48 protein-coding genes and 1 pseudogene are annotated in these 54,080 nt (G+C 36.5%); 39 read left to right on the top strand and 10 right to left on the bottom strand.

Annotated features, from left to right (window positions below; genetic code table 11):
* Positions 1-262 precede the first annotated feature (262 nt).
* Entirely contained in the window at positions 263-1,900 is a 1,638-nt protein-coding gene (abc-f, locus tag AC1DIV_RS22480; RefSeq protein WP_340875893.1) for a ribosomal protection-like ABC-F family protein, read from the bottom strand.
* 690 nt (positions 1,901-2,590) lie between these two features.
* Between abc-f and AC1DIV_RS22485 the strand changes: the two genes are divergently transcribed.
* Positions 2,591-3,361, top strand: a complete 771-nt coding sequence (locus tag AC1DIV_RS22485; protein WP_340875894.1) for a GH25 family lysozyme — start codon at positions 2,591-2,593, stop codon at positions 3,359-3,361.
* Positions 3,362-3,623: 262 nt separating this feature from the next.
* Here AC1DIV_RS22485 and AC1DIV_RS22490 read toward each other — a convergent pair whose 3' ends face one another.
* Entirely contained in the window at positions 3,624-3,803 is a 180-nt protein-coding gene (locus AC1DIV_RS22490) for an H-type small acid-soluble spore protein (protein WP_048679567.1), read from the bottom strand.
* A 529-nt stretch (positions 3,804-4,332) separates the two neighbouring features.
* Between AC1DIV_RS22490 and AC1DIV_RS22495 the strand changes: the two genes are divergently transcribed.
* Positions 4,333-5,079, top strand: a complete 747-nt coding sequence (locus tag AC1DIV_RS22495; RefSeq protein WP_323598750.1) for a TerC family protein — start codon at positions 4,333-4,335, stop codon at positions 5,077-5,079.
* Between the two features lie 121 nt (positions 5,080-5,200).
* Here the strand turns inward: AC1DIV_RS22495 and AC1DIV_RS22500 are convergent, their stop codons facing one another.
* The gene (locus tag AC1DIV_RS22500) at positions 5,201-6,340 is read right to left on the bottom strand and encodes a LuxR C-terminal-related transcriptional regulator (RefSeq protein WP_340875897.1); all 1,140 of its coding nucleotides are present in this window, start codon (positions 6,338-6,340) and stop codon (positions 5,201-5,203) included.
* Positions 6,341-6,612: 272 nt separating this feature from the next.
* Here AC1DIV_RS22500 and AC1DIV_RS22505 point away from each other — a divergent pair, with 272 nt between their 5' ends.
* From AC1DIV_RS22505 to AC1DIV_RS22540, 8 genes are all read left to right on the top strand, one after another.
* Positions 6,613-7,356 (top strand): SDR family NAD(P)-dependent oxidoreductase, encoded by a 744-nt coding sequence (locus AC1DIV_RS22505; protein ID WP_076368734.1) that lies wholly within the window; start codon positions 6,613-6,615, stop codon positions 7,354-7,356.
* A gap of 310 nt (positions 7,357-7,666) precedes the next feature.
* On the top strand, positions 7,667-8,092 hold the full coding sequence (locus tag AC1DIV_RS22510) for a DMT family transporter (protein ID WP_323598748.1): 426 nt from the start codon (positions 7,667-7,669) through the stop codon (positions 8,090-8,092).
* 15 nt (positions 8,093-8,107) lie between these two features.
* Positions 8,108-8,806: a Crp/Fnr family transcriptional regulator gene (locus tag AC1DIV_RS22515; RefSeq protein WP_340875898.1), complete on the top strand. Its 699-nt coding sequence runs from the start codon at positions 8,108-8,110 to the stop codon at positions 8,804-8,806.
* An 18-nt stretch (positions 8,807-8,824) separates the two neighbouring features.
* On the top strand, positions 8,825-9,295 hold the full coding sequence (locus AC1DIV_RS22520) for a DMT family transporter (protein WP_340875899.1): 471 nt from the start codon (positions 8,825-8,827) through the stop codon (positions 9,293-9,295).
* Between the two features lie 555 nt (positions 9,296-9,850).
* Complete coding sequence (locus AC1DIV_RS22525; protein WP_340875901.1) at positions 9,851-11,512, top strand: amidohydrolase; 1,662 nt, start codon at positions 9,851-9,853, stop codon at positions 11,510-11,512.
* Positions 11,513-11,684: 172 nt separating this feature from the next.
* Complete coding sequence (locus tag AC1DIV_RS22530; RefSeq protein ID WP_340875902.1) at positions 11,685-12,938, top strand: MFS transporter; 1,254 nt, start codon at positions 11,685-11,687, stop codon at positions 12,936-12,938.
* 337 nt (positions 12,939-13,275) lie between these two features.
* On the top strand, positions 13,276-13,662 hold the full coding sequence (gene gloA2 / locus AC1DIV_RS22535) for an SMU1112c/YaeR family gloxylase I-like metalloprotein (RefSeq protein ID WP_340875903.1): 387 nt from the start codon (positions 13,276-13,278) through the stop codon (positions 13,660-13,662).
* A gap of 192 nt (positions 13,663-13,854) precedes the next feature.
* Positions 13,855-14,739, top strand: a complete 885-nt coding sequence (locus AC1DIV_RS22540; RefSeq protein WP_095679473.1) for a DMT family transporter — start codon at positions 13,855-13,857, stop codon at positions 14,737-14,739.
* 83 nt (positions 14,740-14,822) lie between these two features.
* Here the strand turns inward: AC1DIV_RS22540 and AC1DIV_RS22545 are convergent, their stop codons facing one another.
* Positions 14,823-15,509, bottom strand: coding sequence for an ArsR/SmtB family transcription factor (locus tag AC1DIV_RS22545; protein WP_340875905.1), 687 nt, complete (start codon positions 15,507-15,509; stop codon positions 14,823-14,825).
* 469 nt (positions 15,510-15,978) lie between these two features.
* On the opposite strand from AC1DIV_RS22545, the gene AC1DIV_RS22550 reads away from it, so the two are divergent.
* From AC1DIV_RS22550 to AC1DIV_RS22620, 15 genes are all read left to right on the top strand, one after another.
* Entirely contained in the window at positions 15,979-16,743 is a 765-nt protein-coding gene (locus AC1DIV_RS22550; protein ID WP_072272786.1) for a hypothetical protein, read from the top strand.
* 666 nt (positions 16,744-17,409) lie between these two features.
* Positions 17,410-18,822, top strand: a complete 1,413-nt coding sequence (locus tag AC1DIV_RS22555) for a DHA2 family efflux MFS transporter permease subunit (protein ID WP_340875908.1) — start codon at positions 17,410-17,412, stop codon at positions 18,820-18,822.
* A gap of 370 nt (positions 18,823-19,192) precedes the next feature.
* On the top strand, positions 19,193-19,924 hold the full coding sequence (locus AC1DIV_RS22560; RefSeq protein WP_340878495.1) for a helix-turn-helix domain-containing protein: 732 nt from the start codon (positions 19,193-19,195) through the stop codon (positions 19,922-19,924).
* Between the two features lie 23 nt (positions 19,925-19,947).
* On the top strand, positions 19,948-20,457 hold the full coding sequence (locus tag AC1DIV_RS22565) for a hypothetical protein (protein ID WP_340875909.1): 510 nt from the start codon (positions 19,948-19,950) through the stop codon (positions 20,455-20,457).
* Between the two features lie 313 nt (positions 20,458-20,770).
* Positions 20,771-21,361, top strand: a complete 591-nt coding sequence (locus tag AC1DIV_RS22570; protein ID WP_340875911.1) for a hypothetical protein — start codon at positions 20,771-20,773, stop codon at positions 21,359-21,361.
* A gap of 812 nt (positions 21,362-22,173) precedes the next feature.
* Complete coding sequence (locus AC1DIV_RS22575; RefSeq protein WP_340878496.1) at positions 22,174-22,407, top strand: DUF6884 domain-containing protein; 234 nt, start codon at positions 22,174-22,176, stop codon at positions 22,405-22,407.
* 417 nt (positions 22,408-22,824) lie between these two features.
* Positions 22,825-23,340 carry a GIY-YIG nuclease family protein gene (locus AC1DIV_RS22580; RefSeq protein WP_340875912.1) on the top strand — a complete coding sequence of 172 codons (516 nt, stop codon included), beginning with the start codon at positions 22,825-22,827 and terminating at the stop codon, positions 23,338-23,340.
* Positions 23,341-24,142: 802 nt separating this feature from the next.
* Positions 24,143-27,541, top strand: coding sequence for a hypothetical protein (locus AC1DIV_RS22585; protein WP_340875913.1), 3,399 nt, complete (start codon positions 24,143-24,145; stop codon positions 27,539-27,541).
* A complete protein-coding gene (locus tag AC1DIV_RS22590) occupies positions 27,538-27,984 on the top strand; it encodes a response regulator (RefSeq protein ID WP_340875914.1) in 447 nt (148 codons plus the stop codon). The genes AC1DIV_RS22585 and AC1DIV_RS22590 overlap by 4 nt, the downstream gene beginning before the upstream one ends.
* A 3-nt stretch (positions 27,985-27,987) precedes the next feature.
* A complete protein-coding gene (locus AC1DIV_RS22595) occupies positions 27,988-29,205 on the top strand; it encodes a phosphorylase family protein (protein WP_340875915.1) in 1,218 nt (405 codons plus the stop codon).
* 315 nt (positions 29,206-29,520) lie between these two features.
* Entirely contained in the window at positions 29,521-29,661 is a 141-nt protein-coding gene (locus AC1DIV_RS22600) for a hypothetical protein (RefSeq protein ID WP_340875916.1), read from the top strand.
* A gap of 203 nt (positions 29,662-29,864) precedes the next feature.
* A complete protein-coding gene (locus AC1DIV_RS22605) occupies positions 29,865-30,122 on the top strand; it encodes a hypothetical protein (RefSeq protein WP_340875917.1) in 258 nt (85 codons plus the stop codon).
* A 78-nt stretch (positions 30,123-30,200) separates the two neighbouring features.
* A complete protein-coding gene (locus AC1DIV_RS22610; RefSeq protein ID WP_477577437.1) occupies positions 30,201-30,833 on the top strand; it encodes a hypothetical protein in 633 nt (210 codons plus the stop codon).
* Positions 30,834-30,935: 102 nt separating this feature from the next.
* Positions 30,936-31,187, top strand: coding sequence for a hypothetical protein (locus tag AC1DIV_RS22615; RefSeq protein ID WP_340875919.1), 252 nt, complete (start codon positions 30,936-30,938; stop codon positions 31,185-31,187).
* A 121-nt stretch (positions 31,188-31,308) separates the two neighbouring features.
* A complete protein-coding gene (locus tag AC1DIV_RS22620; RefSeq protein WP_340875920.1) occupies positions 31,309-31,431 on the top strand; it encodes a hypothetical protein in 123 nt (40 codons plus the stop codon).
* Between the two features lie 266 nt (positions 31,432-31,697).
* Here the strand turns inward: AC1DIV_RS22620 and AC1DIV_RS22625 are convergent, their stop codons facing one another.
* Complete coding sequence (locus AC1DIV_RS22625) at positions 31,698-32,099, bottom strand: IS110 family transposase (RefSeq protein WP_477577439.1); 402 nt, start codon at positions 32,097-32,099, stop codon at positions 31,698-31,700.
* Between the two features lie 379 nt (positions 32,100-32,478).
* Here AC1DIV_RS22625 and AC1DIV_RS22630 point away from each other — a divergent pair, with 379 nt between their 5' ends.
* The 8 genes from AC1DIV_RS22630 to AC1DIV_RS22665 all read left to right on the top strand — a co-directional run bounded on the left by AC1DIV_RS22630 (position 32,479) and on the right by AC1DIV_RS22665 (position 40,293).
* Complete coding sequence (locus tag AC1DIV_RS22630) at positions 32,479-33,861, top strand: TcaA NTF2-like domain-containing protein (RefSeq protein WP_340875924.1); 1,383 nt, start codon at positions 32,479-32,481, stop codon at positions 33,859-33,861.
* Between the two features lie 12 nt (positions 33,862-33,873).
* Positions 33,874-34,734: a hypothetical protein gene (locus tag AC1DIV_RS22635; RefSeq protein ID WP_340875925.1), complete on the top strand. Its 861-nt coding sequence runs from the start codon at positions 33,874-33,876 to the stop codon at positions 34,732-34,734.
* Between the two features lie 114 nt (positions 34,735-34,848).
* A complete protein-coding gene (locus tag AC1DIV_RS22640) occupies positions 34,849-36,102 on the top strand; it encodes a type IV secretory system conjugative DNA transfer family protein (protein WP_340875927.1) in 1,254 nt (417 codons plus the stop codon).
* A gap of 68 nt (positions 36,103-36,170) precedes the next feature.
* Positions 36,171-36,701 (top strand): hypothetical protein, encoded by a 531-nt coding sequence (locus AC1DIV_RS22645; RefSeq protein WP_340875929.1) that lies wholly within the window; start codon positions 36,171-36,173, stop codon positions 36,699-36,701.
* A 5-nt stretch (positions 36,702-36,706) separates the two neighbouring features.
* Positions 36,707-37,240 (top strand): hypothetical protein, encoded by a 534-nt coding sequence (locus tag AC1DIV_RS22650; protein WP_340875930.1) that lies wholly within the window; start codon positions 36,707-36,709, stop codon positions 37,238-37,240.
* 6 nt (positions 37,241-37,246) lie between these two features.
* Positions 37,247-38,869, top strand: coding sequence for a hypothetical protein (locus tag AC1DIV_RS22655; protein WP_340875931.1), 1,623 nt, complete (start codon positions 37,247-37,249; stop codon positions 38,867-38,869).
* Positions 38,870-39,374: 505 nt separating this feature from the next.
* On the top strand, positions 39,375-39,728 hold the full coding sequence (locus AC1DIV_RS22660; RefSeq protein ID WP_340875933.1) for a hypothetical protein: 354 nt from the start codon (positions 39,375-39,377) through the stop codon (positions 39,726-39,728).
* A 61-nt stretch (positions 39,729-39,789) separates the two neighbouring features.
* Positions 39,790-40,293 (top strand): hypothetical protein, encoded by a 504-nt coding sequence (locus AC1DIV_RS22665; protein WP_340875934.1) that lies wholly within the window; start codon positions 39,790-39,792, stop codon positions 40,291-40,293.
* Between the two features lie 106 nt (positions 40,294-40,399).
* On the opposite strand, the pseudogene AC1DIV_RS22670 reads toward AC1DIV_RS22665, so the two are convergent.
* From AC1DIV_RS22670 to AC1DIV_RS22680, 3 genes and pseudogenes are all read right to left on the bottom strand, one after another.
* Positions 40,400-40,519 (bottom strand): annotated as a pseudogene (locus AC1DIV_RS22670) (SDR family NAD(P)-dependent oxidoreductase); the annotation flags it as partial.
* Positions 40,520-40,626: 107 nt separating this feature from the next.
* On the bottom strand, positions 40,627-42,081 hold the full coding sequence (locus AC1DIV_RS22675; protein WP_477577441.1) for a M20 family metallopeptidase: 1,455 nt from the start codon (positions 42,079-42,081) through the stop codon (positions 40,627-40,629).
* Positions 42,082-42,093: 12 nt separating this feature from the next.
* Positions 42,094-43,323 carry an MFS transporter gene (locus AC1DIV_RS22680; RefSeq protein WP_328151931.1) on the bottom strand — a complete coding sequence of 410 codons (1,230 nt, stop codon included), beginning with the start codon at positions 43,321-43,323 and terminating at the stop codon, positions 42,094-42,096.
* A gap of 135 nt (positions 43,324-43,458) precedes the next feature.
* Here AC1DIV_RS22680 and AC1DIV_RS22685 point away from each other — a divergent pair, with 135 nt between their 5' ends.
* The 6 genes from AC1DIV_RS22685 (at position 43,459) to AC1DIV_RS22710 (ending at position 51,467) form a co-directional block, all read left to right on the top strand.
* Positions 43,459-45,510, top strand: coding sequence for a helix-turn-helix domain-containing protein (locus AC1DIV_RS22685; RefSeq protein WP_340875938.1), 2,052 nt, complete (start codon positions 43,459-43,461; stop codon positions 45,508-45,510).
* Positions 45,511-45,889: 379 nt separating this feature from the next.
* The gene (locus AC1DIV_RS22690; protein WP_340875939.1) at positions 45,890-46,744 is read left to right on the top strand and encodes an ABC transporter ATP-binding protein; all 855 of its coding nucleotides are present in this window, start codon (positions 45,890-45,892) and stop codon (positions 46,742-46,744) included.
* Between the two features lie 484 nt (positions 46,745-47,228).
* Positions 47,229-48,290, top strand: coding sequence for an ABC transporter substrate-binding protein (locus AC1DIV_RS22695; protein WP_340875940.1), 1,062 nt, complete (start codon positions 47,229-47,231; stop codon positions 48,288-48,290).
* Positions 48,291-48,317: 27 nt separating this feature from the next.
* Entirely contained in the window at positions 48,318-49,133 is an 816-nt protein-coding gene (locus AC1DIV_RS22700) for an ABC transporter ATP-binding protein (RefSeq protein WP_340875942.1), read from the top strand.
* A gap of 81 nt (positions 49,134-49,214) precedes the next feature.
* Positions 49,215-49,979: an ABC transporter permease gene (locus AC1DIV_RS22705; protein ID WP_161798615.1), complete on the top strand. Its 765-nt coding sequence runs from the start codon at positions 49,215-49,217 to the stop codon at positions 49,977-49,979.
* 591 nt (positions 49,980-50,570) lie between these two features.
* Positions 50,571-51,467 carry a DMT family transporter gene (locus AC1DIV_RS22710; RefSeq protein WP_340875944.1) on the top strand — a complete coding sequence of 299 codons (897 nt, stop codon included), beginning with the start codon at positions 50,571-50,573 and terminating at the stop codon, positions 51,465-51,467.
* A 159-nt stretch (positions 51,468-51,626) separates the two neighbouring features.
* Here the strand turns inward: AC1DIV_RS22710 and AC1DIV_RS22715 are convergent, their stop codons facing one another.
* Together AC1DIV_RS22715 and AC1DIV_RS22720 are read right to left on the bottom strand one after the other, a co-directional pair.
* Positions 51,627-53,420 carry a laminin G domain-containing metallophosphoesterase family protein gene (locus AC1DIV_RS22715; protein ID WP_340875946.1) on the bottom strand — a complete coding sequence of 598 codons (1,794 nt, stop codon included), beginning with the start codon at positions 53,418-53,420 and terminating at the stop codon, positions 51,627-51,629.
* 383 nt (positions 53,421-53,803) lie between these two features.
* Positions 53,804-54,080: hypothetical protein (locus tag AC1DIV_RS22720; RefSeq protein ID WP_477577442.1), on the bottom strand; the 277-nt coding region annotated here is incomplete at its 5' end.

The following is a 54,080-nucleotide window of genomic DNA, read 5'->3' on the forward strand; positions in this document are numbered from 1 at the left end:
GTGAGTTGTGGTTGATTTCCCCTCCAGATGCTCGCTTTCCGCGGGGCGGGCGGTGAGCCTCCTCGGCGTAAACGCCTGTGGGGTCTCACCTGTCCCGCTGCTCCCGCAGGAGTCTCGCACTTCCGCTCCAATCAACCTTAAATAGTTTCTTTTAAAAACAACAATCTTTACGAAAAGAGCCTATCTAAAAAACCCTTAGACTTAAATCATTCTAAGGGTTTCTACATTTAATTTATCAGTTTCAATAAGTTACAGTTGATAGTCATTTGTCACCAAGTTCGTTTATTTTTTTCGTAAGCTCATTAAACTTTTGGTCGAGTTCTTTGTACGCTTTATCGTTTGGAGTCATAAAGCTAAGCTTTCCTAAAACTTCTTGTCTTTCTGTTTCAAGCGTTAATCGAAGTTCTTCCAGATCATCTCTTTTTAAAGGTGATTCATACAATTGCTTGTGTATGCGATTATTTGAAATGACGAGTTTGCTGCTTGTCGTTTTTTCGAGAAAATATCGATCATGCGAAACGACGAGTAGCGTGCCGGTGTACTGTGCTAAGGTATCCTCAAGTTGTTCCCGTGAAGCTAAGTCCAGGTGATTTGTCGGTTCATCCAAAATGAGCACATCTTTTTCCTCTAATATATATTCCATTAACTTACATTTTACTCGCTCACCCATACTCATATTCTTAATAGGTTCTGTCCAATGAGATACCGTGAAGCCTAAATGCTTCATTAAAGTTTGAACGTGCCCTCTAGACTCGAAAGTTTCTTTATGAAATAGCTGGGCCGGTGTTAGTTCAAGTGGTAAATCAAACACTTCCTGCGTCAAATAGCCTATTTTCGCAGATGGTGAAATCCATACATCGCCCGCATAAGTTTCATGGCCAAGAATTATTTTTAATAATGTCGTCTTTCCGCTGCCGTTGGAACCTATAATGGAAAACTTCTCACCATGCTGAATCGTGAAATTGACGTTTTTAAATAGTGTGCGACCGTTAAAAGACTTAGTTAAACTCTTAACTTCCAAAAAACGTTTTCCCATCTTGTTTTTTGCATTAATTGAAAAGCGTACAGTGTATTCCGGTTCAACAGGTTCAGTTTTTGCTTTTTCAAGCTCTTTTTCAAGACGCTTTTGTTTAGACTTTACCTGTGCATCCATGCGCTTTGCTTTTACGCGATAATATTCCTTAATCCCTTCCTTTTTGGTCGATTGGGAATGGGCTTTTTTTGACCAAGTAGTGATTTCTTTCATTTGTCCCTCAATCCGTTCAACCATTTTTTGCTGTTTTTCATATTCACGTTGTTGTGTAAGTCTTTTCTGTTTGCGCACCTCCATATAACTAGAATAATTCCCTCTGTGCTCAATTAGCTTTTTATCTTCAATCGACCAAATTTTCGTTGCTACAGCATCCAAAAAATAACGATCGTGCGAAACAAAAATGATGGTACCTCCATAATTTTTAATTTGTCCTTTGAGGAATTCTAAACTATCCTCATCAAGGTGGTTCGTCGGTTCATCTAATAGTAAAAGGTCAGCATCTTTGGAAAGTCCTTTTGCTAACCGGGCTTTCAGTTTTTCTCCCCCGCTTAATAGTGGGAAGTCATGGCTTGGTACATGCATTTTATCAAGTAATTTAACTTCTGAAGGCGTCTTATCTTCTGAAGAATGGGACTCGACTTCTTGTTCAACCATAAATACTTTCACGTCTTGCTGCAGCCATTGGATTAGTCCATGTGCAGGCTCTAAATCATTGTTGATTAATTGTAACAACGTAGATTTTCCGGCACCATTTTTACCAATGATACCGATGATCTCGCCCTGTTGAACTGTAGCATTAACTTTTTCAAAAATGTTCAGGTCCAATACTTCATAACTAATATTGGTTAATTTTAAAAGTTCTTTCATATAATCCATCCCTCTCTTTAAGGGAGAATGAAAAAAATCCTCCCAGTTCATATGGAAGGATTAGTCATACCTGTGCATTATCAAATAAGAGCTATTTTCACGATAGCTCTAAAATTTATAGAAAATGGGCAGACTAATCCTATTTTGTATGATTTGAAATATGCGATTTCAAATTTTAAAAATAAGATTAGTTAATCATCGGCCACCCATCATCCCTTCTGATATTAATAAAATCAGTATAGCATAAAATAATATTTTAAAACAAAAGGAAACAGCATATTACTTTGCTTTCAATCTAAATTTAAGGCTGTTATAACATACTTTGTTGCTATTTACCAAGTAGTGAGGTGTGGTTGATTTCCCTTCCAGATGCTCGCTTTCCGCGGGGCGGGCGGTGAGCCTCCTCGGCGTAAATGCCTGTGGGGTCTCACCTGTCCCGCTGCTCCCGCAGGAGTCTCGCACTTCCGCTCCAATCAACCTTAAATAGTTTCGTTTTAAAAACAACAATCTTTACGAAAAGAGCCAAATTTAAAGATTTATAATTGTATTAACACAATCAAATATCTTATTATAAGGTGGGCAGTAGGCAACAGGACTGCATTTTTCACTTTATGATGTGTTTATAAGGGATATGTTAAAATGATAAAACATTTACCCCCATAGGGTTGTTTCCTTAAGGAGGACTTTAATATGGAATATATCAAGGGAATCGATGTTTCACATTGGCAAGGTGCTATAAATTGGGGGGAAGTTGCAAAGGCAGGCGTGAAGTTCGTTTTCATTAAAGCAACAGAGGGAACGAGTTATTCTAAGCTCTCCTATTTCAAAGAAAATGCACCACTAGCATTGGCAGCGGGATTGAAAGTCGGGGCCTATCATTATGCAAAGTTTGCAACTGTTGCAGAAGCAAAAGCTGAGGCTGCTTATTTTTTAGATTCAATCAGCTCTTTTGCTTTAAATTACCCTGTTGTTCTTGATCTTGAGGAAAATAAAAAAAAGGCAAATAAAAAAACGCTGACCGATGCCGCGATCGCTTTTTTAGAAGCCATTGAAAAAGCTGGATACACGGCTATGCTGTATACTGGTAAATACTTTCTCGAAAATACTTTAGATGAATCAAGGTTGAAGAATTTCGCTTTTTGGATTGCCAGATACAACAGGACGTTGGGACGCAGCACGGACATTTGGCAGCATTCTGATTCAGGTAAGGTAAGTGGGATCAGCACAAAGGTGGATTTGAATATAGCCTATAGGGATTTTACAAATACCATAAATACTTTTAGGACTGACGAACCCCGTGCATTGAAAACTGAAACAACCTCAACTTATACTGTAACAAAAGGCGACACACTTAGCTTCATTGCAAAAAAACATAAAACAACCGTAAACTCGCTTGTCAGTCTGAACGGAATTAAAGACCCAAACAAAATTTATATCGGTCAAAAATTAAGGCTGAAATGAGTAAAGGAATTTTTTAATACGAGGGGTATGGGTTCTTTCAAAAGGTCAAAACAAAGTAGAAGAGAGAGGGTGTGCGAGACTCCTTCGGGAAAAGCAAGTCCAGGCGAGACCCCACAGGCGCAAAGGCGCCGAGGAGGCTTCCCTGAACGCCCGCGGAAAGCGAATGCCTGGAGAGTAGATCAACATTCAAATTGTACAAAACCTTAATTTACTGTAGACAAACTGGCTCTTCTTATTAAAGAGGAGCTTATTTTAATGGATATTATATTTCTTTAAGTTCGTCTATTGCTACGTCTGATCTTTCCTCTAATGGGCCTCTTAGATGTACTGTAGCCGTTCTTCCATCTTCATTTAAATTATCAATCCAAACTGAAGTCCCATTATATCTAACCTCAATGTCAGATGAAGACGAAAGAATCTGCTTTATACGCTTAGCATCCATATAAATCCCTCCCTGTTAATTAGTCTTCCTATTATTTAGGAAAAGCTTTGATTTTATTCATTTGATTAAGGTTGTATATAAGGAACATCCGCCGTAGCTCTTTTTTAATTAAGCTTGTATGAAAAGATGGGAATTCTTAATCTTAAAATATTGAGTCAAAGGAAAGTGAATATGTTTTTGTTACGAATATTTCCCCGGTACAATTGCAGACGCCAGGAACATCACAAAACATTTTACAGAAATATCATTTAATGGCAGAATAGGAATTGAGTTGGAGCTTTTCGGAGTGCGAAGATGTAAATCCTAACTTTTCCTAATTGGAATGAAGTCTAAGCATAAAAGAATATTATAGAGCTGACGGATGCTTTACTTTAAATAGGGAGTGGCTTCGGTACCTTATTTTAATGAAGCTAATTGGACGGAAGGATTGAATAAGGAAGAAGAGAAGATGGGACAATATTGGAGGAGAAAGTGTTGTTGGGTTTGAAGTCATATACGCATTCTTATACATGCTTTTTAGGGGGGTATCATGGAACTATCGTTATTATTGGAATATGGCTGGGTGTTAATTATTCTAATTTTTTTAGAAGGTTTATTATCTGCTGATAATGCATTGGTTTTAGCCATAATGTCAAAGCATTTACCAAAAGAACAGCAAAAAAAAGCGATTAATATTGGGTTGCTTTTGGCTTTTATATTTAGGATTGGTGCAATCTTCATCATTTCGTACCTTTTCCATGTTTGGCAAGTTCAAGCAATTGGGGCTGCATATTTGATTTTCATTTCATTAAAGCATTTACTAAAAAGGGACCACGGTGACAAAGAAAAAAAAGGGAAAAGCTACCGTATGACCGTTGCGCAAATTGCATTAGCTGATATTGCTTTTGCTATTGATTCCATTTTAGCTGCTGTCGCTCTTGTGATTGCCTTGCCAGATACGCCAATGGGTGATATAGGAGGTATGGATGGGGCAAAGTTCATTGTTATTTTATTAGGGGCCATTGCAGGTTTAATCGTCATCCGGTTTGCGGCAGGATACTTCGTTAAGATACTGACGGAACGACCAAGCCTCGAAACGGCAGCCATGTTAATCGTTGGTTGGGTAGGGGTTAAGTTATTAATGCATACCCTTGCGCATCCAGCCGTGCACATTATCTCTCACGATTTTGTTGAAGGACCGATTTGGAATATAATCTTTTGGTCAGTCATGCTTCTTATCGCTATAGGCGGATGGTTTTTATCTGGAAAAACAGTGAAAAAAAGTGAAGGTGAATAAAGTATATTCTTTTGTAATAAATGAAAATTTCAAAAAGACCGAAAAAATTTTTCGGTCTTTTTTTGGTTCTTTATAGATTCTGTAATGTTGACAAATCGTCATAAAAATCAGTAATTCAATTTTACTTCAGTAGGCCTAACCGAAAACCATAAACGACTGCCTGTGTACGGTTCTTAGCTTTAAACTTTGTCATTAAACTGCTTACATAATCTCTAACTGTATGCTCGCTTAATTGCAGCAATTCGGCCATTTTTTTATTGTTATAGCCCTCAGCCAGCAAATATAAAATCATGGATTCACGTTCCGTCAATTGTATGTCGGTACCTATTGATACCTCATCATCCTTTCTTGATAAATATAAACCGAGCCGTTTTCCTACCTGTTCAAGTAAAGTCAGTTCATCCATTGAATAATCGAATTCCTCCCCTAATTGATCAAAGGTCAGCCAGCCGAACACTTGCTGGTCATGAACAATCGGTACAAAGATGACAGATGAAAGATTAAATAGCTGTATATGTTCCTCTTTAATGTAATTATGGGGATTCTTTAAAAATACCGGCTTTTTTGAATTGAACACCATGGATTGCTTGGAGCTGAGTTGCCCCCTCATGCTTTGAACTTTTGGCAGCTCGGATCCAATGGTGCCGTATAATTGATTGGACCAAGGAATATAAGCATAAAATACACATCTTTTATAGTTAAAGAACTCTTCACATTTTTTTAGGATAAAAGCAAAATCCTTAAATCCTGCTGAGATAATTAAAAGTTCATCTAATTGGTCCAGTAGCTGCAGTCCCTTAAGTTCTGCATTCTCTTGTTTGGTTTTGTGGTGTTGCTCCGGTTCGTCGCCTGTCCACTTGTTATAGCTATGGATGAGATGAGAGAAAATGGATAATAAGAACATAAGGATGGAAAGGGTTTGGGCATGTTTCAGGTTTACCAATGAGGTAACGATGGCCTTTTCAAAGATCAATCGGAACATGCTGAAATGATTATCCTTTAAAAGGGGTAAATGTGATTGAAGCCAAGTATCCAAATGCTCTTCGTATGTGTCTTTTATGTCGTCGATATTTGGAGCGGATAAAAATAGTAAAAATGATTCCAGTAATGTTTGTATCATCTTACGTTCAGGTTCTAATATGAAGGGCTCTAGATTCAAATGAATATTAATATTTTCTTCAATCCGTTTGTTATGACTTTTAATGAATAATATGAATTGCTGCCATGTTATTTCTTCATATGCATGAAAGGGATGAGCCATGTGAATTCCTTCTCCTAAAAACAAAATACCCTATAAAAAGGGGAAACTAACCCTATTATTATACAGCACTTTATAGGATAGTAATTCAAATTGTAAGGAGTAAAATAAATGTATGAACACAGAATGAAGCTATTTGATGGCCATTTTATTTCAACATTGTCATCAGCTTTTTGTTTGTATAAGAATGGTCGTCCAGGGAGAACCTCTAGGGATGGAGATTTCTGTTGCTCAAGGAATCCGTAGGAAATAAGAAAAGGAGATCTGGTAATATGATGAGACTTGAAAACAAAGTGGCAATCGTAACAGGGGGAGCAAGCGGGATTGGAGCAAGTACGGCTCAATTATTTGCAGAAGAAGGAGCAAAGGTGGTCATTGCCGATTTTGCTGATCATGGACAAGCGGTGTCAGAAGAGTTAAATGGAAAAGGGTATGATACTCTTTTTGTTAAAACTGACGTGACGAATGAAAATGACGTAAAGAATATGATCGAAGAGACAGTTAACAAATATGGAAAACTGGATATCATGTTCGCAAACGCAGGAATTGCCAGAGACGGAAACATCCATGAGTTAAGTTATGAACAATGGCAAAAAACAATTGATATTAATTTATCCGGTGTCTTCCTATCCGATAAATATGCGATAGAGCAAATGCAAAAACAATCTACTGGCGGCGCCATTGTCAATACAGGCTCCATCCATAGCCATGCAGGGAAACCGGGGGTAACAGCCTATTCTGCTGCGAAAGGCGGGGTCAAACTGTTAACACAAACGTTAGGTTCGACTTATGCGAAAGATGGCATTCGTGTCAATGCAGTTTGCCCTGGATATATAGATACACCACTTATTGCCGAAGCACAAGGTGAAATAAGACAAGGTTTGATCGATTTACATCCAATCGGCCGTTTAGGCAGAGCGGAAGAAGTGGCTAAAGCCGTTCTCTTCCTCGCAAGTGACGATGCATCATTTGTTACTGGCACTAGCCTAATTGTCGACGGCGGTTATACGGCAGTATAAATTTTAAGGATTATTCGCTCGGTCTCTCAATCAGTCAAATTAGGTTTGAGGTGCCAATTAATAGAGCTTCTTCTGTAAGATGAGTGGTGTTCGTACACCCAAATCATACTGAAGGGCTCTTTTTTACATATAACGAAAAATTCCCGTAAATACTAATAAAATTTCAAACGATATCAGCGGTTTTTTTCGTGAATTTTAAGTTGAAATCAATTTTTCGTAAAATTAAAAATGAAAATGGGACATATGTCCTTTCTCTATACTCCTTTTCCGTATTTTAATAATAGAAGAAATCCATAGAGGAGGAGTCAGAGTGAAAGGGATCATATTTTCCATTATTGCAGGCGTGTTCATATCGTTGCAAGGTGTGTTCAATTCAAGAATGAGTGAGGAGCTAAGTGCGTGGCATACTACCGCGATTGTCCATCTAGTCGGATTTATTTTTTCCATCATCATTTATTTATGTGTCCGTGATGGAAGAGCGGAGGGGTTTCGTGAGGTTCCCATTTTATATCTGCTTGGAGGAGTGCTAGGCATCGTGATTGTGTTTGGGGAAATGACGGCGATCAATCTGCTAGGCATGTCTTTTGCAATAGCAACCATTTTAATTGCACAGCTTATATGTGCCTTCATAATAGATTCAAGGGGACTTTTCGGAATGATTAAGACGAAGGTGTCGTTTCAACAAGTTATCGGAATGGCTATGATGTTAACGGGTGTAGTCATATTTAAATTGTAAAAAGGTGATAGGACATTGAAAAAATTAAAAGATAGATCAGGTCTCGATGAATATCTCGAAAAGTTTGAGCTGAATATGATATTTTCCAAGGAACTGAAGGAGAAAATCTCTCTCTACCAATTCCATAATGGAGACATTTTATGTTCAAAGGGTGAGGGTATTCAATATATGTATTTTCTAGTAAAGGGAAAGTTAAAGATTTTTACAACTTCACCTGAAGGAAAATCGTTAATTGTTCGGTTTAAAACGCCATTGGCCCTTATTGGAGATGTGGAGTATATAAAAGGGATGCAAGCACTCAATACAGTTGAGGCAGTCAGTGAAGGAATTGTTATCGGTATTCATTTCAATGACTTACGAACGATGGAAACGAACCGATTCGAGTTTCTGCATTTTTTATTGGAGATTGTTACACAAAAATTTTTCACAGAATCCCATGCCGCAAGTTTGAACAGGCTCTATCCCGTCGAGGTACGTCTTGCAAGCTACCTGTTGTCTCTTTCATCAGAAGGAAGCAGCTCTATGTTTCACAAAGAAATGGACAAATTGAATCTGACGGAAATAGCTGATCTCATAGGAACAAGTTATCGGCATTTAAATCGAGTCATTCATAAATTCTGTGAAGAAGGTATCATTCAAAGAAAAAAAGGAGTTATTAATATTAAAGATTTAGCTCGGCTTCGGGAAAGGGCAGAGGGAAATATTTATGAATGAGTCAGGAGGCTGTAAATTATGCAAGGAATTCTGTTTGCCGTGGTGGCTGGTGTCTTCATCAGTATGCAAACGGTCCTTAACACAAGAGTTAGTGAGAAAGTGGGAGCTTGGGCGACCACAACAATTGTTCTCGGGCTTGGTTTTATTTCATCACTATCGATCTTCATTATGATGGATGATAAGAACCTGTTAGCGATTGGGCATATAAATAAGCTGTATCTATTAAGTGGTGTCTTGGGAGTCCTGCTCGTCTATTGCATCATGCAGGCTATCCGCCTTCTAGGACCAGCCTATGCCATATCAATCGTCCTTGTCGCACAACTAACCATGGCAGTTCTGATTGACACCTTTGGGTGGTTCGGATTTGAAAAAGCACCATTTACCATAAATAAATTGATCGGGATCATAATCATGATATCTGGAATCATCATGTTTAAGATGAAAAAGAACATTGTCCAACAATTGAAAGAGAGTTCCTTTTTCAAATAATCTCAGAATCAAAGTAATATGGCACATATAGTTATAGTACATTCAAAAATCCTCTCTTTTTAGGGACATATATATCAATGTGAAAAGAGGGGGAATGTCGTATTGGGATAAAGGTGGTAATTGTGCTGCCTATTTTATTTGCTGAATATATGGGACAATACAAATTTACATTATTTCTAATCATAATGAAGTCCTATCAAAATAAGCGAAACATAAACTGCTCGATTCCAGTTTTTTTTAGATTAAATAACATTTATAGCCGAATAAAGCACCCTATATTTATTGTTATTTTTAGAAAATATTGAAAATTATAAATTTAAATGTTTTAATGTAACTATGCCTTTTATACTGGTTCGGACGACGTGATGTTAACACCACTAGTAAAATGGGGTAAATCTATTGTTTCATTAAAGAAAGGATGTGTCATTCTACACCGGATTGATTTGTGAGTATTTGCCCTATCTTTTCAGTATTTCTATCTGTCAGTTTGCCAAGTTAGTACTATGACGAAATGAAGTGGATTTAAAACCCAAAAAAAGGGAGGGACTTTATTTTATGATGAAAATCGATCTTTTATTTAAAAATGCAAATGTGCTGACTCTAGATAACAGGAATCGTCGGGCTAGGTCAATTGCTGTAGCAGATGGAAAAATCGTCGGGATTTGGGATGAGTGTGAGCCGCCTAAAAGTGCAGTGGAGATTACAGCAAGTACTGATGTTGTAGATTTAAAGGGAGCCACCCTAATTCCAGGCTTTATCGATACTCATAACCATATTTTAATGTATGGATTAACGATGGGACAGGTGAACTGCGGTACACCGCCCAATCAATCCATAAAAGATATTTTAGAGTTAATAGGTGCAAAAGCAAAAGAAATTCCCGATGGCGAATGGGTAAGGGGATATGGCTATGATGATACGCTTTTATATGAAAAGCGCCATGTTACACGGAGTGATTTAGATAAGGTTTCGCCAAATAACCCTGTAGTCATCACACACACTTCAGGGCACTTATCCGCAGTAAATTCGCTTGCTTTGCAATTAGCAGGTTTAACTGATGAAGTTTCTGATCCCCAAGGCGGACATTATGGTCGGGATGAGAACGGAAGACTGAATGGAGTAATATATGAACCAGCGGCAATGGCACCAATAAATAATCACATACCACAAATGACAATAGGGCAACAGGTTGACATGTTAGGAAAGGCTTCAAAAGATTATGTAGCTCAAGGAATTACCACGAATACAGATGCTGCAGTTGGATTTAATAATTTGGAAGATTTAGAGGTTCATCTTAAAGCGGCTGAACAAAAAATTAATCCGATGCGAACGAGACTGATGATCATGCATCAGCAGCTTCGTGAAGGACAGCCATTCGGGGGTTATTCTCCAGCTCAACTGGACCTGGAACTCAGGGAAAGGTCTGGGGGACGGGTTAAATTAGATAGCGCAAAAATGTTTCAGGACGGCTCCATACAAGGTTTAACAGGAGCTTTACGTCTTCCATATTATCAAAATAAAGATGTATATGGAGATCTCATTCATCATCAGGAAGCATTTAATGAAGAAGTCTTAGACCTGCACAGACGAGGGTTTAGGATCACAACGCATGGAAACGGGGATCGTGCGATCGGTTCGATATTAGCGGCATATGAATATGCTTTATCCAATAGCCCTCGTACAGGGCATCGTCATAGAATCGAACATGTCCAAACCGCAACCACCGAGGACATCATGAAGATGAGGGAACATGATGTAGCCGGATCCTTCTTCATCAATCATGTATATTATTGGGGGGACAGGCATAAACAAATTTTCCTGGGTCCGGAGCGTGGAAGGCGTATAAGTCCGTTAGCTGAAGCTGTTGCACACAATTTATTGTTCACCCTGCATTCCGATTGTCCAATTACCCCAATCTCACCCCTATTTTCAGTATGGGCTGCAGTTAATAGAATAACGAGAGAAGGTCATGTTTTAGGCCCAGAACAGCGCATTGATGTAGAAACAGCTTTAAAGTCGATGACTATTTTTGGCGCAAAACTAAATTTTGATGAGTCACGATCAGGAAGCATAGAAATTGGAAAACAAGCAGACTTTACCATTCTCGAGACTGACCCTACAGCTGTTCATCCAGAAGAAATTAGGGACATAGCAATTCTGGCCACCTTCATAGATGGAAACCCAGTATATGGACAAGAAAAGGTAAAGACTACTTAATTTCCTACCGGAAATTACTGCGTTTAATTATAAAAGAAAATCCTATATGTTTGACATAAAGCACCGATTATCATTGAACCCGCATCCTCGACATTAGAGACTCCATGATCCTGTTTCCTTAGAGTTTAAAAAATTGTGATGAAAATTAAAGCTAAACTAGGGGGCTATGCTAGTGAACAAATTAGCATTCGGTCAAAATCCAAAAATGATTTTGTTATTACTTTTTGCAGGTAATTTGTTCTCGGCACTGGATCGCTTCGTCATTAATTATGGGATTGTCCATATATCCGATGACCTCCAATTAAGCGCATCCTCCACAGGTCTGATATTAAGCATCTTCTTTTTAGGATATGCAATTATGCAGATTCCCGGCGGTTGGATGGCCGATCGTTTCGGCGCTAGAATCGTGCTTATTGTCTCTGTCTTTAGTTTTACCATTTTTACCAGTCTGACAGGATTGGCATGGTCTTTTGTATCGTTGTTGGTCATTCGTTTTATGTTCGGATTGGGGGAAGGAAGTTTCTTTCCTGCTGGGGCCAAAATGATAGCAGTGTCCATTGCGGAAGAAAAGCGATCCCGGGCAATGTCTTTGTTTCTTTCCGCACTCACTTTTGCAGGTGTCATTTCACCCATTCTCGCAGCCACTCTGCTTGTTAGTATCGGATGGAGGATGATGTTTGGCATTATTGGGATTTTTGGGTTTACGATTGGGTTGCTATATTTGTTCTTATTAAAACCAAGAGTAGGGAGTCAGGGCCCGCGAGAAGTAGATTCCTTAACGGAAGTTCCTGTCAAAGGTTCTTTTATTAAGCTGTTTAAAACCCCCTTGGTCCTTAGTTTGATGGTTGCCTCGTTTGCATATGGTTTCATCAGCTGGGGAGTGATGTCATGGATGCCGACTTACTTGGTGCAGGAACGTGGCCTGAATTTAATTTCCATGGGTCTTTTACAGATGATCCCTGCAATAGCTTCTGTGGCTTTCTATATTATCGCCGGTTATGTACTGGATAAAGTGAAAGTTGGTCGGGAAAAATGGATAGGGGGCTTTAGTGGATTAGGACTAGCGTTATTCGTGTATCTCATGTTTCATGCAGAAACGGTAACGGGAGTTATCATCTATCAATCCATTATACCTATATTTTCCGCAGCCTTATCCACTATCATTTTTAGTCTGCCGCTAAAGTATTTACCGGAAGCAATCGGAGGATCTGCAGTGGGAGTGGTCAATTTAGGGATGCAAGTGGCTGGCTTCATCGCTCCTTTAACGATCGGTTTTGTCATAGACGCTTTCGATGGATCATTTAATGGGGCTGTTTGGTTATTGGTTTCATTCGGGGTCGTTTGTTTTATCGCTTTTATGACCTTGAAATCGGGTAGGGAAAATTTCATATCAGAAAATCCACAAACAATTCCTGCTGTAAAATAGATTGATATAATAAAAGTCTTCAGCTACTATCTTGACAAGCCTGATGTTACTGAATTTCAGTTAACAGGGCTTTTTATTTTTTTATACGATATTATCATAAATATTATTCAAACAGTATGGCCTGGGTATTTTTCATGTTTAAAATACAATTTTTCTAATGTGCTGCAATTAATCTATTTGGAGTAGTGTTTAGACCTATATCCGATGAAAGGAAAATGGATGTACCAGTATCGTGCAGTGGAGTCCGAAGGAAGCACTGAAATCTAAGTGTTTATTAATGTATAACTTTGGTAAAATTAGTTTATAAAAATAATCAATGTTCTTAGGGAGGACACAAATGAAGGTTAAAAAAATACATCATGTAGCAATAATTTGTTCTGATTATGAAAAGTCAAAGAACTTCTATGTAAATATTTTAGGGTGTGATATTGAGAAGGAAACATATCGGTCAGAAAGGAAATCGTATAAATTGGATCTTATCGTCGGAGGGGAATATCAGCTGGAATTATTCTCATTTCCTGATAGTCCCCATCGTCCTAGTTATCCTGAAGCTAGAGGGCTTAGACATCTTGCTTTTGAAGTGGAGGATATTAATCAAGCGATTGAAGATTTAGAAAACGAAAACATTCCAGTTGAACCTATCCGTGTTGATGAGTTAACAGGAAAAAGGTTCACTTTTTTTAGTGATCCGGATGATTTGCCTCTTGAAATATATGAAAAATAGGATGAGGTTACCTCTATTGAATACGATGATTTAAAGAGGTTACTTATATCAATTTAACTATGAAGATTCCCTATAATATGTCGATACCATTAAGTTTGATCCACTTGTATTCCATATTTCGATGAGAGCTGAAATAATCACCGGCTATACTATCTGTAGATTGGTCATTTAAATATGTCAGGAGATAAAAAAATGAATGTTTACAAATTTACAGTGTTGATACTTTTAACGACATTTTTGATGGGTTCTTCTTTTGCAGTAGTTAAAATTGGTCTACCTTATTCATCCCCATTATTATTAGCAGCATTACGCTTCACACTTGCCGGACTCATAATGGCGATAATCGTAATCTTTTTAAAAAGACCGCACCCAAACTCTAAAGGGGATTGGATAAAAATGCTCATTATCGGCACTTTTCAAACAGCCGGAGTAATGGGGTGCATTTTCCTGAGTTTACGCACGATTACAGCAAGTGAATCCTCCATTCTTACATTCACGAACCCGTTGCTTGTTGTTGTTTTCGGTACGATCTTTTCACAAACACGCTATAAACTATATCAATGGATTGGTGTTTTATTAGGATTAGTCGGAGTAATTATAACGATGGGAGCGCAACTTGAATTTAAGGTTGGTATTCTTTTCGGCATTCTTTCTTCTGTTTTCTGGGCGATTTCCACTTTATTGGCGAAAAAATGGGGGGCGATTTCCGATACATGGGTATTATCTGCCTATCAGATGCTTTTTGGCGGTTTACTGCTTTTACTTGGCAGCTTTATTCTTGAAAAACCATTTTTCATACTGAATGGTAATTCGTTGTTCATTTTATTATGGTTAAGTATCATGTCATCGATCGTGCAATTTGCTGTTTGGTATTACCTTTTACAAAAGAGTGATCCCGGAAAAACAAGTGCCTTTTTATTTTTGGCACCTTTCTTCGGTGTATTATCAGGGTGGGCACTATTAGGTGAACAGATATACACTTCACTCTTAATTGGCGGACTGTTTATCATCATTGGCATCTATCTTGTAAATAGCAATTTCCAAAAGGAAAATAAATTAGTTAAAAGAGCTTTATAGTAATCGCATGGATTTAAGCCGCTAAAGCAAAGTCCCTCATGATGAAAAAGAACCTTTCTTTTTCATCATGAGGGATTATTAAATTATACCTCTATACAAAAAACTTCTTTAAATCCTTCTTTCCCTTTAGGTGTGATTTTTACTGCGCGAATAGATGGAACACGGACTATCCAGCCTAAATCAAAAAAATGTGTAAGGATCCCATTCCCTAAAGCTCCGCCAAGATGATGGTGACGTTCACTCCAGTCTAAACATGAGTGGGAAAATGAACGGCGCTTTCTTCTTAAATCAAGCAAATCGATGCCGAATTCTGAAAAAAAATGATCTCCTTTGGGTGTAACTGTAAACTCTCTCTCTTCTTTTTTCAAATATCCGGCTTTCAACATCGATTCAGTTAATTGGACGCCTAGTTTTCCTGCCAAATGATCATAGCAGGTTCTGGCTTCCTGAAGCATTTTGACTTGACTTGATTGTTTTAACGACCGTACTTCAGGAGGTGGGGAAATGGCCAGAAACGATTCCAAAATGTGCGCAATTTCTCCATTTGCTAGCTGATAATAGCGATGTCGTCCGTGTTTTTCAACTATAACAAGGTTACCTTCCACTAATTTAGAAAGGTGAAAGCTGGCGGTTTGAGGTGTTATTGCTGCCATCAATGCTAATTCACCTGCCGTATGAAAACGCCCATCCAGCAGACTTGCAAGTATTGTTGCACGTGACGTTTCCCCAAGGAGGGAGGCTATCTCCACCATATTTGGATTTATACTCAAAATAGTTACCAACCTTTCTGCCGATGGATTAAATAAGTTGAACGCCAATTAATTAGCATTAAAAATAAGTAAACTTATACTTCCATTATACAGTACCGCTGCCCTAGGATATTCGGTATATTCACGATTCCTGCTTTAAAAAAAGAATATTGGACCAACAATAAAATGGAAAGCGTTATTACGTTTATTTCTAAACATTAATTTTGAGTCGTCTCTACAAGGATTTTTTTGATAAAATGCACGTGATAAATTGGTTGCTTTTTTGGGGAGAGATTATGAAATCAGGAGAGGTTAAAAAGAAGACTGTATACCTTTGGATAAGCGTTTTTTACTGAAGTATATTCTTTGTAAACTAGGCATACATTTTTACATGTTCACTAATAGTAAACGTTCATAATAGTCTGGGAATAAATACCGGTGAATAGTCCCTTTTGTGAATTTAGTAGTTAAATAGGAGGGAATGAAGCGTATGAAAATGTCAGACGTTGGATTTAAAGGTCAAGTTTTTGGATTTATAAAGTTCACACCTTTTGTGGAAAGTTTTTTGTCTGGAGATTTATATATGAATAATTTCAAAAAGTATATTGATATAGAAAGTGCTTCAGGAGAAAAAGGTGTAGGAGACAAATTTGAAGCAGCACATGTTTTTACGGAATTAACAATGAATTTCTTTACTCAAGATACCAATGAATTAATAATGTCGGGGCGAACTAAAAAATTGAATTTCAGAAAAAATATAAATGAAAAAAGACCATTATATTGTATGTTTGCAATTATTGGCGATATGTTAAAAGTGGTTAACGAGGATGAAAAGTATTACTATACCAAATTTGATTTACCTAATGAACAAATCGATAAAATGATCAGGGAGTTCGGAGATAGCTTAATTTTTGTTACTCCATCGCAATTTATTGACAGAATTACTAGAACACTCAATGAAAAAGGCTATGCTTACAGAGGGGGCTTGGTAAAATATGATGATTATAACATCAATTCCTCAGCAAGGATGAGCTCTTATAAAAATCAAGGGACTGATATTTATTTTTGGAAAGATAGATACTTTGAAAATCAATATGAATATCGCATAGTTCTCACAGATCAAGAAGTTGATGAAGCCTTAATTGTGAACATAGGTGATATTTCAGACATTAGTACTATTTTTAATGCAAATGAGTTTTTCAGTGATAAATTTGAAATAAGATTACGAAAGAAAGGAAATCTAAGCATCCATTAAATTGGGTGCTTTTAATTTGCAGGATTAGCTGTGGAAATATCTAAAAATTGTACTACTTTTCATATCTTTAATTTTTAAACCATTTATGGGTCTTGGGTTTTAATAGAGCGTCATTCAATAGAATCCAAAATACAGCAAAACTACTCTGAATATGACGACTTTCTTCTATATAACTATAAATATGGCTGAAAAACATACTGTAGATAATGGCCATTTTGATGAACAAAATTAAAAAAGTATCATTCGCTTTTAGAACATATGGACTACGGTATCAAAACGCGGAAATATACTAAGCAAATATCGGCAACGTAATTGCAATGGTGATTATTTGTTATAGCCAGTTAAGAGTGCTTTTTATGCAATAATGGTCGATCACTTGAAGATTGTTTTGATGTCTGCTTCCGCTATTTGATCAACTCTTAAAATGGAGTGACTATTGAAAGTGCTAACGTATCTGGCCCAACAGCAACCCTTTAAAATAGTCCAATACGAACATCGATTGCAGCTTGTTCTTCAAAGGGGATCCCCTATTTTTGGTAGGGAAAGTAATTATTTAATGCCGACTTTATTGCTTTTATTTTTAACAGCAAATTACTGGAAATCTGATGTGAATTCGTGTAATCTACAAAAGTATGTTTTTTTCCAAATCGTAAAGGGGGACCATAATTGAGTTCAACAAATCGTAAACAGACAACAATTGTTGCTCTTTTGCTTGCGGGTACATTTATTGCGATCTTGAATCAAACATTAATGATTACCGCTATTCCTCCTGTGATGGAGGAGATGAATGTTACGGCAAATAGTGCACAGTGGCTAACAACCGTTTTTATGCTGGTTAATGGGATCATGATCCCTGTTAGCGCGTTTTTACTGGAGCGCTTTACCACCAGACAGCTTTTCCTTTCCGCGATGGGGATTTTTGCTATTGGTACATTGGTAGCTGGGCTAGCTCCTAATTTTGGAATGCTGCTGCTAGGAAGGATGATTCAGTCGAGCGGAGCAGGAATCATGCTCCCGTTAATGCAAACAGTCTTCCTAATGATTTTCCCTGTTCATAAACGGGGTGCAGCCATGGGACTGGTCGGTCTGGTCATTTCCTTCGCGCCGGCTATTGGTCCCGCTTTGTCGGGCTGGGTTACGGAGACCTACTCATGGAGGGTGTTATTCTTTATCATTCTTCCAATTGCTATTATTGATATCATTGTTGCGTTCTTCGCTTTAAAAAATGTAACAGAAGTTACACGGCCAAAAGTGGATGTGCTTTCGATTGTTTTATCTTCCGTAGGTTTCGGTGGATTATTGTATGGATTTACAGCTGCTGGTAATTATGGCTGGACAGACGAGAGTACCATCATATCCCTAGGCATTGGGACAATTTCACTTGTTTGGTTCATCAACAGGCAATTGCGATTGAAGCATCCAATGCTGGAGTTCCGTGTGTTCACGTATTCATTATTGCCGATTGCTATCATTATTGGAGCCATTACCTTTATGGGTCTGATAGGTGCCGAAACGCTCATCCCGCTATTTATGCAAAACATGCGAGGATTTACTGCGTTTGAAGCTGGATTAGCCATACTTCCTGGAGCACTTATTACCGGAATAATGTCACCGTTCATTGGACGTATTTTTGACCGGATTGGGGCCAGGTGGCTGGTTATTGGCGGATTACTCCTCATAACCGCTTCCTCCTTTACTTTCATGGATGTTGGTCCTTCGACAAGTTTTACATTTATTATGGTAATGTACAGTATTCGGATGTTCGGATTAGCCATGGTAATGATGCCTGTTTCAACGGCCGCCTTAAACCAGCTGCCTAAACGTTTACTTGCCCATGGTGCAGCAATGGATAATACGATGAAAATGATTGCCGCATCTGTAGGTACAGCAATACTTGTTACTGTGATGACAACAGCTACCGAAAATGCTCAGCAGCGTCCCGAGATAGTCCATCCTGATATGTATGGCGCGCAAATCTCATTTATTGTCATCGCTGCACTTTCGTTAATTAGCTTCCTCATTTCTTTTAAAATAAAGGATCAAAAATCAGCAGGAAAAGAGTTCGGGGAGAAGAATTAAATATTTGAATTTGAGTTTTTCAAACTAAATAATTAGAACTCCATTTTTTAACTTGTTATGAACATTTTCCAACGCCGCCCCTGGTGGCTTTCCCTAACATGTCCTATCATTCCTTTGTCGTGTATACCTAAGGGATTCTAAAAAAGAGGGAGAACAAGTCATCCAGATTATTTGTTCTCCCTCTTTTATCTTTTCCTTTCTTTATAAAAAGAAGTAAACATACATGAATTAGATGTAGGTGTGGAAGTATCTTTTATTAATCTGGACTTTTTTCATATTCTTCAATCTTTAAACCCTTTTCGAAACTGGATCATTTAAGAGCGCGCCATTCTTTAAACAATTTGAAAAAAAAGAAGGCGTGATTTTGGAAGTGATCGAGCACCCACGTCTCCAATATCGTGTGAAATTTGGCCAGGCGGAAGCAGTCTTGTATCATGAGGAATTGACGAATGGGAACCAACGGGATGTTCCAATAACAGGAACGGATAATCAAGAAGGATGGGAGGGGGATAAAGTGGAATGGTATACACAAAAAGAAGTAGCTGATTTATTAGGAGTATCCAAGGCAACGGTCTACCATTATGGAAAGCAGAAGAAAATCATTAAAATTCTGGACCCACATCGATTACATAAAGAGGCCCGTTATGAAAAAGCGGAAGTGGATCGACTAGTATATGAAAAGCAATCTTTCCCTACAGGTATGAGTCCTAATTATGTTGCAAAGAAATTGGGATTATCTGTTCAAAGTGTTTATAAATATATACAAGATGGTTCAATAAAAGCTGAGGCTGTCCCTTATGGTGATGAGAGGACGATTATATCAGAAACAGCATATGAGGAAGCCGCCGGATTACTGAAATCATCTGAATCCCAACGCCCAAAACGATTTGAGTATTATTATCCTAGTCACGATATTGTCTTATTTCAGAAATTTCATTCAGGCAAGGTTCCTGAAGCACGTGTTATAAGGAACAAGGACAATGAATGGGGTTTTTACTTACCCAATATTCAGAAATGGTTGCCATTTGATGAAGGGGTAAGGGAGTATCGGGCAGGGGAAAGACCCCTAACGGCGGAGATATATAATATTCAAAAACTATAGAAAATTTAATATACTATTATATTTTGGATTCAGCGTTAGGAAATTGGAGGAATGCTGGGGATTCAAGGTTAAATAAATATTACTTAGATCAAACTAGAAATTATTTAAATAAACCAACGAAAAAGGATTTAGAAGACGCAATAGCAATCTGGTGGCAAGAAAGAATTACGAATCCAAGTATTCAATTTTATGATAATTCTAAAATGTTAATTACAATCTTTTATAATTTAGATAAAAGTAATAGTGGATTAAAAATAGGTAGAAACTATGATTTTGAACATTTAATTGCTAGAAATAAAATAAAGGATATATATATATATAAATATTTAAATTTACCTATGGGAACTATAGGTAACTTAATGTTTTTAGATAGTAGTCTTAATAGATCTAAAAAAGAATTGAACCTATATAATCAAATTAGTTCGGGAGAGAGTATCAATCCAGATTTTGCTTTCTATCCAGAGGAGAATTTAATAAACGATTCGAAAAATTTAATTCTTACAAAACATGAAAGCGTACAAAACGAAGTGTAAAATTGTATTTCACCTAGGAGAAAATATTATAAATAAATTATTATTGGATCTAAATAAATAACCGTGTTTTTATATTAAAACATTCATAATTCTATTATGTATGATTTAAATCATTTTTGGAGGAAGCATATGGTGTGGAATTTGCAAGCAAAAATAGTATCTTATCATCGCCAAAGTTTTTTGTGTGTAAGTCTATTTCAGACTTTGGTGATATCGATAAAAATGATGACTTACATGAATATGCTTGCTTCACCAATTCATCATTTATAGATCTAATTTTAAGAGATTATCTAGAATAGGAGAAATGAAATTCATGATAGATATTTTTTTATCTTTAGAACCAAAAGATAGATTTACAGCATTAGGAGTCATATCTACAGCAATATTCTCATTTTTAACGTTACTTAATACCTTTAGGATAAGTGAGAAAAATGCATTTTTGATTTCTGTAACTAAAGAAAGAATAGATTCTTTAACAGTTCTAAAAGAGAATACTGCTCAATACTTTTCGGAAATAAAGAAGTTGAAGTTTTTATTAGAAGAAAATATGGCTATAAATGAAAATGTAGAAAAACTTGAATATTTAAAGTGGAGAATACGTTTTCAGTTAAATAAAGAAAATATATATGAGAAAAAATTAATTAAACAGTTAGACGATTTGGAAAAAGTTTTGAATATTTTCATAGATTTCAAAAAAAATAAAGACTTGATTAAATGTACTGAAAAACTTGATAAGATATTCATAATAAATATTAAAAACAATCAGTATAAATCTAAAAATATTGAAAATTTAATTTTTTGGAAAATAAATCTAATTGAAGAACATTTACAAGAAGCATTATCAAATCATATAAAAATTGAATGGAATAAAGTGAAAAAAGAAACAAAAAGATTTAAAATATAAAATCTTTATACTAAATTAAAAAGAAGAAGATTTTCTAGTCTTCTCCTTTTGTATGTGTGTAGAAATAAAAGTATACCATCTAAGTTAGCCTTCTCCTGCTCAGGGTTTGTATACAGGGGAAGATCAATTAGAACTTCCTGTTGATGAAGTCATTGAAAAAGAGCGTAACCCATTACGAACCATCATTGCCTAAACTGAATCAGAGGCCAAAATGAAAATCCGACGCGGCCRGCAAAAATTTAGAAAGAGCTTAATGCTACTCTGGTATAATGAATGCCCGCTATGTGGCATTGGAATGGAAGTCCTTCTAAGAGCTAGTCACGCTAAACTATGGAAGGACAGCTCAGATCAGAAAGCGACTAGATCCATACCACGGAATACTATTATGCTTCAACCATGATGCGCTGTATGACAAAGGCTTGATTTCGTTTGACGGTCAAGGTAGACTGCATATCTCTAAGCAGATTCCTAAAGAAGAGTATGTTCTGTACGGTTTGGCTAAAAACGTAAAAATACCCGTTCATCCTGAAAATAAGCTTTATTTTAAGTGACATAAGAAGAATGTATTTGTGGAGAATAATAGAGTTTAATATCTTATTTTGCCAATACCCATTAAGCAAACACGTTTTATCATGTGGAATGAAAAGCTGTTCTGTTATCTTTATAGAGTAGTTAGGAGATGTCATGAAAAGAATCGCATTGGTAAGTTGTACAAAGAAGAAGCAAAATCATCCATGTAAGGCGGCAGAGCATCAACTTTATTTAAGAAAATAACCACATATATTAAGCACTCTCAATTTGATGACTGGTATATACTATCGGCAAAATATGGTTTGATAAATAAAAGCAAAGTAATTTCCCCTTATGATGTAACGTTACTAAAGATCAGGGCTGTAGAAAGAAGAAAGTGGGCATACAACGTTGCTAAAGAACTATTAAGGGACTTTTCAAGTCAAACAGAAATATACTTCTTTGCGGGTGAAAAATATAGACAATACCTGCTACCCAACTCGAAAAAGCAGGTATCAAATTTCATGTCCCATTAAGTGGGATGGAAATCGGTGATCAACTTCAATAATTAAGCAGTAAGATAAAATGTTAGAAAGGCGCAGCATTACTATGAGGCAGTCTTATTTAAGAGAAACTTGGGGAGGATTGACCTGGACTCCTTGGTATTCTTTTAATCAAGTCATGGAAACAAAACGCTTACTCCCAAATTCCCCCGGTATGTATCGTATTAAGCCAGTGGGGCTAAACCATCTCATGTACATTGGTCAAACGGGCCGGAACTTACATGAGCGAGTTACAGGGCTTATTAGAAATACCCTTAAAGATCAGATGCCTTTTAACGAACCACATACCGCTGCTCCTTCATTGTGGGCTTGGAAGGATGCTGAAGGATGGGAGTTTGAATGCTCAGTTTCTCAAGTGGATTTGACAAAAGAGAACCGTGAAGGGCTAGAATGTTTTCTTTTATGGATATATCGAATAGAAATAGAGGATCGACGTTTTGTAATCATGGTCATTTTCATCAGGACTATGAAAAGTCAAAAAATCGTAAAAGTGATTTTCGTGGAGGTAAATTACAAGTTTTAGATCAACGTAACCATACATGGGGAGAAAGTGGCAATCCATTGCATTTTCAAGGTACGCCGTTATCATCAGACTTTATGGGGCTTCCATGGTCAGATTTTATAGAAATGGAGCAATTTTCTGATGTTCCATATGAAAAAGGTGTGTATCGTATAAAGGGTCTTGAAACTAATACCCTCTTATATATTGGCAAGTCAAAACAATTGAAAAATCGATTAAGGGCGCATATAAGAAAGGATTGGGATCAAGGAGTAAAGTGCTCCTATTGTGTTATTAAAAGTGCAAAAGTCAACCACTTGAAGGAATTTGAAAACGACTTAATCGGAGCATATTTCTCTTTAGATAATAGTGTACCAATGTTCCAATTTAAAAACCTAAAAGAATAAGTCCAAACACAGGGTTTTGATTATGTACCAGAAGATTTAAGATCTCGTTCATTTATAGAGGTAACAAAAAAGTTATCTGATATCCACTATGGTTTTGATAATTTCCATAAGAAACCAGCAGCCGCGAAGCTTCTTTTACAACTTGGTACTACAATTCCTGGGCGGCTTTGGGTACATGTTTGTCTGGATAATAGCTTGTAAATTAGGAAACAGGTATGGAGTTTCCAATGATGCACAACAATATTCAAATAAAATGCTTAATAAATTATCTACTGTAAAATGGGAATGGTATTTCAATACTGTTTTTCAAGGTGATGAAATAGTATTATATATATTAAATGAAAAAAGCTCGTAAATTTTTAGTGAATGGATTGAACTGGTTAACAAATACGACCTACATGATTTAAATTTTAAAAATAACCAAGAAAAAAGACTGGTAGAAGCAACTAAGGCAGGGAATACTACAAAGATTTTTGAGATAGCAAAAAATCTTTATCAGAAATTAAGAGGAAAGCAATTACAACTAAAAACTTTTAAAGAGATAAAAATTCAAGAAGGGGATTTTCTGTTAGTCAAGGGGAATTTAACTGCATTTACAATTCTAAAATTTATTTATAATGATTTATAAATAACAAAAATAATACTATTGATTTAATGAAGGAGAACCGTTAGAAGACTAGTTTTAAGAAGATAGCTTATAAAAGGGCTTGTCAATTAAATATTCTTTTCAGACAAGCCTTTTATAATAATCTTATTTAATAATGGGGATTAAATTACATCATAAATTATTTGGAGGTGTTTTATGAATTATAAATTATATAAAAGGATGTTAGCTAAATATAAAAATCCATATAAATTGATTACAAAATTAAAGCTTGATACATCTAATAATGATCTAACTAATCTTTATTCTTCTTTAAAAAAGATACCTAATATCACAAGCTTTTTGGAAGGGAATACTTTTCCTAAGAGTTATGAATGTTTAGGTGGAAAAAAAACTCAACACTATATTGATGTAGAAAATGAAATTATATGGATATCAGCAATAATCAGCTACCATTCAGATAAAATTAAGCTTTTTGTTGATTTGAGGAATGGTTATAATTTTTTTGTTTTTGAGAATAATTGGGAAGAAGCAAATGAAATACTTGATGAAATTGAAACAGAGTTAGGATTATCCCTTTGGTTAATTGAAAGTAGAATGAAATTATATCAAAGACAATATGGGGTATCTAAGCATAAAGAGTTTTTCCAAGAAATTATTAAAAACGATAATGTTTCAGAGATAATAAAAATAATTTTACACTTTAAAAGTATGAGTATTGAAGAAGTGATTTCAACGGAAAAATACGAATCTGAATTAAAAGGATATATAGACAGTCTTTTTAAAGATTTTCCTGACGCTGTAGGAAGAAGCTATTTTTTAAATAAATTAAGTTTAAAGGATGAAAAATTTGAAAATGAACACTTTAAGTTAGCTTTTGATCATTCCCTTCCATTAATAGATAGATATTTAGAGTTTACAAAGTCTCTGGTTTCTTTAACAGAAAAAGGTTTAATAAATCGTGAAGTACTAGAGATTGTACTCAATAATCTTAAAAATATTCAGGATAAAAGCCTTTTTAATAACTTTAAAATCAGGTCAAATTATACACCTGCAGATGAAGATATACTTGTGCTAAACATTTTAGATTGTTACTCTTCTGGAGACTATAAAACCGTAAAATCTTTGTGTGAAAGTTTCTTAAAAAGCTCTCCAGATTATGTTGAGCTTTATGAGTTATATGTAAAATCATGTATCTATTTAGATGAGAATATTAAGTTTGATGATGAAAAACTTTTAGGAAGGATACTAAATTTCTTACATAAATTTTATTTAGATAGAACGGATACTTTATTAAAAATCCAGCCACTTTTAAAAATTTGTTATGAGTTTTCTTCAGAGGCTTGGGCATGGAAGCTATTCTCTATTACTATGCACTCAATTGAACCTACAAATAATATTTTGAGATATCAATTTTGCAGAATGGGTTTTAAAACTTCTTTATTACCAAAATCAAGCGTATTCACAGAGATTTATGGTAATAAAAACGGTATACAAATACTGAATAAATATAAGGAATATGTTAAGGACTCACCTACTTTAAAATCACACTTTTTATTCTTAAATAATGATTTCAAAGAGTTACCTACATTAAAGCTACCAAAAGATAGGGAACTAAAATTTTTAGGTGCAATTTACTTCAGTAATCAAAATTATATTGAAGCCATTAAAACTTATGAAGATTTACTCAAAATTACAACAGATACAAATAAATTTGAAATTTATTCAATATTAGCTCAATGTTATATTAAGACTTTTGAATTAAATACTACTACAAAAATTGTGGTTGAACATTATTTAAAAAACATTTCTTTACTTTCTAATGAAGACTTCAAGAATCTAATAGAACTATTAGACGCACAAACATATGACAAAACTATAATCGATATTCCTATTTTGTATTATTTTTATTCAAAAAAACTATCTAATGACAGAGACTACTTACTAACAGATATTTACGAAGATTTTTTATATGCTTATGATTTAAATAAACCTTCTGACTTAAATAAGTTAGATGAGGTGTTTGAAAAATCTAAGTTAAAATTCTTTTTAAAAAATATTTGTTCAATTGATATTATGTCTAAATCAATTGAATTTGAAAATCACTCAGAAGTTGAGGGAGAAAGGATAAAAATTTGTAATATACTGAAAGACTTAGATCCTAAGAATGAATCATTATATGATATTGAAATACAAGAAATAACACAGAAAATGACACTTAAAAAGCTAACTAGAGTTATTGAAAGTAATAAAATATACGTAGATGAAAAAGGCATAAAAACTACCTTAATTAAAAGTTTAAAAGAAGACTTCTCAAGATTCCAAACTCTTGATTACTTTAATAATCATGAGGTTACAAACAATTATTTTTCTTTATCTGATTTTCAAAATGCAAAATTTGTTCCATTCTATGTTAATGAAAGATGGGGTTTATTTGTTTCGTTAGTTAAAAGTATAAGAGACGAATTTGTTTATAGTAAGCATTATGGATTAAATGGATACTTAAGTGTTGGAATTAGACATGGCTCATTAATTGGGCAATTGAGAAGAGAATTAGAAAGAGAGAAGATAATTACTCAAATAGATTCTAAAACAGGTTTATATGTTAAAAATGAGTATTGGTTAGAAAAAATTAAATGTGATGAGGCAAATAAACAATTTATCCAAGAAAATTTAAATGTTTTTTCTGAGAGTTATGATAATCAAATTGCTAAATTAAAAGACGTATATATTCAAATCCAAACTGAGAAAAATTTAAATGGTTTATTTGATTACACTTTATACCAAGCTGTTATAAGATCATTGTATTACGAAGTATCATTTCAGAAGAATCTTACTTTAGCAGAATTTATAGAATATATTATAAGTCATCTTTGGGATATAACAGAAAATAATCTAATACAAATTAGATCTTATTTGGATCGTGATTTTAGAGCTAGTATTAATTCATACTACGATGAATTATTTTATAATTTAGATCAAGCACCCGAATATATTAATTTATTGGAATTAACGAATAAAATTAAGCAAGTAAAAACTCGAACTAATCGAGATATTGATAGTGTTATTGCTTGGTTTACTAGGAATAAAGATTTAGAAATTGAAAATTTTAATTTGAGTTTGCCTATCGAAATTGCTTTTAAAGCTGCTAAAAATATGAATATTAATATTATGAGTATAATAAATAGTACAATTAATGAAGAAATAACATTTAAGGGTAATTATTTAAATTCATTTGTTCATTTGTTTACTATTCTATTCGATAATGCTATGAAACGTAGTGGATTTAATAATTTAGAAATTGTAGTAGAAGGAATATTAAATGGACCATTTTTAAATATTAAAGTATTTAATAAAGTTAACTTTGAAGCAGTGCCCTTAGAAATAAGAATTAAAAATATTGAAGCCTCTAAAAGAAAAATTTCTTCCGAAAGTAATACAAAAGATTTTATAAGTACAGAAGGTGGCTCTGGTTTGCCTAAACTATATAAATTAATCCAAATTGATTTAAGAACTAGAGGTAAACTGGAATTTAACATCTATGAGGATTCTTTCCAAGTAGATCTTTGTATCTTATTAGAGGGGTTATTAGTATGAGAATATTAGTAATAGAAGATGACCAACAAAAGTCTGAACAACTTATAGGCTTTTTAGAAGAACATTTAAATAATACTATTATTGAATTAGAGAGCTCGTATACGAATGGTTTAAGAGCATTAGCAATAAAAGACTATAATTTATTACTTTTAGATATGAGTTTGCCCACTTTTAAAATAACTGTTGAACAATCTGGCGGTAAACCAATGTCCTTCGCAGGAGAAGAGATTCTAAGACAGTTATCTCGTAGAAATATAAAGGTTCCAACAATTGTTATTACTCAATATGATCGATTTGAACGTGATCTGTCTTTAAAAGAATTAAGAAAATCGATAGCAGACAAAAGTTACTCTAACTATATAGATACTATTTATTACAACACTACAAATGACTCTTGGAAGATAGAACTTATGAATTTATTAAAAGAACATATAGGAATATAAGTATTGATAAAAATATTAATCATTGATGATAATCCTCGAAAAGTTTCACAAATAAGAGAGTGTTTAGTTCAAGCAAGTGTTGTAATAGAAAATATAGAGACAGTATCAGATATTGTTGAAGGGAAAAAAAAGTTAAGAAATAAATTATATGATATTTTAATTTTAGACGTCCAACTCCCTGAAAGAACCGGAGATAAACCCTTAACTGATGGTGGGTTAGAAATATTAAGACTAATTCATGATACAAATAGATATAAAAGGCCTAATTATATTATTGGTCTTTCTGAATTTGATAATTACAGAAATAACTTTGAAGATAAATTACATTTATTAATTAAGTTTGATGAAAAAACCGATGACTGGCAAATAAGACTTACTAATCAAGTATCCGAAGTAAATTCATCTAAATTTAACATCGCTATCCCAGATTATTATTTTGATGTTGGATTTGTTTGCGCATTAGAAGATATAGAATTAGAAAATATACTGAAATTGGATGCTAATTGGGAAAGGGTAAATATACCATCAGATAATTTAATTTATTACACTGGAAGTCTTTTAAATAATGAAGGTTATTTAGTAAAATTAGTTGCAGTTAGTTGTGAGCAAATGGGAATGAGTGCTGCTGCAGTAGCAACAACTAAATTAATTCATCATTTTAGACCGAAATATATATTTATGACAGGTGTTGCTGGTGCAATCGAAGGGAATTTGAAATTTGGCGATATAATAATAGCAGATCCATGTTGGGATTACGGTGATGGCAAATTTATTGACGAAGATGGAGGTACTAGGTTTGAAGATAGTCCATACCAATTAAGAGCGCCTATAAACCTTTTGAGTTATATAAATAGGCTGAGAACCACGAGTCATGTTCTTGACGAAATACGTTCAAATTATAAATCGAAATTATTCATTCATAGCCTTTCAGTGTACATCGCTCCCTTTGTATCTGGTTCAGCTGTAATCGCAACTAGTGAAAAAAAGAGAGAAATACAATCTCAACATCGTAAGATTACCGCAGTGGATATGGAAGCTTTTGGTTTTATGTTTGCTGCTCTACACGCTTTAGCTCCCCGTCCTTCACCCTTGGTAGTTAAGTCTATCAGTGATATGGCTGATAACACAAAAGACGATTATGCTAAAGACTATGCGGGGTATACTAGTGCGCAATTTGTTAGTAAATTAATCAATGAATTTTTAGAATTCGATGAAGGGTGATAGAATGAAAGACACGGATAATAGCAATTGGAGCACTTTTAGTCTCTGTGATATTTAACTTTTAACTCTAGTAAATGCACAAAAGACTAGTAAATATACGTCATATACTAGTTCAATAACACAGGAAAGAATTAAATCCTTAGAAGAGTTGAAAATTAACTCGGCAAAACTAGTATCTTATTTAAATCAATATCTAATTTTAAATATTAGAGATAAACAAAATATTATAGATATTGAATATTACTTATCAATTGAATCAACAAAAAAGATGAGGAAAATAAAGTTTGTTTAACTTTAAAAAAGTGCCAAATTGACATGAGGAATCGAAAAAATGAATTGTGGGCAGCCATCGAAAAAGAATTAACCTTAAGTTCAGATGGTGCTTATTCAATTGATATGGATACAGGGTCATTACTGTTCAAGAAGAAGCAACAAATGGTATGCCAAAAGAATTAATGGATCTAATACAATCCGTAAAAGAACGAGCGGTAGAGAGATTTGACGATATGCCTCCTGAATTTGCTGAATTACTTAAAAGGAAGCCAAACAGTGGTAGTGGAGTACATTAATAAACCTTAAAGAAAAGGACCTTGATTAAAGTCAGGGTCCTTTGTAGCTTACACTAAAACCGTCCTACTTAAAGGAGTATGTAAATTCCAGTGTCTGAATCTGGCCGTTTAAAAACAGTTAAAGAAAGGCGCAAGCGGGTCCATGCTGGTGTGGAAAGCGATTTTCATGGTGCCAGACTACATATGGATCTTGCGCACTTTTCTAAAGTTTATTATAACCCTTACCTCGTTAAACAATTCACGCTGATTGACCAAAAGACACCCATCTCCGAAGCCGGATTAGTGTATTTGATTAATAAAGTATGCTACGTTGAAGGAAACGGAGATAGGCAGGGGTCTTTATTTTAAATCCTGGGTTAATTTCCGACTAAGATAAAAGGAATTCTATTGTATGAATAGAATCAAAACTAAAAAGGGGGAAATACTGTGACCGTATTGCTTGGTGTAATTGTGAAACCGAATCCTGAAACGGGGATTAATCCCTATCTTCTTATGGGTTCTGATTCCTTAAGAATAAATGTAAATGTAAATGATAATCTTTCCAATCAGATAAGAATCGAAAATGAAAGGAAAGTCTTTAGAATTAACGATAAGCTAGTTAGTATGTCAGGAAGGGTCGATTCAAAATTTCATGATGGTTTCATAGAATTTATTCGTGAAAATGATTGTGAAATAACTCATTTAGCAGAATTAACTTTAAATCATATTAAGCAACACATGTCTGAAAATGAAGTTAATGAAGGTGCAAAGTTTGTAGTACTTATAGGGAGTTGTACAGATGCTAACCCAAGGCTTTTTTCTATATGGGTTGATAAAAACAACCTTGGGCAAGCTGGAGTTATGCCTATGGACGTTAGTGGTTATGGTATTGGTCAATACCCAGCAGGTAGCATTTCATTTCAAGGGGATATCGATTTATTACACACGTTTAAAGAGAGGGTCGGAGATAATTACGACTTAACTAATGTGGAGCAGGCCGCAAGGGAGTATTTATTGAGTGCCGCTTCGAGATACCCAAAGACCTGTAATAAGAACATTAATATTGAAATAGTTAGTTAATACCTTTCAGAACCTTTGACTAACCGTATTTTAGTTCTATATAAAACGAGAGAAGCCCACAATGAGTAGTCTTTTTTAATTTGTTAAAGGAGAGACAAACCCATGCAAAATAAAAAAGCATATCGCGATTCATTAAAAGAGCAGATTCGAAAACTGGATCAACAAAGAAGTGCAGGGGAAGAGATTGACTATAATCACCGAAATTCTATGGTTAGGAAGGTTCGTGCTCTTCAGCCTGATATTCCGTATGATTTTGATATCGGACAAGAAGTTTATGTCAAAGGATTCAAACGCAGATTCAAAGGAATTGTTTCTAAATACGATGAAGATCCCTGTTCGAAACAGGTCTTATAAAACCTATCGATACGGTTTATAAGGAGGTTTTTTGGTACCCTGAAGATCTGTTGGATAGTATTGAAACTGATTTAGAAATCTTAAACTACGATCAATATACTTTTAATTGGGAGGCATTAGGATGTTTGTAAAGACACCAGTAAAGGAAACATGGCATGAGGAAGCAGCAGTGTCATTACGACTAGCGGGTACGTTGACACATCCTTTATATATTATGGGGAGGGATCACAGAAACTCTTTTTGATATTAAGCGGGGCCCCTAAATACTTTGAAGGCTTATATATTGTATGCTATTATGGCTACAGCTGAAAGAGTTGTACATCGTGAAAAAAAACATGGAGTATAGATTATTTAAACGTTGAGCCCTATCGTCAGGAAATTAATATAGAGTACTTACCTCGGTTGAATTGCGACACGGGGGAGGAATTACTGGTGATTATGCAGCGAAAGAAGTTTATCCAGCTTATCCAAACGGATTTACTCGATGAAGCATTGTCTGGAACGTTTACTTTATAAAGTTATTTGGGGGTCCTCTTGTAAGGGCTTTTTTGTTGTGAATAGAAAAAAGACATAAATTCTGCCGTAAGAAAAATGAACGAAGATACCGGCATCTTTTACATTAGTTTTACGCCCTGGGACATTTTTTACATGCMTGGAATTGGTAAGAACAAGGTGAAAAGATCCTTCGAGTATATTCCATATTGGTTTCCAGTAGAATCCGGTGCTTTCCATCACAACATCGGATACCTGAAGGGTAGCCAGCCAATCACTTAATGCCAAGAGTCCCGTTGTTGTTGAAAAAGTTTCAATAGAGGTTTTTGGCTTTTTATCTAATGGACCAAATAATACACAATCTACTACTGTTTCTTGGTGTACATCTATGCCAGCACACTGTTCAATTATTGCTCCCATAAGAGAATCACCTCAAAAAAAGATTAACAATATATATGACAGAGATTTGTTAATTTTTGTATACGTACTAGCAGTACACTAAATGGTTCTTCGATACTGTCACAACCAGTTTCTTATACAGGGTATCTTACAATTAATTATGTTAAGAGCATGTTTTGATCAATATTTCTCAAAATTATGCTCTTTCTATCTGTTCATTAATCAAAGTGCTTAATAATAATTTTCTCAAACTTTATTCAAAAGCAATATTAGATTTTATTCTACATTATAGGGGGAAATGATGTATCAAATTGGGGAAATTTTACGGAGATGAAAAATTTTTCTTTTCAGAGCGTGAATTTATGATACAATACTACTAGTTTTGAAGTTGGAGGGAGACATGGGGAGATTAAAGCGTTGTGAAAATGAGCAGTGCCTTGCGTCAAATGATTTTAATGCGAAGTTTTGTTTGAAATGTGGGCATGCATTTTCCAGTGAAGAACCAGTAATGGCTGCTGGTGAGCATGCATTGAGCCGACCAGTCATTTGGAGAAAGCCTTGGTTTATTAGCGTCATCAGTGTGGTTATTTTAGTCGTGGTGTTGTATGTCACCGGCTTGTTCCTCTATAACAAAAATATGGTGATAACGGCTGCAACAAAAGCCGCGGAAACAGACAATGTTGATTTGTTGTTTGAGCAAATTACAGTACCAGCGAATGTAAAATACTCTGAAGGTTCGTACAAAGATTATTTGAAAGAGAATAATTTACACACTATTGCTGATACGATTGAATCAGTGGTAACGAGGCTTGCAGAAGACAAGGAGAGTGCACCGTATGTACTTGATGCAAACGGCAATCGTTTACTAGAAGTTATAAAACAGAAAAAATTCGGCATTTATTCAACGTATACTTTGCAAGCGGTTGGCTATGAGCTAAATGCACAAGCCAATATGGAAGATGTCACGTTTGAAATGCTCGATGAAACAACCACGACCGATGAGAGTGGACATACATCGCTTGGTATGCTTTTACCAGGTACATATACGTTAGATGCAAAGGCGACATCGTCTACTGGTGACTTAACGCATAAGCTACAAATTGTTCACCCGACCGGTTTTGAGGAAAGTACGGCAGAGGTGTATTTTGAAACGTATGCTATTTATTTAGATACGCCGTATCCAGAGGCGGAGCTCATCATTGATGGTGAGACCACTGGTCAAACTATCGCACAGTACGGTGATGTCATTGCAAGTGTCCCAGAAGGTCAAACGGTAAGCGTTTCAGCTGTATTAGAAGTTGACGATGACACGTATAAATCTGAAAAATTTGAAGTATCTTCTGAGGAAACGGTGTATTTTGAGTTTCCAGAATATGAAGTCATTCAAACAGCTAAAACTTTTGGTAAAGAAGAAGCACAAACCTTTTTAGAGAGTTACCGCGCTGCTTATGAGCAAGCGATTATCGCAGCAGACTTCTCTTATGTGAGCGATTATTTCCAATCGGGTACGGAGACGTATAAAGAATATGAGAAATTCGTTAATGCTCATCGTGAATTTGAATCGTACAATTATACGTTTATGGAAAATAAATTTAAAAGTTTTGAACAAGCGAAAGATTTAACGGTAACGGTTGAAACGTTTGAATCGTTAATCTTTACCTCGGATGGAGAAGCATATTTGTATGAGCGTGATAAGCGCTATACGCTGGTATTTGATGAGAAGAGCAATGGTTACCTCATTGGTAATATTGAAATTTTAAATACCGAGAAAACGAAGCAATAGGAGGAAATATTTGTGAAAACGGCACGTGGCATTATTTTAGCAGAAGATGAAGTCGTCATCCGCGAGTATGAAGCATCATATATTGATGTGCCTAAATCAGAAGGGTATATCATCACGACGAATCGTCGATTAATTTTTACCGGTAGCACATCCTCCGCGATGGGCTCAAGCATTATCGTTCGCGATACGAAAATCGATAACATTACCGGTGTGGTCGGTGGGTTAACACGTAAAAAAAGTATTATCCAAATTATTATCGGCGTAATTATTGCTCTCATTGGCTTAGTCGGCATCTTTAATGATTTTAATATTATTATGCTGCTCGTTTTACTTCTTGGTAGCTACATTGCCTATAGAGGTATTAGTGCTGGTGGGGTACAAATGTATTTATCTATCTTTAGTAGCCAAGCGGCTCCAGCGATTAGCGTTGCTGTTGAAGCAAGCCGCGGTTTATTCTCACGCATTAGCAAACATGATGCGGTAATGACGGTTGCCGCTTCTGGCCCAGGGAAACATACTGAACAAATGATTCGTGAAATTGGGGCACTTGTGCAAGATATTCAAATTATGGGTGAATTAGCAGTCAGCAAATGGATTGACAAGCCAATGTCTATTGAAAACTTTCGGCAATATAGTAAAAAAGAGCAATTAACATCTACGATAGAAACTATTAAGCAAACAGCGACAATGGTAAAAGAAACAGCAGTAACGGCGACGGATTCGGTTGTGGAAGTGTCGAAAAAGACAAAAGCTACAAAAGAAAGCCCAAAGTCAACAAAGCAATGTGAGTGTGGCACGACACTACTAGCAGAAGCAGAGTTTTGTACAGAATGCGGTAAAAAGCAACAAGCGCAAGAAAACATTTTCGGATAATCAAAGCGTTGTTCTTCCTAGGAAGGACAACTTTTTTTGAAAGGAGCAGCAATGAGTTATTTAAAAAATCAAGTCATTGACGGTCAAACATTAGCAACGTTACAACCAGGAGAAGTGAGATGGTACGGTAGTTCGAAATACGGCATTCCTGGACAAGAGCGAACGGGGATATCGATTCATCCGGATTTACTGCGTCGACATATGCTTTTTATCGGTTCAATCGGCAGCGGGAAATCCGTGTCGATGTTCCATTTAATCAATGGACTGCGTAAAAATGCAACAACAGATGATGTGTTTGTATTTTTCGATGCGAAAGGTGATTATTTAGAAAAGTTTTATCAAATAGGGGACTACGTGTTGACGAACGCAAGCGAGGACGTGCCGGGAATGGTGAGCTGGAATATTTTCGATGATATAATGGCCACAAAGGAAGAAAAGCGCGAGGAAGTTATTTGGGAAATTGCCTCTTCCCTTTTTAAAGAGGATATGGAAAATTCCAGCGCACCGATTTTCTCGATTGGTGCAAGAGACTTATTCGCTGCCATTTTATGTGCGAAAGTACGTGAAATGGATAAAAATGGTACAAAAGAGGATCATGCTAGCTTTATTCGATGGCTACAGGAGGCATCAGACGTGACGGTGCGTAACTTATTGTTAAAGCATCAAGATTTTGCTTGGGTGCGCAACTACATTCATAAGTCCAACGACCCGAAAACGAATCAGTCGTTCTTTATGCATCTATACCAAAACTTATTTAACGTCTTTACCGGCAATTTCCGCGAAAGCGGCAATTTTTCGTTAACGCGCGCGGTGAAAGAACGCGGCGGACGTGCTGTGTTTTTAGAATACGATATTGCCAGCGCCAACGTCTTAAAGCCAATTTATACGCTATTATTAGACATAGCGATGAAAAATGCGCTTGGACAAAAGGAAACTGAAGCACGCGGCAATGTCATTTTCATTTTAGATGAGTTACCATTAATTCCGAAACTGAATTATATGGACAATGCGTTGAACTTCGGTCGCTCGTTAGGCATTCGTGTAATAGCCGGCATTCAAAACGTTGGGCAAGTACGCCACGTTTATACTGAGGCGCTCGGTGATAGTATTTTAAGTGGTTTTGGGACAGTGTTTGCGTTCCGCTTATTTGACGAGCAAAGCCGCCGCTTTATTACGAATCGTCACGGAATGAATAAGAAATTTGTCGCCTATGTATCCTCGAATGCAAGTAAAGGCGTGCAGGATCAAATGATTGACGGGCATGTCATCGAGGATTGGGATTTAACGGAGTTGTCGATTGGTCAATGCATCGTCTCCCCGTTTAACGGTGAGCCGTTTAAATTTTACCCATTGAACTATGAAAAATAAGGAGGCATTTTGTTTTGGAAAAAAATAAACCATTTGTACAGCTCGGTCGAGGCCTTGGAGAGTTCCCAATGGAGAACGGTAGCCGTGTATTTTTAGTAATGAATGGTGTGAAGCAACAGCAGCTCACACCGTTTGAATATGAGGCTTGGGGGCAAGTGAGCCGCTTTGAAACGTTAGAGCAGTGGGAGTCAGCGATTCAGAAAAAGATTGCCAATGTAAAAAACTTTAACTGGCCGCTTGTACTGAAAAAATTAACGGACGAACAGCTTATCGCACGTTGGGAATTTTTCGCCATTGAAGATCCAAACTTAATGCGTCTTTACGCAACTCGTCAAGGCTATGCGCATGGCTTGGTGGACGGTAAATGGCTCATGTCCGATACCGAGGCAACAAAAAGCATTGTGTTAACGAAAGACCAATTTGATGTTTGGAATGCTGCAGCTGGTAAATCGATGCTATTAGAAGTAATCGATACACTTATGAAGCAGCGTAAGCTGCCGCTAGCGGAGGCATTCGCGCTACTCGTAAATAATGGATTCCGTCTTGTCCAGATCGGCCTATGGAACTTAGAATATATCGATTTAGGAGAACAGGAGTGAACAAAATGATTGTAGGAGCAGGCGAAGGATTAGGATTTTTTGAACAAGACAAAGGGCTTACTTATGGCGTCCGATTTTATAAGCAGACATTTCCATTAACAAAACAAGCGTATAGCGTATGGCAGATTGCGAATATGGCTGCCTATGAGCTCAGCGAATTACCCGCAGCATTGCAGCTTCCAGTAGATAGAGTTGAACAGGAGTTACAGGTATTAAGAGAGAAAGGATTAGTCTTGGACTGGCCAACTAACCCTAGCAAGGAATTTTTAGCAACGTACACCCTCGTGCCAAAAGGAAAAATAATTAAATATGAAAACGACGAATGGGTGTTTCGAGAACTGATGGGAGACACGATGATTGCTTTTGATATTTTACCAACGACATTATGGCGTCTTGCAAATCCTTTTTGGACGCTCGAAACACTTTTTGAGAATGTCGTAGCTATTACAGGACATGATGAAAAGCAAACAATCGAACTTTCAATGAAATGGATTCCGCATTTAATAAGCCGGGGGTTTTTAGCCCTTGAAAAGTGGTAATGGAGTATGTTTGATATTACAAAAGCAATTACAGCTTCTTATCAAAAGGCAAAAACGGCAGCAGAGGAAATAAAACAATCACCAAAAGAATTTTATCAAAATACGAAATCCGATTTATTTGTCAAAGTGTTTAGTTCGCCTGAAAAATATCAACAAAAAAATGAATACATGAAACAAGTACTGCAAAATCCGAGCTTAATGCCCCAGTATAAAACGGATCAGCTTATGGACCGCATCGATACGACGATTAAATTTGGCTCGCCGGTACTATTTAGTAGCCTAGGAATCGACATTGGCACACCTCTACAAGGGACCGGTTTAACGGATGCATTAAAGGAAAATGCGCTGCAGTCGAAGCATTTTTTACAATATAGCCCACTCGGGACGAAAGTAACGAATTTTGTGCAAAATATATATCAATGGAGCTCGCAAAACAAATCGCTTGAAGACCGACAGAAGGCGTTCGAGAAATTTGAAAAGGAATTTAACGCACGACAAGAAACACTCGAACGTTACAAATGTCGTAGTCATCCAAAAGAGATAGAGTCAATAAATGAACAGAACTTCGTACCACCAAACGAGCCAGACGAGTTCGACCAACTGGCTGAATATGAACAAGGAATGTCGGAAGAGGAAGATTCAGAATCGGAGCCGGAAGAAACAGCAGAGGAAGATTCAGAATCGGAGCCGGAAGAAACACCAGAGGAAGAACTGGAATCGGAGTCAGAAGAAACACCAGAGGAAGAGCCGGAATCGGAGCCGGAAGAAACACCTGAGGAAGATTCAGAATCGGAGTCGGAAGAAACACCTGAGGAAGAGCTGGAATCGGAGTCAGAAGAAACACCAGAGGAAGAGCCGGAATCGGAGCCGGAAGAAACACCAGAGGAAGTGCTGGAATTGGAGCCGGAAGAAACACCAGAGGAAGAGCCGGAATCGGAGCCGGAAGAAACACCAGAGGAAGAGCCAGAATCAGAGCCGGAAGAAACACCTGAGGAAGATTCAGAATCGGAGCCTGACGAAACACCTGAGGAAGATTCAGAATCAGAGCTGGAAGAAACACCTGAGGAAGATTCAGAATCGGAGCCTGAAGAAACACCAGAGGAAGATTCAGAATCAGAGCCTGAAGAAACATCTGAGGAAGAGCCAGAATCAGAGCCTGAAGAAACACCTGAGGAAGAGCCAGAATCGGAGCTGGAAGAAACACCAGAGGAAGATTCAGAATCGGAGCCGGAAGAAACACCTGAGGAAGAGCCAGAATCAGAGCCTGAAGAAACACCAGAGGAAGAGCCAGAATTGGAGCCTGAAGAAACACCTGAGGAAGAGCCAGAATCAGAGCCGGAAGAAACACCAGAGGAAGAACCAGAATCGGAGCCAGACGAAATACCAGAGGAAGAACTGGAATCGGAGCCGGAAGAAACACCAGAGGAAGAACCAGAATCGGAGCCAGACGAAAAACCAGAGGAAGAACTGGAATCGGAGCCGGAAGAAACACCAGAGGAAGAACCAGAATCGGAGTCAGACGAAAAACCAGAGGAAGAACTGGAATCGGAGCCGGAAGAAACACCTGAGGAAGAACCAGAATCGGAGCAAATTCAGTATGAAGATGATTCTAAGTATGAAGGATATTAAGCGCTCTTACTTAGCATAAACAAGAGTCAAACTAACATTAGTAGTACAAATCAAGGTCATGGTTTGTACTACTATTTTTTTATAGTAGAAGTAAAAAGCATCTGGGATGAGTTAAAATCCGTAGTTAACTAACGGTAGTGTAGTTCTATACAAAATGAGTGAAGACCACAATAATATAAGTCGGGGGAAGAATTGCTCGTGGTGATTGAAGAACAGCAGAAATAAGTTTATAAAGCTCGTCCAACAAGATATGCTCGATGAAACAATTTACGGGAGGTTACATAAGAGTAGGTTTTTTCGAGGTCCTCATTGTGAGGGCTTTTTTTTTGTTGCTAATATAAACACCCAATTAATTCTAGGTATTTTGGGAGTAATGAGCGTATATTGTATTGGGATGCGCTTCAAAAGGATTATTTTAAAAATAAGCCTATTTTACTAGGTTGGTTTGATATACTAGAATGGAAAAATTGAGAGGTTCATTTTAATTAGTAGGGAAGTGTAAAAAATGCTCTGGAAAATTTACTTTTGGCTAATTATAGCTATATCGATAGCTTCAATGTTTGTAGAAGCGGTTCATGGTCCGGTGATAGAAACTACTGATACTGTTATCAGTATTATTTCCACAATTGGATTATTTGGTTATGTATATAACAAACAATGGTTATCAAAGTCATTCTGGAAATTCGTATTTATAATAACTGTAATTGAAGTGCGTGCATACACAATGTTGGATGTGCTTAATGATCCAGAACTTGGAGTAGGGGGAATGATTTTCGTTACAGCTTTCACGCTTATCATAATGTATCCTTTCTTTCTAGGTTTATATAGATATGGATTCCGTAAGCAAAATTTAGCTTAGTGACTTCATAATAGCAGGTGCATTTGTTTGAATAAGGCATTAAAAAAGGAGACCATAAAATATGTTAACAGTCGATAATTATATTGATTCCATTAAAGCTAACCTTGAGGAACATTCAGATTTGTTAGTAGCTAACCTTAAAAATATCATTACATACAACTATTTTTCTGAAATAGATTTGTTGGATTTTACCGCATTTATTGAACCTACAAATTTTGAAATTTCAATAAGGATGTTCTCTATGGATAGAGAAGCTAACGAAGTTTTCTATGAAGGTAATGACACAACAGTTTTTGCAGGTAGTGTTGATATAGTTCCTGATGTTACATACTATCAGTTAATCGACAATTCATTGGATGATTTTTTTGATAATTTTTACGAAGAAAACTATCCCGCAATATACGAATTAGAACAAAAAGCGTTTACAGATTGGTTTAGTCAATGTTGGAAAAAATCAGGTGGGGATATATTGAATTTACCATCGTTCTTTGTTTTCCACGATGATACTAAATCATATGAGTTAAAAAATAATCAATGGATTGATGATGAAGAAAAATGGTCATAAAAAACGATGAAGAAGGCCTATATATAGGCATTCTTTTTTTATTATCGAAATATCAACATTAACCATTAATATAGCCTATATTTAAACATCTCAAATTTGCAACTGCTTTTAATTTGTCTTCGCGACGAGAGCCTAAAACAATTTTAGCTTTTTTACTCGCCAAGTATTTTGCAGTTACTTCTCCAATTCCTGATGAAGCGCCAGTGATTAAATCTAATAAGCCTATTCGAGAACAACTCTCGAGTAGGCTTATTTATTTTTTTATAAAACACCTTTACTTATGGTTCCCGTAATGCATCTAAATGATATTTTTATTTTTCATTGATCAAACTATCAATTAAACAATTTTTGTTTGATACCCTTTTGTTTATTTTTCGGAGGGGTAAGGTCTTTTGGAATTAGGGATGTATACGTTTCCCCGTCGAGTCTTTCAGCTAACTCTTTTTTAGCATTATCAAGTAATTCTGGGTTTTCAAGAGCCGAAATAGCGGTACATGCCATTGCTTTTCCAGCTAATAACATGGCATCATGGGCGTAGCTTTCTTTACCTTGTGCGACGGCCTGCCAAGTATGAAAGGGTGTTCCGAACGCCCAGGTGGAAGTAACACATTGTGCGGTTGGAACATTCCAGCTAACATCGGCAACATCTGTAGACCCTCCCATAAATGTTTCTTTTTCAGAGAAAGGAACGATAAAGTCGGCAATAGGTCGTTCTGCTAATTGAGAAGCTCCTTGTTTCCCAACTTGTAAAGCTGCCGCACGCTTCTCCTCGTCAGTCAACGTTTCATAGATTGTTTTTGCATAGTTTATATCCTGTTCAGTAGCAAGAGGAGCTCCTATTTCCTGCATATATTGGTGCATCACTTTTTCAAGTGTCATATTAGGAATTAAATTATGGCAGGAACCTTGAATTTCGAAATCAACCTTCGTTTGCGTCATAAGTGCCGCACCGCGGGAACAGTTAACTACCCTGTCATAAAGCTCTTTTACTTGATCTGGTTTCGGTGCACGGATTAAGTATGTCACTTCCGCCTCAGCTTGAACGACGTTTGGAGCCAATCCTCCTGTATTGGTTACAGCATAATGAATCCGAGCTTCATCAATCATGTGTTCCCTCAAATAATTGACTCCAACATTCATTAGTTCGACTGCATCTAAGGCACTTCTTCCTAAATGTGGTGATGCAGCGGCATGGGCACTTCTCCCTTTAAATTTAAAGTGTGCATGGATGACAGCGTTGGCAGTGGAGTTCATGACAGCATTCATTGTTGAAGGATGCCATGAGAAGGCAGCATCAACATCTTTAAAAAGACCGTCTCTTGCCATAAAAGTTTTCCCGTATCCACTTTCTTCTGCTGGACAGCCAAAATATTGTACTGTTCCACCAAGATTATTTTCCATCAAATAATCCTTAACCGCAATAGCTGCCGCTAAGGAACCTACTCCCAGCAAATTATGTCCACAGCCATGGCCATTTCCATTTTTATTAATGGGCTCGAATGTACTGCTGCGTGCTTGTTGACTTAGCCCTGCCAAGGCATCATATTCCCCGAGAATCGCAATGACCGGATGACCAGATCCATATGAGGCAATAAAACCTGTTTCAAGACTAGCTATTCCCTTTTTTACGGTAAACCCTTCCTTTTCCATTGCTTCGCTAAGCAAATCAGCTGAACGGAATTCCTCAAATCTGGTTTCTGCAAACTCCCATACTTGATCACTTAGCTGTGTAAACAAGGTGCGTTTATTATCTATTAAATTTGTAATTTTTTCTGTTAGAGTAGTCAATTTTTCCATCTCCTAAATTGCATTATTTTTGAAAGAAGGAACCTCTTTCTTAGTGCGAATTAAAAATAAAGATCCCGCACACAATAGAGCAAACATAATCAGCATAATAAAAGCAACTGTATAAGAACCGTCAAAAGCATCGACTAAAAATCCTATTAACATCGGAGTAAGAACCCCAGCGAATTGGGCTCCGGTATTAATGAACCCATTTGCAGTACCTACAACCTCTTCAGACAGCATTTTTAATGGAGCTGAGATAATCAGAATAATATTAAACGACATGAATACAGTAACAACACTTTGATAGACAGCAAACATTGCTATATTTGGTGCATAAGCCATTAAATATAGAAAAACCGCCGTTAATACTGCAAATACAGCTGCAATTACCTTATCTTTCCCTTCAGGCAATTTATCCAAAATATAGCCGCTTACAATCATTGCAATAATTCCTGCAAACGCTGGAATAGCTGAAATATACCCGACTGATGTTAAGTCGAGATTGCGTTCCGCTACTAAATAAGTTGGCATCCACGCCATTAATCCCCATTGCACGGCATAAATGGCAAAATAGGCTATGAACAAATTCCAGATGATCGGAGTTTTTAAAACTTCTCTTAAAGGTGCTTTATTTTTTGAAGGGTTTTCACTTTTTCCTACAGTTGAATCTTTCCGCTCTTTTATGAAAAATACATAGAGGAAGGCAAATATAATACCAATGGCACCCGCAATATAAAAGATTGTTCTCCAACCGATACTTTGCATGGACTGGGTACCAATTATTGGTGTTATTACCCCCATAATCGTCCCAGAAGTGAGCATGAAGGACATGGCACGGCTACGTTCATTTTGTGGAAACCAACTCGCAATACCTTTTGACGCAGATGGAAAAAAGCTGCCTTCCCCAAGTCCAAAAAGAAATCGAATGAGGATTAAGGACATGAAGGACCACGCCATTCCCGACAAAATCGTGAAGACGGACCAAGCAAAAACAGCCATGATAATGATTTTTCGGAAGCCAAACCGATCTGCGAGCCACCCACCGGGAATTTGCATTAAGGCATAACCTGCAAAAAAGCTGCTTAAAACAATTCCAGTCTGGGAGGCACTTAAATGTAGATCCTCTGAAATACCTAAAATCGCATAATTCATAAAAAATCGATCAAAGTTTCCAATTGACCATCCTAAAAATAGCAAGATGATAATGACATACTTCCAGTTCTGCGACAATTTAGATACCATATAATTCCTCCTAGCGAAATTAGTTGAATTCTGTATAATTATAAAAAATTCTAACTATTCAAACAATGTTTGACTCTATATAATAATTACATAAACTATGTGGAGGTCTACATATTCCTATGGAGGTTGTATAAAGTGGAAACATTGATGAAAATCAAACAATTTTTAGTGGGTGACTGTTGCTTTTCACATTTTCAGCTGTGGCAAAGCTTAAATGGATTAGATTTTTCACTTGTTTTATCTCATCATTTTGACAAAGCAACACACATACCAGAAAGATTTTTCAATGAAAAAATTCGCACCCATGAAAATTACACCGATATTTACTATCATTATGTGAATCATACAACCTTTGTCCTCAGGATCAGCAAATCATCCGTATTAAAAATCGAAAGCAAGCAAAAACTTAAAACGATAATCGATTTACATTACTTGCAAGTAATGCTATATAGAGAAAAATATATTAGGAACAAAATGATGGAGAGCATCCGTGATATATCCGTACACGAAGATTTAGATGATTTGTTAAAAAAAATATTAGAAAATGCCTTGTCTGTTATACCTGTGGCTAATATGGGAGTTTTATGGATATACGAACCAAGCATAGACGTGCTTTTTCCCAAAGCATGGACAGGCGGTCCTAATAAAGAAATTGGCAAAATGAGAATGAGGGTCGGGGAGGGAATTATCGGAAAAACCTTTAAAGATAATAAATCTTTTATTCTTACAAATATAGAGGGAATTCTCTCAGAATCCTCTAATATTTCACCAGGTAATCTTTTTCATTTGTATAACTCTGTCCAATTTGACGATTTACAATCCATTATCTCAGTGCCAATAAAGGTTGAGGAGAGTACTTTATGTGTTTTGATCGTCTACCAAAATGGTGCTTATCCTCTTTTAACGAAAGATGATCAACAACTGTTAGAAAGTTTTTCCGATCAGGTTTCTATTGTCTTAAGAAATTCGAAGCTATACCAAAATCTAAAAAAACAAAATGACCTTTTAATTCAACGAGATACCATTCACAATTCTTTAATAAAACTGTCTCTTCAAAGTAAAGGTTTACAAAAAATCGCAAATGAAATAAAAAAGATGATAAACCATCCATTAATGATAGTAGACTTAACAGATGATCAATTATATTCTAATCCAACCCCATGGAAAGCGGAGCTTCCTTCAGAGCTGATAAAAATAAATACAAAATTACCAACTCAGTCTTTTTTTACTGAGTCTTATAATAGTCAGTCATTGTATATTCACCCCATTATTGCTATCGATGTTCCGATTGGAATAATGGCCGTAGAAATGGAGGAAGATGATCTTTTTCCTTTAAACAAAATGATTATTGAACAGGCAAGCTCAGTAATTGCATTAGAGATTATCAGAAAACAAACATTAGTGGATTCTTTTTATCAAAAAACAAATGATCTATTCAATGATTTTATTCAGAGCCGAGAATATAATCTGATACGAAAGAAGGCCATTGAGCTTAGAATTAATCAACATCCCTATTATATGGCGATCGTAATTCATCTACATCCTCATGCAGATTTCCATTTTGTTAATATGCAAATGCACAAACTAATTGCACAAATTAAAAGGCATTTAGGAATATTTGTTTCACTCGTTTTTGGTTATGGAAATAAAGTGACGTTGGTATGCCAATTTAATAACTTTGCAGATCAAGATTATGTAAAAAAGAGACTAGCGCTTATTCATACCAACTGGAATAATGTGCATGAAGAATCTCTAAAAATAGGGATGGGTACCTGCTATCCAAGTATGGAGAATATAACGAAAAGTTACTCCGAAGCGGATAAAGCCCTTTCTTTTCTGATCTCGAGGCAGCTTAAAAATATCGTGAACTATCAGGATATTGGCATTAATCATCTTTTTATTCACCAACCCATTGATGACTTGAACTCTTTTGTAAATGAAGTTTTTAAACCTCTCCAATCTGATAAAGATGGTACTTTGGATTTAGAACAAACCCTGCTTGCCTATATGGAGAACGACCGTCAAGCAACACAAACAGCTAAAATTTTGCATATCCATGTTAATACTTTATATCAAAGGCTAAAAAGAATCGAAGACAAGCTTCAAATTACCTTTTCGAATCCAGAAGACATTTTAAAAGTTCAACTTGCATGTTATTTAAGAAATTCAATCGTCTCACTAACCTGACTACCGCAATATTGCTATTAACAGTTTGTTAAGCATGCAGTTAGAGAAGCTTTCGCATTTGTAACAAACGGGGTAAAGTGTTCACTTGAATTATGGCTGGCAACTGTTTGCAGTCCTGCAAACTTCAATCCTTGTAAAATCACTAACTCTTTATTTATGCGACAAATTGGAGCTCTATAAGATAGAATCTATATTTTAAAATGTTAAAATATCAGTATAATTGCATTATTCAGTTAAATTGTTTTTCTCCCTAACCCTGATTGCTAGGGGACATTGGTTCTTGTCTACTAGTAGCAAGGGACCAAGGAAACATTTTAAAAATTTTGTACATGCGGAAAACCGTTTGTAAAAGGCTTTAATACCTTAAGGAGGAGAAAAAGTGAGTCGAACGAAAAGCATCATTTCACTTAAAAACATTATCTGGAAGCGAAATGGAAAGCTGTTATTGAATGGGGTTTCATGGGAGGTCCAAAAAGGGGAACATTGGGCACTTCTAGGACTAAATGGATCAGGGAAAACATCTCTTTTAAAAATGATTACAGGTTATCAATGGCCGAATAGTGGTGAAGTATCCGTTTTAGGAAATCTTTTTGGAAAAACGAATATTCCTGAACTGCGGAAATCCATAGGCTGGGTCAGTTCCGCATTAGATCAGGAATATCAGTCACGCCCAAATGATACAGCACTTGAAGTAGTTTTAAGCGGAAAATTTGCTTCAATTGGATTATATGAGGAAATTACAGAGGATGATGTAAAGAAAGCAAAAGCATTACTTGACCAATTCAGAATCAAACTTTTGTCTAACCAATTTATCCACACACTCTCTCAAGGTGAAAAAAGAAAAGTAATGATTGCAAGGGCCCTCATGTCTTCACCGCAATTATTAATCTTAGATGAGCCTTGCAATGGACTGGATATTTACTCTAAAGAAGAGCTGTTAGCATCTATTGAAGATATGACTGCTGCACCGAACGGCCCAACCATTTTATATGTTACACATCATATTGAAGAAATCGTACCATCCATAACCCATGCTATGTTAATCAATTCGGGGAACGTTATGGATAAAGGAGAAAAAAGGGACGTATTAACCGAATCATTATTGGAAAAGACCTTCCGTGTCCCAGTCAAAGTAGAATGGGAGAATGAGCGTCCCTGGATTCGGATTAAATCCCTGTTATTAACTGAAAAAAATAATCCTAGTATGCTGAAGAGTAAAGTAAAGCGTTCGTAATAGTAAAAATACAAGATGAATATAGACTCCTTTCCATTGGAGGCCTAATTAAATAACTTGATTTATTGAGGCATAATAATAGTCGTTAGGACATCTTAATTTATCCCATTATGTAGAATGGTAGGTGTCTTTAGCCTTAACAAAAACATATTCTTAGTACTGACTTCGATTCTTATATTGTAATCTTTAAAATTGCTGAAGCATTAAGTCTTTTTCCTTTATTTAGCAGAAGGTTATATCCCAAGAGTTAGAGGGCACTCATGATTTTAAATGAGTGTTTTTTTGTGCTGGAATCTACTGAATTATCTAAATTTTACAAAATTACAATTGACCCAAATGGGACTGCTGATTTAGAATTGATGTGTATATGAAATTATGTTTTATATATAAAACCATTTAGGGGGGATGTATGTCTAATGGACAATTTTTAATAGTGTTCTAAAAGTTAGGAATTAAGTAAAAAAGACTTAGGGAGGTAAGTAATATGTTTAAGAATAAATTGGCGTTCGTTCTGCTTTGTTTGGTGTTAATAGTATCTGCATGCGGTTCAAGTGACGAAACAACACTAGAAAATAAAGGAAATTCAGGAGGGGAAACGGTAAAGGTTACTTTTACGGAACCTGCACGGTTGTTGTCGGTTGCCCCATTATATGTAGCCATCGAGCAAGGATATTTTGAAAAGGAAGGAATTGAAGCTGAAATTGTTTCTGGTGGTGGAGGAGCACAAGTAATTGCTTCGGTATTATCAGGTGAGGCTCAATTTGCGGTCTCAGGTCCTCGAAGTATGTTCACACCTCTTGACAAAGGTGAGGATTTATTGGCTATTCAATCATTAAATTCGGCGCTAACCTATCAAATTACACTCTCTGAACAATATCTAAAGAAAAAGAATGTTTCTAAAGACTCATCATTTGAAGATAAAGTTGCTTCATTGGATGGGGCAACTATTGGTACAAACCTTGTTGGTGATTCTGGGGACGTATACACCCGCTATTTAATGCAAATGCATGATGTTGACCCCGATACGCTTAAAACTGTCAAATTAGCAGGAGATGGATCGAAGATTGGCGGTATGCAGGAGGGGATTGTTGACGGTGGTATAGCATCGCCTCCAATGGGTTTACAGGCGGAGAGTAAAGATGTTGGTGAGATTGTAATCAATACAAGTGAAGAGCCAATGTATGGGAATATGGTTTGGGAAGCTGTTTTTGCTAAAAAGGAATATTTAGAAAAAAATCAGGAAACATCTTTGAAAGTAGTTTGGGCAATAGGTAAAGGTATGGAATTCACACGTAATAATCCAAGAGAATCTGCCGAATCAATCGTATCTTATTTTGATGGAATTGATGTTGATATCCTAGAGGAATCACTAATCGGATTGAAAAACACTTTTAAAGGCTATGGGGAAATGAATCAAGAAGCTTGGGATAATGCCCAGGATCCATTAGTTGAATTCGGCAAGTTGTCAGGCGTTTCTACTAAACAGGATACTACTGAAGATGTTATTTGGACAAATAGTTATATAGAAGAAGCATTTAAAAAATAATTAGATAGAAAGGAGATGATAGGTAAGATGGAAAATGCACAACTGGAAAATTTCAAATTGTCTACTCGTTTTTTAGATGTTACTTACGTAAACAATAAAACTGGTACAGAAGTGATTGCTCTGCAGAATATAAACTTGAATATCAAAGATGGTGAATTTATATGTATTGTTGGGCCGAGCGGCTGTGGAAAAACCACTTTTTTAAATACTGTAGTTGGATTACTTAAGCCAAGTAAGGGTGAAATTCTATTAGATCAGCAAAAAATTGATGGTCCCGGCAAGGACAGGGCAATGGTTTTTCAAAACCCGAGTCTTTTACCTTGGAGAACTGTTTTGGAAAATGTTCTTTATGGAGTTGAACTGTTAAAGCAAATAACCGCAGAGAAAAAGAAAGAGGCCCATGAATTTATTGAAATGGTCGGTTTAAAAGGTTATGAAAACCATTATCCACATGAATTGTCAGGGGGGATGCAGCAACGGGTAAACTTGGCTCGGGCATTAACGGTAAACCCGTCATTAATCTTACTGGATGAACCATTTTCGGCACTGGACGCACAAACTAGGGAATTTATGCAAGGTGAGTTACTTAGAATATGGGATGAGACAAAAAAGACAAGTCTTTTCATTACACACCAAATTGATGAAGCGGTATTTTTAGCTGATAGAGTTTTTGTTTTTGGGGCAAGACCAGGACGTGTAGTGGAGGTTGTGGATGTAGATATACCTAGACCGAGAGATCTCCATGTGAAGCGCAGCCCGGAATTTTTAGAGTTTGTTGATCATATTTGGTCCATTATTGAACAGGAGTCTTCAAAACAAGGTTTCGATAATAAAGAAAAATAATTAATGTGAAAGGAGAATACTATGACGAAGGGTATGATAGAACTTACACAATCAAAGCACAAGATAAAAAAGGCGAAGAAAATGAAAAAAGAAAAAAAGTCATTTTTTATCAGTGTTGCGTCTGTTTTACTATTCCTGTTGCTTTGGGAAGCAGCCTCTCAAAATGAATGGATAAATCCATTGTTCATTAGCTCACCAATTGAAATTGCACACGCGGCAGTTTTAATGGTCCAAGAAGTTTCCTTTTGGGAAAATATGAAGGTAAGTGGTTACGAATTTGTTTCAGGCTTTGTTTTAGCCATACTTATTGGAATCCCAATTGGTGTGTTATCGGGTTGGAATTCTACCTTTAATGCTGTAGTTAACCCTTTCATTTCAGGACTATATGTAACTCCTAAAGTCGCCCTATTACCAGTGATCATCATCGCATTCGGAATAGGACCAGCATCAAAAATTGTTATCGTATTTTTGATGGCCTTCTTTCCAATAGTGATGAGCGCTCAAAAAGCTATGTTAACATTAGATCAAAACTTAATAAAAGCAGCAAGGACATTTAGTGCAAGTGAATTTCAAATTTTTAAAACAATTGCATTGCCTTCGACGGTACCATTCCTTTTAAACGGTATTCGCTTAGGTATCGGTCAAGGATTAATTGCAGTGGTTGTAGGTGAATTATTCGCTTCGACAGCTGGTATCGGATACCAATTGACAAGCAATGGACAAAATCTACAAACAGATCGCATGTTTGTTGGCGTGTTGGTCATTACGATTACGGGAATCATTCTTACTTCATTATTAGGCATTATTGAAAGACGCTTTTCATCTTGGAAACCAGAAAATAGTTAATTAAATTTACACTTTAAACGTTATTTTTCAGTATTGCAGCACAAAACGGTTACAGTGTAAAAGTCTCAAGACAATATTTCAAGTAAGCTTTAATTTGGAAAAATTAATTGTAAACAAGTTTGTAGACAAAAGGGTTTCCACCTGAATTTTTAAACAAAGTTGATTGGAACGGAAGGTACGAGACTCCTGCGGGAAAAGCGAGGCCAAGGGAGACCCCACAGGCGCAAAGAGCGCCGAGGAGGCTCCCGGACCGCCCGCGGAAAGCGAGTGCCTGGAGTGGAATTCAACGTTCATATTTTACACTCACTCAAAAAAATATAGGCAATCTTATATCGAGTTTGTCTACAGTCTAAACAAAAGGTGCTTCCTATACGAAGCAGCTTTTGTTTAGCATGCTTTTCTAAGCGGGATCAAAAAAGATTTCCTTTCCAAGCCTATCTGGTATTTACTTCGTCGGCGATGATTACTGACAGATAGTGCTTTAATTCGTTATTTTACTGTGACACTTCACAGCGAGATAGAAAATTTATTGAAGTTCTCACGTATCCATGATACCTTCAGTTTATAGGGAATGGTTGGGAGGAATAGGTTTTGAACACAAAGGCATTTTTATTGGCATCTATTACAGTTATTATTTGGGGATCTACATTCGCTGCTATTCGTGCAAGCTTACATGGCGGATATTCAGCCGGCCATTTGGTACTTGTTCGTTATCTTATAGCATCAGGGGTTTTTATCCTATATGCTCTCTGGCCTGGGGTGAAATTTCGACTCCCGAAAAAAGAGGATTTGTTAAGGATTTCGATCCTTGCATTTATTGGTATTAGTATTTACCATATCGGGGTGACATTCGGGGAACAAACAGTTTCGGCGGGAACGGCTGGAATGCTGATCGGTTCAGCACCTGTCTTCATCGCGATCATTGCTGCGTTCGTTTTAAAAGAACGCCTTGGACTATACGGATGGATTGGTTTAGGAATTGGATTCACAGGGATCACCTTAATAACATTAGGTACCGCAGGCCCTTCCCTGAATATTTCTGAAGGAGCTTTTTTAGTACTGATGTCAGCTATTGCTTCTGCGGTGTTTTTTGTTTTCCAAAAGCCACTGTTTAGCCGTTATAATCCGATTGAGTTGACAGCTTATTTCACATGGATCGGTACAATACCCTTTTTTATATTTTTTCCTGGGCTATTTCAAGAAATTCAACAAGCTACTTTGGAAGGTCATTTATCAGCGGTTTTTGTTGGTATTTTCCCTGCGGCCATCGGTTATGTAACTTGGGCAATCGCTTTATCATTAGGAAAAGCCAGTTCCGTTTCCAGTTTGTTGTACATTGAACCTGTGATTGCCATTTTCGTCGCTTGGGTTTGGCTGCAGGAGGTACCTAGTACCCTTTCAGTCATTGGCGGCAGTATTGCGATATTGGGGGTCCTTGTCGTTAATGGTTTCGGAAAGTATAAATCAGTGGTGAAAAAAGCAGCATGAAAACCAGAAAAAATAGCGGCATTCCAGGTCATCATGAATGTATGTCTATCCTTCTTGGACGGCTCAACACATAGGAGGGCAGCCCAATAAAAGGAATTCACCCAGGTTGATGAGGTCAATCAAATACACCTGGGGAATTGGATTTTTCCGCCCTGTTCATTACCTGAAATTAAATCTATGCTTAAAGTCCCAATCCAATTTAAATGAATTATTTTCACCTGTTAAAAATTTATAATCAATATAGGACTTTTCTTTCCTAGTCATTCCATCGACATATGGGGAATAAGTCCGGAATAATAATACATTTTTCTTTTCATCAAATTCTACAAGTCTTAGCCAGCCATTTCCCCCTCGATAATTCGTTTGGTAATTGACCAGCATTTGAATGACATCATTTCCTGCTGAGTTTTGTTTTACCCGATGCGCTATCCCATAAAAATGTCCATTAACCGTCATGAACACTTGATTATGGTTCTTTACAAGTTCATTCCATATCAGCCGGCCATTGGTCGAATCGACGGCAATGGTTTTATCATCTTTAACTTTCGGAAAAATAATATCATGTGAGACGAGGATTGTCGGTTTATCTTTATGCCGTTCCAGAACTTTTTTTGACCATTCCAAGTCCTTATGCAGATTTTTCATATCCACGATTAAAACTAAGTATTCATAACTCCCTGCCTTAGCGATTGCATATGAGCTATACCCAGAGGGGGCCGACCCCTTATAGTATTTTTTATTCATAAAACGCTGTGGCCCATAATGTGTTAAAAAAGGATCTCCGGCAGCATAGTCATGATTCCCAGCCGCCATCATATATGGAATTTCCTTTTTTTCCAAAAGGGAAATGGCTCTGAGTGAATTCTGCCATTGTTTTTCTGAATCACTATCGACAATGTCCCCAACAAATGTATTCATGATAATATTGTTCTTCTTGGTGTTAGTGGATATCCAGTTCATTTGGCTATTGAAAATCTCAGGATTTTGGCTTGAATATTTCTGGGTATCTGGAACAAAAAGGAAATTATAATTCTTCTTATTCGTTAGAATGGGAAAGGACTTGTTTGATCCTTCAAAGGGTTCATCGTCACGAGCATCCTGTACTAGCCATTCTTTTTCAGTTAATGCCCTATTGGCAATTCGTATTTCCTGAATATTCCCTGCGAAAAGTGCATCTAACTTATTTCCTAACTCTGTTGCACCGATATTCCAGCCTTTACCTTTTAATGCTGCAATACCTATGGCCCTTTCTGATTCTCCATAATCACTAACGCCATTTAAAGTTAGAGTCGTTGTGCTACCATCATTAACGACTGCCAAATGGTACCATTCACCAGCATTCAAAGAACGAGACCAATTGCTTACATTATAGTTTAAATTGGATGGATGGCTTGTCCAGTGCAATTTTTGATCACTGGATATAGATAAAGCAGAAAGGATTTTTTTCTCTCCTTCCATTTTATTAAGATCTGCCGCCTGTCCTTGTCTTGAAAAAAGCCCCATGTCACTTTTGGGTTTCCTTGGCATCTTAAATACAAATTCAATGGTAAAACCCCTATCGAAATTCTCTGAATTGATAGGTGCATCCCGTTTGGTTTTAAAATATCTTCCTGCAGGGGCGTTTTCGTAATTGGCGAATTTCAAGCTATCAACTTTATCTTGAGCATAATAATCTTCTTCAGACCATTTCAACATATTTTTTAATTCGGGTGATGCAGGGTCACCTATCGTCACTAACTCTATATCATTTCCTTGTTTGGTTGTATCTTCAATAATTAAATTACCTTTATCGATTGAACCGCTTTTAACATGTTGTTTTGTGAATTTCCAATTTGCAACGATACTGCTCCGATCATTTTCAGCAACGGAATTTAAAGAATCGGCTGACTTGGCAATACCAGGAACAATCATACATAAGAGTGAGAGACCTATAAATGCTTTTTTCATTCTCATAAACATCACCCCGTTACATTTTGATTAAGCGATATACATTTATCCTTTTTACTACCTGGATTAATTTGTAGCGTACTAAGCCAAGGTAGATTCCGTACAGCTGTAATATGGTATAGTTTGCTTATCTTCTCGGTAACTTATTAAGGATGAGTAAAAAAGTCTTATTTCTACAAAACCCATTAGGGAATAAGTCCTGATGGTTTGTTTAACTTGTTAAATCAAGGTTTTCAATGGATAGAAATCAATAATATGAAGAGATGTAGTTTGAAGGAATTTGAACATCAGATGGGGAGTAGGAAAACAAGCATACTGGTAATTGGAGTTAATGGACAAAACGAAGAAAAAGCAAAAAAAGAGACAGCCATAAGCTGTCTTTTTTTTCATCATCTACAAATCCAAGTCCAACCAAATCCGGGAACCCATACTCTCCTACAGCGTGGAATCCATTGTCCGTGTTCCCAATGACCGCCACCGTGTCCGTCCCATTGACCGCCGCCATGACCACCACCGTGTCCGTCCCATTGACCGCCACCATGACCACCACCGTGTCCGTCCCATTGACCGCCGCCATGACCACCACCGTGTCCGTCCCATTGACCGCCGCCATGACCACCACCGTGTCCGTCCCATTGACCGCCGCCATGACCACCACCGTGTCCG

The organism is Peribacillus sp. 05N428 (assembly GCF_056397085.1).

Coding starts and splice junctions, on each gene's coding strand:
- AC1DIV_RS22700 (WP_340875942.1), top strand. CDS start 48,318: ATGGAAAATGCACAACTGGAAAATTTCAAATTGTCTACTCGTTTTTTA.
- AC1DIV_RS22585 (WP_340875913.1), top strand. CDS start 24,143: ATGAATTATAAATTATATAAAAGGATGTTAGCTAAATATAAAAATCCA.
- AC1DIV_RS22540 (WP_095679473.1), top strand. CDS start 13,855: ATGAATGTTTACAAATTTACAGTGTTGATACTTTTAACGACATTTTTG.
- AC1DIV_RS22520 (WP_340875899.1), top strand. CDS start 8,825: ATGCAAGGAATTCTGTTTGCCGTGGTGGCTGGTGTCTTCATCAGTATG.
- AC1DIV_RS22630 (WP_340875924.1), top strand. CDS start 32,479: ATGGGGAGATTAAAGCGTTGTGAAAATGAGCAGTGCCTTGCGTCAAAT.
- AC1DIV_RS22500 (WP_340875897.1), bottom strand. CDS start 6,340: ATGGCTCATCCCTTTCATGCATATGAAGAAATAACATGGCAGCAATTC.
- AC1DIV_RS22590 (WP_340875914.1), top strand. CDS start 27,538: ATGAGAATATTAGTAATAGAAGATGACCAACAAAAGTCTGAACAACTT.
- AC1DIV_RS22495 (WP_323598750.1), top strand. CDS start 4,333: ATGGAACTATCGTTATTATTGGAATATGGCTGGGTGTTAATTATTCTA.
- AC1DIV_RS22665 (WP_340875934.1), top strand. CDS start 39,790: ATGTTAACAGTCGATAATTATATTGATTCCATTAAAGCTAACCTTGAG.
- AC1DIV_RS22645 (WP_340875929.1), top strand. CDS start 36,171: ATGGAGAACGGTAGCCGTGTATTTTTAGTAATGAATGGTGTGAAGCAA.
- gloA2 (WP_340875903.1), top strand. CDS start 13,276: ATGAAGGTTAAAAAAATACATCATGTAGCAATAATTTGTTCTGATTAT.
- AC1DIV_RS22650 (WP_340875930.1), top strand. CDS start 36,707: ATGATTGTAGGAGCAGGCGAAGGATTAGGATTTTTTGAACAAGACAAA.
- AC1DIV_RS22655 (WP_340875931.1), top strand. CDS start 37,247: ATGTTTGATATTACAAAAGCAATTACAGCTTCTTATCAAAAGGCAAAA.
- AC1DIV_RS22705 (WP_161798615.1), top strand. CDS start 49,215: ATGAAAAAAGAAAAAAAGTCATTTTTTATCAGTGTTGCGTCTGTTTTA.
- AC1DIV_RS22680 (WP_328151931.1), bottom strand. CDS start 43,323: ATGGTATCTAAATTGTCGCAGAACTGGAAGTATGTCATTATCATCTTG.
- AC1DIV_RS22505 (WP_076368734.1), top strand. CDS start 6,613: ATGAGACTTGAAAACAAAGTGGCAATCGTAACAGGGGGAGCAAGCGGG.
- AC1DIV_RS22485 (WP_340875894.1), top strand. CDS start 2,591: ATGGAATATATCAAGGGAATCGATGTTTCACATTGGCAAGGTGCTATA.
- AC1DIV_RS22580 (WP_340875912.1), top strand. CDS start 22,825: ATGTTTTCTTTTATGGATATATCGAATAGAAATAGAGGATCGACGTTT.
- AC1DIV_RS22695 (WP_340875940.1), top strand. CDS start 47,229: ATGTTTAAGAATAAATTGGCGTTCGTTCTGCTTTGTTTGGTGTTAATA.
- AC1DIV_RS22615 (WP_340875919.1), top strand. CDS start 30,936: ATGCAAAATAAAAAAGCATATCGCGATTCATTAAAAGAGCAGATTCGA.
- abc-f (WP_340875893.1), bottom strand. CDS start 1,900: ATGAAAGAACTTTTAAAATTAACCAATATTAGTTATGAAGTATTGGAC.
- AC1DIV_RS22550 (WP_072272786.1), top strand. CDS start 15,979: ATGAAAATGTCAGACGTTGGATTTAAAGGTCAAGTTTTTGGATTTATA.
- AC1DIV_RS22525 (WP_340875901.1), top strand. CDS start 9,851: ATGATGAAAATCGATCTTTTATTTAAAAATGCAAATGTGCTGACTCTA.
- AC1DIV_RS22600 (WP_340875916.1), top strand. CDS start 29,521: ATGAGGAATCGAAAAAATGAATTGTGGGCAGCCATCGAAAAAGAATTA.
- AC1DIV_RS22660 (WP_340875933.1), top strand. CDS start 39,375: ATGCTCTGGAAAATTTACTTTTGGCTAATTATAGCTATATCGATAGCT.
- AC1DIV_RS22715 (WP_340875946.1), bottom strand. CDS start 53,420: ATGAGAATGAAAAAAGCATTTATAGGTCTCTCACTCTTATGTATGATT.
- AC1DIV_RS22570 (WP_340875911.1), top strand. CDS start 20,771: ATGATAGATATTTTTTTATCTTTAGAACCAAAAGATAGATTTACAGCA.
- AC1DIV_RS22490 (WP_048679567.1), bottom strand. CDS start 3,803: ATGGATGCTAAGCGTATAAAGCAGATTCTTTCGTCTTCATCTGACATT.
- AC1DIV_RS22620 (WP_340875920.1), top strand. CDS start 31,309: ATGTTTGTAAAGACACCAGTAAAGGAAACATGGCATGAGGAAGCAGCA.